Here is a 54,756-nt window from a genome sequence, read left to right on the forward strand (position 1 = left end):
CCTTTTGCGCGTCGCCATCGGTGTTGTCGCCCACATGCGCCGCCATCTGCCCGTCGAGCGGGCCGCGGGCGATGCGGTGGGCAAGGTCGCGGGCGACCCGGCCAACGGCCTCGAGAGCCGGGCGCAGGGCATCCGGGATCGGCGCCTCCGCTGGGAATGCGTTCGTGTCGGTCATCAAGGCCTCCTCCTCCTCGACGGGTGACGTGGCCTTGATCTTGGCGATGTGAGCTTGTTAGAAAATTTAAAATTTCTGACTTCAAATTAGAGGAAATTTAATGCGCCGACTTGCCTCGCTGACGCTGAAACAGTTGCGCTCTCTGGAAGCTGTTGAAAGAACAGGGTCTATTTCGCGCGCGGCCGAAGAGCTCGGGCTGACGGCCCCGGCGGTGCACAGCCAGTTGAAGGCCTTGGATCAGACTTTCGGATGCGTCCTGCTGACGCGGGCAGGGGCGGGAAAATTCCATGCCACGCCCGAGGGCGCGGCGCTTTTGCAGGCGTGGGAGACGGCAGAGGCGGGGTTTCGCCGGGCGCTGCAGCAAATCGACGCGCTGCAAAAGGGCATGGCGGGCAGCGTGGTTCTGGGGGTGGTCTCGACCGGCAAGTATTTCGCCCCCGGGATCGTCGCGCGGCTGCGCAAGGCCTGCCCCGAGATCGAGATCGTCCTTGAGGTCGGCAACCGCGACCGGATCATCGCGGCGCTGCAGGACGGGGCGCTGGATCTGGCGATCATGGGGCGTCCGCCGCGCGAGCCCGCGGTCGAGGCGCTGTCGATCGGCGATCACCCGCATGTGCTGATCGCGCCGCCCGACCATCCGCTTGCGGGCCGCGCCGAGATCACCGCCGAGGAGGTGCTGAGCGACATGATCCTGATGCGCGAGCCGGGGTCGGGGACGCGCATCCTCGCCACCCGCTTTCTCGACCGGATCGGCGAGGGCAAACCCTATGCGCGCGCCGAGATGAACTCCAACGAGACGATCAAGCAGGCGGTGATCGCCGGGCTGGGGATCGCGCTCATCTCGTATCACACGGTCGCCGAGGAGTTGCGCAGCGGGCGGCTGGTCACGCTGGATTTGCCCGGCCTGCCGATCATGCGCCACTGGTTCCTGCTGCACCGCGCCGACATGCCCATAACTGGCGCTGCGCGCACCGTCTGGGATTTCATCGCCGCCGAGCGCGCCGGGTTCCTGCCCAGTTGGCCGGTCGCGTGATCGGGTGATGCTCAGCGGGGCCCGTGGTGCGCGCTTGCGACAAGGGCGATGGCGCGCGTGCCAGCCGACAGTCGGAGCCCGCCTGCATCCTCATGCGCGGTGATCGTCTCGCCGGGATCAAGATTGCCCAGATACACGATCTCCCGCCGCGCCAGAGCGGTCCGAGAGGGCTGCGCCATCTCCGCCAGCTTCGAGAATGTCGGAAAGTAGAGCAGGCCGACCGCGTTGAAATCCAGCGCAGGCAGCGGCGCGTAGTCCAAAATGGGCGCAGTCGGAGGGCATCTGTCGCGGGCATGTCTGGCGCGATCACGGGCGCGGCGGTGGACCTTTTCGAGCGCCAGTGTCGGCGGCGGCAGATCGGCCAGTCCCGGAAGACTGCTGCGCAGTAGCTTGCGGTTGGAGCCACTGCCGTCGTGCCGCAGGAAGCAGCTGATCATGCGCAACGTGCCAAGCGGGCCATGCGTGCCGCGAAAGTGATGCTCCGAGCCGATCCGGTTTGGGGCCAACTCGTGCAGGCTTGAGGTGATCTGCACCTCGGTGCCAAGCAGCCCACCGGTGGGCGGTTCAAGCGCCAGTTCGGTGGCGCAGAAGGCGGCGTAGACGGGATGCCCCTCGGCATCGTGGAAGGCGATGCCACTCTGGCCGAGCGCCTCTGCGATCAGGCCCCAGTGGCGGTCTCCGCCATCGCGCAGCAGCCATTGTTCCGACAGGCCGAAGGGCGAGAGCATCATCATCCCGAGCGGCAGAGTGTCCTGACGCTCGATCCGGCGCGGGGTGCCAATGGCGCGCAGCGCGGTGCCCGCCATCAGCCCGCCACCCGCTGCGCCACGCCAGCCAACTGTGCGGCGATCTGCTCGGCGAGGTGGTGGCTGTCTTCTTCGATGCCAAGGAAACGCCCCGAGCCCCAAGTGTTCAGCCAGCCGAGGCCGATGAAATGCAGACCCGGGTGATCGGTCACGCCGCGGTCAAAGACGGGCTTGCCGCGGGCATCGAAGACATCCGCCTCGATCCACGTATAATCGGGGCGAAAACCGATGGCCCAGAGCACCGAGGTGATGCCCGCCTCGGCGAGGTCGATCTCGGTGCGTTCCGCTTCCGGCTCCCAAAGCTCCTCGAAGGGTGGCTCTTCTGGCGCGTCGATGCCTTCGCGAGCGATATAAGCGTCGATCTGGGTGCGGATGCCGACGTAGGAGCGGTCGGCGTCGTCGAGGTTCTTCGTCAGGTCGGGCAGGAATTTCACCGTGGTCCCGTCCATATCCGCCAGAGAGCCGTAGAGCTCGACGCCTTGCTCGACATGGAAACGGCGCAGGTCGATCTCTTTGCCGCCGTCGCGGCCCGACATGTAGTGGTTGGTCTGGGTCAGCGCCTTCACCGGGTCGGGGTGCTCGGCGATGGTGATCGCATAGTGCCCGGCGTCATACAGCCAGTCGGTGGCATCACGGCCCCGATACTTGCGCGGGCTGCGCGGCGCGGGGCCGACGGCGAGGTGGACGTCGCGCCCCGCGCGGCAGAAATCCTCCATCAGTTGCACGCCCGACTGGCCGGTGCCGACGATCAGCACGCCGCCCTCGGGGAACTGGTCGACATTGCGGTAGTCGACCGAGTGCATCTGAAAGACCTCAGGCGAGAGGTTCTTGGCGTAGGGCGGCTCGATCGGCGTGTCGTAGCCGCCGGTGGCGATCACCACCTGATCGCAGGTCCATGTGCCGATCGAGGTCTCGACGGTGAAGCCGCCCGCCGCGACCGGAGCCACGCGGGTCACTTCGACGTTCTCGCGCAGGTCGGGCTGCGCCATCGCGACAAAGGCGTCGACGTAGTCGGTGATCTCGTCCTTGAGCATGAAGCCGCCCGGATCGGTGCCGCCATACTCGCGGTCATAGTGAAAATCGGGCAGGCGGCACTGCCAGTTTGGGGTGACGAGGCAGAAGCTGTCCCAGCGGCTGTTGCGCCACGAATGAAACTTCTCGTGCCGCTCGAAGACAATGCTATCGATACCTTTCTTCTTGAGGCAGTAGGCGGTCGACAGGCCTGCCTGTCCGCCACCGACGATCACCACGGGGATATGCGGGGTCTGGGTGTCTTTCATCGTCTCCATCCTCATTGAGAGATGTGCAGGCAGGCGATTTCAGCGCCCTCCTGATCCTTGAATGTCGCGAGCTTGGCCTCGATCCGGTCGAGCTGATCCATGGCCGAGCTGCAGGCAAACCCATATTTGCGCTGCACCCGGTTCGAGGCGCGCTCCATGGCGATGCGGGCGCGCTGCAGGAAGTCGTCCGCCGGGTAGCTCTGGCCGGGCTCGAAGACCTCGGCCACGACGCTGGAGGGGGAGTAGAGCTTTTCCTCGGCGCCGTCGGGCCAACGGACGGTCCAGAATGTTTCAGGCATGGCAGGCTCCAAGATCGAGATAGGGGGTTTGCGCGTGGTCCCAGAAGAGCGCGCTTTCGGTTCCGTCGCCGAGGGTCACGGCGGACCCGTCCGTGACGCGCGCGATGGCGCAGGCGTCGATGCCGCGCGCGCAGAAGCGGGCGCAGACGGCGTTGGCGTTTTCTGGCGCGACCGACAGCAGGAAGCCGAAGCTGGGGAAACTGCGCAGCCAGCGCTCGGCGGCGATGCCGGGCGGCGGGGTCAGGGCGGTGACGTCGATGTCGATCCCGACGCTTGAGCATTCCGCCAGCATCAACGCGGTGCCGATGATGCCGCCCTGGCTGATGTCCTTTCCGGCGCGGGTCAACTCGTCCTCGGCCAGCGTCGGCAGCAGCTCCAGATCGCGGCGCAACCGGTCGGGCGGGGCATCGAGCGCGGCGCAGAAATTGTCGAAGTTGCGGTAGCTGCCGCGATGGTCCACAGCGGCGATGAGCAGATCGCCGGGCGCGGCGTGAAAGCTGGTGATCAGCCGCTGCGCCTTACCAAAGACCGAGGCCGCGAGGCCGAGCGTCGGGGCGGAAAGGTTGGTGTGCCCGCCCACCAGCGGCACGCCATAGGCGGCGGAGGCGTCGCGCAGGCCCTGCAGCAGCGGCGCGGCGGCCTCGGCGCTTGGCGCCCAGACCTGATCGACCACGGCGGCGCTGCGCCCGCCCATGGCCGCGATGTCCGACAGGTTCACCATCACCGCGCACCAGCCCGCGAACCACGGATCGTCTTCGATGAAGGCGGGGATGAAACCCTCGCCCGCCAGCAGGTCAAAGCCGCCGTCGCGGGGCAGGGCGGCGGCATCGTCGCCGGGGCGTCCGGCGCTGGCGGCACTGAGGCCAAGCGCCCGCGTCGCCCGCGCGATGCCCAGCTTCGAGCGGATCGAGGGGTGGTCGCGCAGCCGTCCGGCGAGCGCGTCTAGATCGCTCTTCGTCATCTGCGCAGCTCGCGGGTGCGGGGGCGGTGGTACCAGCCGGTGACCGGATCGGCGCAGGGCGGGTAGTGGCTCAGGTCCGCCTCCATCTTCATGTGCGGCGTGCCGTGGATCGTCACCTCTTCCAGCGGACGCCAGCGCAGGCGGCGGAAGAGCGTGACGTTCTGCATCTGCACATGCGCAAGAAAGCGATCGCAGCCGCGCGCGTTGGCGGTGCAGACGGCAAGGCGGATCAGTTCGGCCCCGAGCCGCCCCACGGCGCGGAAATCGCTGTCCACCGCCAGCCGCGAGCCCCACCAGTGGCGCGGGGCCTCTTCGTGGATACGCACCGTGCCGACCACCTGATCGGCCTCATGGGCGTAGGTCGACAGCGCCACCAGATGCGTGGCGATAAGGTCGATGTCGTCGCGGTCGTGGGCGGGGAAAATGCCCTGCTCCTCGACAAACACCCGGTGGCGCAGGCCCGCCGCGCCCTCTGCCTCGAAGCGTTTCGAGGCGGCGCGGATGTAATAGCCGGGGCTGCTGAACAGGCGCGGTTCAAGCTCGATCATGCCGACGCTCCCAGGGCTGTCTCCTGCGCCGTTCCCTTTTCTGGCACCTTCAGTTTCTCATAGCTCGACAGGGCCGAGCAGGCGCCGCATTTGCCGCAGCCCGCCTTCATGTCCGCCGAGCGTATGCCGGCGTGGGCGATCATCTGGCCGAGCGGCTGCAGGATCGAGGCCATGAACTCGGACGACGGCGCCGGGTGGCTTTCCAGCGGCGTGCCCGAGATCGGCACGAAGGGCACGACGAAGGGATAGACCCCCATGGCGCAGAGCTTTTCACCCATTTCAAGGATCGCCTCGCGCGTGTCGCCAAGGCCGGCAAGGATGTAGGTCGAGACCTGCCCGCGCCCGAAGACCTTCACCGCCGCCTCGAAGCTGGAGAAGTATTTCTCCAGCGGTACCGAGGCTTTGCCGGGCATGATGCGCGCGCGCACCTCGGGCGTGACCGCTTCGAGATGCATCCCGAGCGTGTCGATCCCGGCGTCAAACATGCGCTGGTGCCATGCATCGTCCTCGGGAGGCTCGCACTGGCCTTGTAGTGGCAGATCGACGGCGGCCTTGATCGCCTCGGCACTCTCGCAGAGCACCTTGGCGCCGCGGTCCTTGCCTGCCGGGGTGCCGGTGGTCAGCACCATATGGGTGACGCCATCCAATTCCACCGCTGCCTTGGCGACCTCGGCAAGCTGCGCGGGCGTCTTATGGGCGATGGTGCGGCCCGCCGCGAGGCTCTGACCGATCGAGCAGAACTGGCAGGTCTTCTTGCGGCTCTCGTAGCGAATGCAGGTCTGCAGCACCGTGGTCGCCAGCACGTCCTTGGAATGCAGCGCGGCGATGTGGCTGTAGGGAATGCCGTCCGCGGTCTTGAGTTGGTAGAACTTTGCGCGGGTCGGGAAGCGCACGGTCGCCACCTCGGCGCCGTCGCGGGTGACATGGGCCTCGCCGGTGTCGTCGGGGGCCGACACCAGATAGGGGCTGTCGAAGCTGGGTGCGGTATGGACCGGGATCATCACCGTGCGGGCGCCGATGGTGATCGCCTTGTGGTCCGAGGGGCCCGCGCCGCCGCGGCGGCTTTCCTGCCCGGCGCGCGGATCGACGAGGCGCATGCCGTGGGTCTGAAGTTCGTTGATGAGCTGGGCGTGATCAAGCATCGGGGCGGCCCTCCTCGGGCAGGGGTTCCGGCTCGGCCATGGGAGTGCTCATAGGCGCGGCCTCACAGGTGTGGCGGGTGACGGCGGGGCGGGTGTCATGCACCAGCGACAAAAGCTCGGGCCGTGCGTAGTGGCCGACGCTGTCCATCATGCGCTTGCGCTTGGCGACGAGCTTCATGTCGAGATCGGCGATCAGGATGCCTTCGCCTTCGGTCAGCGGCTCGGCGAGGTGACGACCCTCGGGCGAGATGATGCAGGTCATGCAGCCGCTGCGCATGGCCTTCTGCAATTTCGGATCGGGGTGGATCTGGGCGATCTGCTCTTCGGTCAGCCAGCCGGTGGAGTTCACCACGAAGCAGCCCGACTCCAGCGCGTGGTGGCGCATGGTGACCTCGATCTGGTCGCGAAAGATGTCGCCCACGAGGCTGCCGGGGTAGTGGCCCGCGTGGATCTCTTCGTGCTGGGTCATCAGCGCGTAGCGGGCGAGCGGGTTGTAATGCTCCCAGCAGGCCAGCGCGCCGACGCGGCCCACCTTTGTGTCGACCACCTTGAGCCCGGCGCCATCGCCCTGACCCCAGACCATGCGCTCATGGTAGGTGGGGGTGATCTTGCGCCGTTTCAGCGCCAGCGTGCCATCTGCGTCAAAGATGAGCTGGGTGTTGTAGAGCGAGCCATGGTCGCGCTCGTTCACCCCCAGCACCACCACGACGCCGCGCTTGCGGGCGGCATCGGCCACGGCCTGCGTCTCGGGCGAGGGGACAACCACGGCTTCCTGCATCAGTTCCAGATGCGGCGCGCCCTGCTGAACGGGCGGCAGCACGAAGCTGAAATAGGGGTAATAGGGCACGAAGGTCTCGGGGAAGACGATGAACTGCGCGCCTTTGCCCGCAGCCTCGGCAATCGCGTTGAGCACGCGCTCGATCGTGCCCGCGCGCCCGGAAAGGTCCGGGGCGATCTGGACGGCGGCGGCGCGGATAGTGTCGGTTCGCATGGGCTTGCCTTTGCAGACGTCGGGAAAAGGGGCCGGGCCGGGGAGCGGGCGGCCGGGCGTCCGGGGGCGGATGCATGCCCCCGGACAAGAGGGATCACACGGTCCAGGTGTCGAGGATCACCGCATTGGCCTTCTTGTGCAGCAGGATGCAGTCGAGCACGTCCTGCGGCGCGATGGGGGTGATGCCGGGCAGCAGCGAGGGCTCGCCGTGGCCGTAGAGCGCCTGCAGCGCGAAGCGGCAGGCGTAGACCTTGCCGCCTTCGCCCATGAACTTGTTGAGGTTCACCGCGAAGTTCTGGTGGCCGGGGAAGGCCTCGTCGCCGAGCGTCGGGAAACCGCGCTGGATGCCAAGGGTCACGCCGGGGCCGTAGAGCAGGATCGACGTCTCATAGCCTTTGCGATTGAGGCGGATTGCATTGAGAATGTTGACGAGGCCGATCGAGCCTTCGAAGGCGACGGTATGGAAGGTCACAAGCGCCTTCTCGCCTTCGTCGGCCTTCACATCTTCGAAGACCTTTTCTTCATAGTTGACGAAAAAGTCTCCGTCCTTGTGTGCTTCTTTGGTAACCTGAGGCATCTTGCCCTCCTTGTCGCTGCGTGGAGACAGGATGCTGGGCGGAAAATGATTCACTCAATGCGCAGTTCAATATGCATACAATAATAATGACAATAAACATGCATTCCGCGTAATCTTTAGACGAAGTTTTGAGCTTTCGCCGGTTCGGCGGGCAATGTCTGTCTGGACCCGTGGCGCGCAGGGCTGAGGAATTGCGCTGATGCATACAATTGCCCTTCAATTCCAAGAATTGATCCGCTAAGGCTGGGTCGAACAGGAGTTGAAGCAGATGATTGACTGGTCTCCCCAGCTGACCGACAGCGGCAAGCCGCGCTACCTTGCCATCGCCGATGCGATCGCCCGCGATATCGAGCAGGGGCTCTTGGGCAGTGGTGACCGGCTGCCGCCGCAGCGGCGGCTCGCCGCCAGTCTCGGCATCGACTTCACCACCGTCTCGCGCGCCTATGCCGAGGCGCAGGCGCGCGGTCTGGTCGACAGCCATGTGGGCCGCGGCACCTTCGTGGCCGAGCGCGCCGCCGCGCCCGCCGCGGACCCCGAGCGCAAGCGCGCCGAGGATCTGTCGATGAACATGCCGCCTGAGCCCACGGACCCGGACCTCGTAGGCCGTATGAAGGGCGGGCTCGACTATGTCTCGGCCAATCTCATCGACCTTCTGCGCTACCAATCGCCCATTGGATCCGAGCGTGACCGCACCGCCGCCTCGAGCTGGCTGAGCATGCGCGGCATGGTGCCCTCGTTGGAGCGCATCGCGGTGACGCCGGGCGCTCATGCCACCATGGCGGCGATCCTGTCGATCATCACCAAGCCCGGCGACACGGTGCTTTGCGAGCGGGTCACCTATCCCGGCATCCGCAATATCGCGGCGCGCTTCGGCGTGACGCTGGTCGGGCTGGATATGGACGCGCAGGGCGTGACGCCCGAGGCATTGAGCGCGGCCATCGCCGAGCATCGGCCCAAGGCGCTTTACCTCAACCCGACGCTGCAGAACCCGACCACGCTGACCATCCCGGTCGAGCGGCGGCTGGCGCTGGCCGAGGTGCTGCGGTCCGAGGGGCTAACGCTGATCGAGGATGACGCCTATGGCTTCATCCCCGCCAAGTCCCCAGCGCCCATCGCGCTCTCGGCACCCGACCTGACGTGGCACATTGGCGGGCTGGCGAAATGCATCGGGGCGGGGCTGCGGCTGGCCTTCACCATTGCGCCGTCGCCGCGCTGCGCCTTCCGGCTGGCGCAGGCGATCCGGGCGCTGTCGGTGATGCCCTCGCCGCTGTCGATGGCGCTGACCACGCAGTGGATCGAGGATGGCACCGCCGACGGCATCCGTCGCTTTATCCGCGCCGAAAGCGCCGCGCGGCAGGCCATCGCGCGCGAGGCGCTGGAGGGGACGGAGTTCACCGCCGCCGAGAATGCCTTCAACATCTGGCTGACCCTGCCCAAGGGAGCGGGCCGCGCCGATATCGTCGCGCGCATGGCCGGGCGGCAGCTTGGGGTCATGCCCTCTGACGCCTTCACCGTCGCCGGCGCGCCGGGCGAGAAGCTGCGGGTCTGTCTGGGCGGTTCTGTTACCCGCGAGGCGCTGCGCGAGAACCTCTACTTCCTTGGCAACACGCTGGCGCCCAACGCCTTTATGGGGTGACGTCGGGTATCCGGGCGCGGCGTCAGACACGGGGCACGTGCCAGCCAGAGGGGGCGAGCCGCCCCGCGCGGCTGCCTCACTGAGCACAACTACTGCACCACATTCCGTTTGGACCTGCGCATGATCTTTCCCCGTTTGACCGCTCCGCTGCCGCGCTTCATCGCCGCGAGCGCCGTGACCAACCTTGGCGACGGCATCGCGGTGGTGGCATGGGCGTGGGTGGCGACGCTGCTGACCCGCGATCCGCTGCTGGTGGCGCTGATCCCGGTGGCGCTGCGGCTGCCATGGGCGATCTTCGCCATCCCTGCGGGCATCGTCACCGACCGGGTGAACCGCAAGATGCTGATCCTCACCGCCGACGTGGTGCGGGCCATCGCCTTCGTGATCGCGGCCTTTGCCATCCACCTCGCGACGCCGCTGCCGCCCGCGCCAGAGAGCGGCCTTGCCGACCCGATGCTCTTTGCGGTGCTGGGGATCACCGCGCTGTTGATCGGGGCCGCCGAGGTGTTCCGGGACAATGCCGCGCAGACGGTGCTGCCGTCGCTTGTGCCCTCCGATAAGCTCGAAAGCGCCAACGGCCAGCTGTGGAGCGCCGAGCTGACCGCGAATGCGCTGGCGGGGCCCGCGCTTGGGGCCTTTCTGCTGGCCGAGGCGGTGGCGCTGCCCTTTGCCTTCAACATCGCGGCCTATGCGCTGGCGGTGGCGCTGGTGGCGCGGCTGAAGGTGCGCCCGCGCAGCCGGACCCGAGGCCGGCGTGACTGGAAGGCCGAGTTCCGGCAGGGCTTCGAGTTTCTCATGAAAGCGCCGATGCTGCGCATGCTTGCCGTGCTGACCGGGCTTTGGAACATGTGCCATCAGATGGTGGTGATGGCGCTGGTGCTGCACGTGCAAGAGAACCTCGGCGCCGGGCCGCGGGCCTATGGGGTGATGCTGGCAGCGGGCGCTATCGGCGGGGTGATCGGCGGCGTCATCGGTGGGCATGTGGCGGCGCGGCTGGGGCGGGGGCGCACGGCGCAATGGGCGTTGTTGCTCAGTTCGGCGAGCTTCTTGCTGATCCCTTGGATGCCGGACCCGGTGAGCCTTGCACTGGTGCTGGCCGCCTTCGGCCTGTTCGGCGTGACGTGGGACGCGGTCTCGGTGGCTTACCGCCAGCGGATGATCCCCGACGAGATCCTTGGGCGGGTCACCTCGCTCTACCGGCTGACCACATGGGGCATGATGCCGGTGGGGCTGCTGCTCTCGGGCTGGCTGGTGCGGGTGGGCGAGCCGGTACTGGGACGGAGCGCGGCGCTTGAGCTGCCGTTCTTCGTGGCCGGGGCCACGACCGTGGGGCTGACCGTCATGGCGTGGGCACGGGTCGGGCGGGGCTTTGCAGAACCCGGAGCGGCGGTGCGCACAGGCTGACGGCGGGCCCCAGAGGCGCCAGCCGTCATACGCCCCGATGTGCCGTGGCGGCGGCGCGGATTTCGCTCAGCAGCAGGTTCTGCGCCTGCGTGGGGATCCAATCGGCCCGCAGGGTGAGCCCGATGGGCCGGTTCCGCCAGTGCCCGGCCACATCCAACGGCAGCAGCGCGCCGTTCGCGATCTCTGCCTCGGCTTGCGCCGCCGAGATGCAGCCAAGGAAGTCTCCACGCATCAGCAACTCGCGCATGAACAGGATGGAGCCCGCCTCGATCACGCTTTTGGGTCCGCCGCCGGGCAGCCCTTCGAAAAACCCGTCGAATTGCGCGCGCGAAGGGGTGCCCGCCCGCGGCACGACCCACATTTGCCCGGCGAGGTCTGCGGCGGTCAGGGCGCTTGCGCCGAGCAGCGGATGGCCGGGGCGGGCCAGCATGGCGAGCGTGTCGTCAAACAGCGGCTCCTGCACGACATCGCGGATCGGTGCCGGATCGCGCAGCGCGCCGAGGATCAGGTCGACGTCGCCGCGCCGAAGCCCCGCCAGAAGATCGTCGTACAGCCCGTCGACCACGAGGATCGGCTGATGCGGCCGCTGCGCGCGAAATGCGGCGATGGCCTGCGGCAGCAGCACCGAGCGGGCCATGGGCAGCGCGCCGATCACCAGCCGGCCAACCTCGCGCCCGTCGATCTCGGCAAGGTCCGCCTCGGCCTGCTCCAGTTCCGCAAAGGCCAGACGCGCGGCCTGCGCCAGCTTTGCGGCGGCGCGGCTGACCACCAGCCCGTTGTGCCGCCGCTCGAAGAGTTGCTGGCCCGCCTCGCCCTCAAGCTGGGTGATGGCGCGGTGCACCGTGGGCTGGGCGTGGCCAAGCTGGCGCGCGGCGAGGCAAAGGCGTGGCGAGAGCGCTTCGAGCACCGGGTCGATCCGCGCGAAGGCCCGCGTGACCCGCGTCCCCAACAGCGCGCCGCGCTCGGTCGCAAAGACGCCCTGCCGCGACCGCTCGAAAAGCGCGCCGCCCGCCTGAGTTTCGAGCTTGCCCAAAGCCTGCGTGACCGCGGGCTGCGAGACATGGGTGCGGGCTGATGCCTGCGTCAAAGAACGCAGTTCAAGCACCGCAAGGAAAACCCGCAGATGCCTCAGGTTGCGCGAAATCATCACGCGATCACCGCCCCGTGCCGGGCTGAACTGGAAGGCTCTCTCTGTCTGAGCATGACGTCTCTTCTCTGCATTTGTCCCGCAGTCTTTGGCATGAACCCTGCCAACTCTCCATCAGCTATAGCCAGTTCTTATCCTAACGCATGTGTTTCGAAATTGCCCGTTTTGGTCTGGCCATGACATCTGCGGGGCAAGACACCCGGAGGAGACATCATGTCCGACAAGAAAACCGCGCTGATCATTTCCGCCCATGCCGCCGATTTCGTCTGGCGCTGCGGCGGCGCGATCGCGCTGCATGCGGAGCTTGGCTATGAGGTCACCGTGGCCTGCCTCTCCTTCGGCGAACGTGGCGAGAGCGCGCGTCTGTGGAAAGAAGGCAAGTCGCTGCAGGAGGTAAAAGACATCCGCCGCGGCGAAGCCGAAGCCGCCGCCGAAGCGCTCGGCGTGCACGAGTTGGTGTGCTTCGACAAGGGCGACTACCCGCTGCATCTGGATGCCGCCGACAAGGGCGAACTGGTGGATCTCATCCGCAGGGTCCAGCCGAAGTTCATGATGAGCCATTCTCAGTACGATCCTTACAACACCGACCACATGTATATGTCGCAGGTGACGCTGGAGTGCCGGATGATCGCGCAGGCTTGGGGCCACAACCCCGGCGAGAAGGTGCTCGGCGCGCCGCAGCTCTATCTCTTCGAGCCGCATCAGACCGAGCAGATGGCCTGGAAGCCCGACACGTTCCTCGACATCACCCCGGTCTGGGAGAAGAAGCGCCGCGCGATGGAGTGCAACGAGGGCCAGCTGCACCTGAGGGACTATTACACCCGCGTCGCGCAGCAGCGTGCCAACCACTTCAAGCGCAACTCTGGCGGCATGTCGGGCGGGCGTAATTGCCACTACGCCGAAGGCTTCCAGTCGATCTTCCCGCGCACCGTGGACGAACTCTGAGCTTGAGGGAGGAGACCAGTATGACCCAGCCGACCAACCCCAGTTTCGACATCGCGCATCTTGGCCATGTGGAGATGCTGACGGATAAGTTCGAAGAGAGCCTCGACTTTTTCACCCGCATCTATGGGCTGAAGCTCTCGGGGCAGGACGAGACCAGCGCCTATCTGCGCGCTTGGGACGACTACGAGTATTGCACGCTGAAACTCACCCGCTCGGACAGCACCGGGGTCGCTCATATCGGCTACCGCGCCGCCTCGCCCGAGGCGCTGGCGCACCGCGTCGCGGTGATCGAGGCGTCGGGCTACAAGCTGCACGGCTGGACCGAGGGCGACCTGAGCCACGGTCGCGCCTTCCGCTTCGAGGATCCCTTCGGCCATGTCTTTGAGATTTACTACGAGACACGCTGGTACGAAGCGCAGGAGGACGCCGAGCGCGCCGCGCTGAAGAACACCGCCTCGGCCTTTTCCGGGGCCGCGCCGCGTCGGCTCGACCACCTTAACCTGCTCGCCTCGGACGTCAGCGAATTCCGGCGCTTCATGGAGTTCTGCCTCGGCAGCCGCGTGACCGAATATATCGAGCTCGACAACGGGCGGATCGGCGGCTGCTGGTTCACCGTCAACAACAAGACCTACGATCTGGCCTGCACCGAGGAACACGGCGGCGGCAACGCGCGGCTGCACCATGTGACCTATGCCACCGACCAGCGCGAGGACATCCTGCGCGCCGCCGACATCTTCCTGCAAAACGGCGTGCATATCGAGACGGGCCCGCACAAACACGCCATTCAGGGCACTTTCTTTCTGTATGTCTGGGAGCCTGCGGGCAACCGCGTGGAACTGGCCAACGCCGGGGCGCGGCTGATCCTCGCGCCGGACTGGCAGCCGGTGTGCTGGACCGAGACGGATCGCAAGAAGGGTCAGGCCTGGGGGCTCAAGACCATCGAGAGTTTCCACACCCACGGCACGCCGCCGGTGGCGAAGGGCTGAGCCTCCAACCGGCGCTGCGCTGCGTGGCGCTGCCGGGATTTGCGTATTTGGAAAGAGAAGAAGCGGGAGAGCTTGCCATGGCAGTCGTGGTTCAGAACGTGGCGCGGGCCGACCGCGAGGTTATCGACGCGCTGGGGCGCGCGGGCGTCGCCACCGTGCATGAGGCGCAGGGGCGCAGCGGATGCCTGCAGAGCTATTTGCGGCCGATCTACCCCGGCGCGCAGATCGCCGGCTCGGCGGTGACCATCTCGGCGCCTCCGGGCGACAACTGGATGGTGCATGTGGCCATCGAGCAACTGCAGGCGGGGGACGTTCTGGTGCTGGCGCCGACCTCGCCCTGCGACACCGGCTATTTCGGCGACCTGCTGGCCACTTCGGCGCAGGCGCGCGGCTGCCGGGGACTGATCATCGACGCGGGCTGCCGCGACGTGAAAGACCTGACCCAGATGGGCTTTCCGGTCTGGTCCAAGGCGGTCAGCGCGCAGGGCACGGTCAAGGAGACGCTGGGCTCGGTCAACGTGCCGGTGGTCTGCGCCGGGCAGAGCATCGCGGCGGGCGACGTGATCGTCGCCGATGACGACGGTGTGGTGGTGGTGCGGCGCGACGAGGCGGCGGCGGTGCTGGCGAAGGCCGAGCTTCGGCTGGCCGCCGAAGAGGCCAAGCGCCAGCGGCTGGCGGCGGGCGAGCTCGGGCTCGACATCTACGACATGCGCGGGCGGTTGGCCGAGAGGGGGCTGAAATACGTCTGAGGCGGTATGCGCCGGGTCTTGAGTATTTTGGGAAAGATGAAAGGACGCGGGATGGGCGAAGCGGAGGGCATTGCCTGCCTTTGGATGCGCGGCGGCACGTCGAAGGGGGCCTATTTTCTGGCCGGCGATCTGCCCGCCGCGCCGCAGGCGCGCGACGATCTGCTGCTGCGCATCATGGGCTCGCCTGATCCGGCGCAGATCGACGGCATCGGCGGGGCGGACCCGCTGACCTCGAAGGTGGCGGTGCTGGCGCCGCCGTCGCGTCCGGATGCGGATGTGGATTATCTGTTTCTGCAGGTGTTTGTGGATCGGGCGCTGGTGTCGGACGCGCAGGGCTGCGGCAATATCCTCGCTGGGGTCGGCCCCGCCGCCATCGAGCGCGGGCTGGTGGCTGTCTCGGACGATGAGACCTTGGTGCGCATCCACATGCGCAACACCGGCGAGATCGCCGTGGCCCGCGTGCAGACGCCCGGGGGGCGGGTGAGCTATGAGGGTGCGGCGCGTATCGACGGGGTGCCCGGCCATCACGCGCCGGTGGCGCTGATGTTCGAGGGGCTGGCGGGCTCCATGTGCGGCGCGCTTCTGCCATCGGGCAACGCGGTGGATGTGATCGACGGCGCGGCGTGCACGCTGATCGACAACGGCATGCCCTGCGTCATCCTGCGCGCCACGGACATGGGGATCAGTGGCGGCGAGAGCCGCGACGATCTCGATACCAATGCCGCGCTGAAGACGCGGCTGGAGGCGATCCGCCTGCGGGCTGGGCCGCTGATGACCCTTGGTGATGTGACCGCAAAGTCGGTGCCGAAGATGATTTTGGTCGCGCCGCCGCGCGCGGGCGGCGTGGTTGCCACCCGCAGCTTCATCCCGCACCGCTGCCATGCCACCATTGGCGTCTTCGCCGCGGTCAGCGTGGCCACCGCCTGCACTTTGCCCGGCACCCCCGCCGCCGCGCTGGCAGAGCTGCCTGAGGGCGAGAGCTTTGCCATAGAGCATCCCAGTGGCGCTGCCGAGGTGCTGCTCGAGCGGGGCGCGGATGGCGTGGTGAAGCGCGCAGGCACCCTGCGCACGGCGCGCAAGCTCTTTGACGGGCGGGTGTTCCCGCGGCACTGACTGATTGGCGAGAGCATGCGGCAATGAGAGCGCACAGTCGCCGCGAGCAGCACATCAAAGCGCGGTTTGAGGATCGAACAGTTGGGGGGAGGAGTGCGGCGACCCCAGGGAGGAGGAGAGGGGCCGCCGCTGAAATGCAGGGCTCAGGGAGGAGGAGAGAGCCCGGCAAATTCCGTGGCACGTTGCCGTGCCGTGACCCTGAGATAGGTCATGCGGCGGCGCTGAACAAGATAGCCGAGCGCAAAGCTGATCTGCGTTGGGTGCATGGGTGCGCTAGGGGGCGGCATCCTTCGTCATGTCAGCGCAAGGCATTGCGTTCGTTTGGATATCGCGCGGCATTTCGGCGGTGCGCCCGGCCCGTGGTCTCGAACACCGCAAGTCGCTCGAAGGTGCTTGCCGATGGCGACGTCCCGCTGCCGACCACGCGCTTGGGCGGTGGAGTGACAGTCGCAGGTGCTACATGGCGCCGTCATCGCAGAAGAAAGGCCGCGACGCCTAGCGTCACGGCCTTTCGGTCTTGATCACGCGGGCGGGGGGCACGCCCCCGGCCCGATCACTGTGCAGCCTCAGCCGTCAGTGCTGACGTTGACCTCGGTCGCCGCGTTCAGCGCGCTGGCGAATTCGGCCTTCGACATGTTCAGCACCAGATCCTGATCGGCGTTGGCCGACAGGCGGCTCATGCGCACGGCGGCGTTCTCGATCGGACGCTCGTCCGCGCCTTCCATCTCGCCGTCGAGGTCGATGACCACCAGGCCTTGGTTCGTGTCGGATTTCAGCACGGTGCCGATGATCTCGCCATCGCTCGAGCGCACAATGGCATCATTGGTCAGCGCGGCATCCAGCTGCGCCGAGATGTCCGACGCTTCGCTATAGGCCTCATCTGCGCCGACAGCCTCGACACCGGCCTGCGCCGTGTCAGTCGCGGTCTCGCCGATGGCGTAGGCGGTATCGCCGATTGCGTCGACGGCCTCGGCGGCCTGCTCTTTGACGCTGGCGTCATTGTTGGCCTGCGCGCCGATGGCGCCAGCCAGAACCATGGTGATCGCGGCGGTGGTGGTGGTCAGAAAGCGTTTGGTCATTGCGCTTCTCCTCCGTCTTGGTTGCGCGGTTCCCCTCAGGGTCTCGGCTGCACAATGAGGATGCCCCGGGGTAAGGTTCCAAGTTTTTTCGCGCGGCCCTGCTGACGGCGCGTCAGGCGTGCTCATGGCATTGGGGCGGTGAAACGAATGAAACGCCCGGCGCAATCACGCTGAAACGCCGGGGCGTCAGAACTTCTGTCCATCGGAAGGGCACGGTGCCCGACCAGAGCCAACAGACCAAAGCAACATCAGGAGTTCACAATGACCACCCAGACCCTCGAAAAGCCCGCCAAATCCGCCATGAACGGCGTTGATGTCCCCACCTTCCTCGCCACACTCGGCGTTGTGGGCGAGACCCCGGACATCGCCAAATTCACCTTCCGCGCCAATGGCGAATGGCTTTCGGGCACCCACAGCCGCACCGCCTTCACCGGGTTCCACGGCGCGATGCAGGAGATGGAGCACCGCCGCGACTATGCCGTCGAATGCGATCACCCGCAGGTGCTTTGCGGGGCCGACAACGGGGTCACCCCGGTCGAGCTTCTGCTGGCGGGTCTCGCGGCCTGCATCACCGCCGGGATCGGCAACATCGCCTCGATCCGTCAGGTCAAGCTGAGCGCGGTCGAGACCGCCATCGAGGGCGACATCAACCTCAACGGCATCCTCGGCTTGGACAAGAGTGCGCGCAACGGCTTCACCGGGATCCGCATGGCGGTAACCATCCGCGGCGACGCCCCGCAGGAAATGCTGCGCGAGATCGTCGCGCAATCGGTCGCCCGCTCCGCCGTCTTCGATGTGCTGAGCAACGGTGTGCCGGTGAAGGTCGAGATGGCCGCTTGAAACACAGCCCGCGCCGATGGGGCGCGGGCCACGCCCCCGAACATTCCAGACCCAAAGGACAAACCCATGCCCCGTTTCTCCGCATCCGCCCACAGCTACGGCTCGGGCTTTGACACCATCGCATCGCGCGACACTTTCGCCGACTTCCGGAACTGGTGGGACCGCAACTGCCTTGTCGCCGCCGAGGTGCCTTGGCAGCCCCGCAAACAGACACAGGACAGCCTGCCGATCGCCGCCTGATCCTGACGCGCATCCTCCCGTCCTCCCTTCCTCCCGGCCCGCAGCACCCCGCTGCGGGCCTTTTCGTGCGGAAAGCCCGGTAGCGCGCCTCGCCGCACTGAAACAGTCGAAACCTCGAAGTGGCTTTCACGACGCCAGCCCGAAACCCGCGGCCTGCATCCTTTTGTCAGATCAAGATGGAGACGAGACATGACGAAGGTCACAAGCGTGCTGATCATCGGAGCCGGGCAGGCCGGGCTCGCGCTGAGTTGGGCGCTGTCGCGGCGCGGCGTAGATCATCTGCTGCTCGAGCGCGGACGGGTCGCGGAGCGCTGGCAGTCCGAGCGCTGGCCGGGCCTGCACCTGCTGACGCCGAACTGGATGAACCGCCTGCCGGGCCCTTGGGCCGAGAGCGACCCGAACGGCTTTATGTCGGCGGCGAGCTTTGCGCAGCGGCTCATCGGCTACCGCGCCGCAATCGCAGCGCCGGTGGTGGGCGGCTGCGAGGTGCGCTCGGTGAGGCGGCAGAACGGCATGTTCCGTGTCGAGGCCGGAGAGCGCCACTGGCTGGCCCGCGCCGTGGTCATCGCGACCGGTGCCTGCGACCGCCCCGCCGTGCCGGAGTGGGCCGCCGCGCTGCCGCAGGAGATCGCGCAGATCAGCCCCACCCGCTATCGCGGCGCAGAGGGGCTTGCCAAGGGCGGCGTGCTGGTCGTCGGCGCCTCGGCCACGGGCGTGCAGCTTGCCGCAGAGATACAGGCGTCGGGTCGCCCGGTGACACTGGCTGTGGGCCGCCACGTGCGGATGCCGCGCAGCTACCGGGGGCGCGAGATCTTCTCGCTGCTGTCGGGCAGCGGCTTTCTCGCCGCGCCGCGCCCGGCGAATGCCGACCCGCAGTACCTGATGTCGCTGCCTTCGTTGCAACTGACCGGCTCGGACGGCGGCGCGGCGCTGGGGCTCGACCGGCTGGCCGCCATGGGCGTGCGGCTTGTCGGGCGCGCGCTCGGGCTGCGGGGCAACGCGCTTATGCTCGATCCGAACCCGGGGCGCGAGATTGCCGCGGCCGAGCGCCGCCGTCAGCGGGTGCTGGACCATCTCGACGCCGATCTGGCGCAGCGCGGCATGGCCCTGCCTGCGGACCCAGAGGCGTGGCATGCGCCGCACCTGCCCGACCACGGGCCTGCGCTGCTCGATCTTAGGCGTGAGGGCATCGGCAGCGTGGTCTGGGCGACCGGCTTTCGCCGCAGCTACCCATGGCTGCATCTGCCCGTGCTGGACAGCGCCGGAGAACTGCAGACGCAGGGCGGGCTGACCGCCGTGCCGGGGCTCTATGCGCTTGGTCTGCCGTTCATGCGCCACCGCGCGTCCAGCTTCATCCACGGCGCGGGGCGCGATGCCGAAGCGCTTGCGCCGCTGATCACCGCCGCGCTTGGGCGCACTGCGTCGCTTGCGGCCTGACCCCCTCATTCTGGAAAGGATATGACCCATGACCCCTTCGACCTATGACGTGATTGTCGTCGGTGCCCGCTGCGCCGGTGCCGCCACCGCCATGCTGATGGCCCGGCAGGGCGCCCGCGTGCTGCTGATCGACAGCGCCCGCCGCGGCTCGGACACGATGTCCACCCATGCGCTGATGCGCGGCGCGGTGATGCTGCTGCAGCGCTGGGGGCTTGCGGAGGAACTGCGGGCAGGGGGCACGCCGCAGGTGCGCCGGACGATCTTTCTCTATGGCCGGGCGGCCTTCGATATCGACATCAAACCCGAACACGGCGTCGAGGCGCTGATGGCACCGCGCCGCTATCTGCTCGACGCGGCGCTGGCAGCGGCGGCGGAGCGGGCGGGTGCCGAGCTGCGTTTTGAAACCAGTTGCGCCGGGCTGCTGCGGGATGCCGCTGGCCGGGTGTGCGGGGCGCGGCTGGTCGGAAAGGATGGCGCTGTCGACGAGATCACCGCCGGGCTGGTCATCGGCGCGGACGGCAAGCGTTCGCGGGTCGCGCGGCTGGCAGGGGCCGAGGTGACGCGGCAGGCGCGCAGTACCGTGGCCTGCGCCTACCAATATGTCACCGGCTTGCCGCAGGAGGGCTATCGCTGGCACTTCGAGGAGGGGGCCGCGGGCGGTCTGATCCCCACCAACGGTGGCGGAACCTGCGCCTTTCTCGCGCTGCCGCAATCCCGCGCCGCCGAGCTGCGTCAAAGCGCGCTGCCGGAACTGGCCGCGACGTGTCTGCCGCAACTGGCGGAGGACATGGCTGGCGCGCGCGCCGCCGAAACGCCGGTCGTCTTTGCCGGGCTGCCGGGGTATTTCCGGCGCTGCGCCGGGCCGGGCTGGGCGCTGGTGGGCGATGCCAGCTGGTTCCGCGACCCGATCACCGCGCATGGGATCACCGATGCGTTTCGCGATGCCGAGCTGCTGGCCGGGGCCATCATGGCGGGAGGCTTGGACCGATACGAGGCGCGGCGCGACGCGCTGTCGGGGCCGATCTTCGAGATCTCGGACCGGATCGCCAGCTTCGAGTGGTCGCTTGCCGAGCTTGCCGATCTGCACAAGCAGCTGAACCGCGACATGAAGGCCAATCAGGCATGGATCGCCGAGGGCGCGGCGCGGCAGCCGGTGCAGCGCCGGGTGGCCTGATCGAGCCGCGGGTGGAAGCGATCAGGATAGGGGCCACGCTTGCTCTCAGCTGGGCGAGCGTGGTGCGGGTTGCAGCCGCGCTGCGCCATGTCCTTCGTGATGACCTGCGTGATGAGCTGCAGGGCCACCGGCGGGCTCGGTCGCCATTTCCCGAAGGTGCACCCCAAGCAACAGCAGCGCGGGCCAGAACATATAGGCTTCGATCTCGAGGTTTTCGCCGAAGGACAGCAGAACCAGCGTCATCAGAATGCCCAGTGGCAGCCGCCCGCGCGGATGGCGCGCGGCGTCCACAAGCGCCACGGCCAGATGCGCCACCAGCGGCACCAGCAGCGCGCCAAAGCCCACGATGCCCTTCACGAACAGCAGCCCGTACCATGTGTGGTGGCTGCCGATGGGCATGTATTCCACCAAATGCGGGCCGGGCTGAACGGTGCCATGCCCGAACCAGACCGCCTCTTCGCGCCAGCGCTCAAAAGCGATCCGCTGGAGGGTTTCGCGCACCCTTGTACTGTCGGCTCGTGCCCCTTTGAAGGCGGCCACCCCGGCCTGCGCACTGGCCAAAAGCCAGCTGCCGAGCACCGCAAGCGAGGCGGTTACCCCCGCCAGCGCCAGCCAAGCCGAACTGCGCAGCACCAGCGGCAGCATCCGCGGCGCGACGGTGCAGGCGACCAGCCCGACCAGCCCCATACGCGACTTCGAGGCAAGGATCATCAGCAGCCCGGCGGCGATCCCGGCGGCGCGCCAGCCACGGTGCTTCTCTTCGAGGGCAAAGATCACCATGATCACGCCAAGCAGCGCCGCAAAGGGCGACCACGGCAGGTAGAACTGCCAGCGCGGCGTCCATGAGGCCGGATCATAGGTGAAGAAATAGACCGAGAAATACTCCGGTCCCGGCCCCCCGATGGCCTTCAGCGGCGAGGTGAAGATGCGCTCGGGCAGGCCGATATAGGGCGCGGCCAGCAGCAGCGGCGCAAGCGCGAGCGTCCAGAAACCGATGGCGCATTGGGCGCGGATCAGCACCTCGCGCCGGATCGGCAGCACCGCGCCCGCGAAGATGAAGAGCGCGACCAGCGCCCAGCCCTTGGCCCATCCGATCGAGGATTTGATCGTCTGCTTGAGGCCCAGCCCCCAGCCCAGATGGCCGCCCCAGAGCGCGACCAGCATCACCAGCATCCCGGCCATCCACAGCCAGACCACGCCGGGCACGGGGCCGGTCGCCCGCAGGTCGCTGCGGATCGCCGGGCCGAGGTAAAGCGACAGCGCCGCCATGCCGGCGAACACCCAGCCCAGCACCGGGCCGACGACGTAAAGCGCGCCGAGGCCGTAGAACACCCACGTCATGACCATGGCGCGCCATGCCAGCGCCTCGGCCGGGCTCATGCCCTCGGGTCGGGCGCGCCCGGTCACGGGGTCCCCATCGGGCGGGCGAGAATGCGACCGATCAGCGGGCGGCGGATCCATGCAAGCAGCAGGCCAAAGAGCATCATAAGGGTCGCGGCCCCTCCGGCGGCGAGCGCGAGCTTGCGGTTCGGCGAGCTTGGGCGGTCAGGCAGCGAGGGGTTCTCGAGCACCTGCACCAGCGGGTAGGAGGCGTAGATATCGGCCTTGCTCGACTGCGAGCGTGCGATGGCCGAGGCAAAGACCGCCTCGGCGACCGAGAAATCGCGCTGCATGTCCTCAAGGCGCGCAGCCACCGGGGCCAGCGCTGCCAGCTGCGCGGTCTCCCTGTCGAGGCGTACGGTCATCGTCTCATGCTCGGAGGTCAGGCCGCGGCGCGCAGCGTCCTCGCGCACGAGTTCGGCCAGAAGTTCGGCGCGCGCGCCGGGCTGCGCCAGATCAAGCGCCGCGACCGCCTCGGCGCTCAGCCCGGTCAGAGCCATGGCGCGCTGCCGCGCCATCTCGCGCGCGCTGGCAAGCGCGTCACGGGCCGCCGTGACCTCGGGGTGGCGCGTGCCGAAACGCGCGTTCGCCTCTGCCAGCGCGGCGGTTTGCAGCGCCACCTCATCGAGAAGCGCCACGTAATCGGCATCGGCATAAAGCTTAAGACTGACCGCCGCCTGATCCGGTGCAATGCCGAGGCTGCGCGACAGCGCGGCGACGCTCTCTTGCTTCTCGGCGAGATCAGAGGCGAGCGCGGCCAGATCGGCGCGCAGCCGGTCGGTGGCAGACACCAGCCGGTCATATTGCGCCGAGGACACCAGCCCGGTGTCGCGCTGCAGCGTCGCAATCGTCTCGCGCGTGTCGGCAACCGAGCCGCGATAATCCTCGATTGCGGCCAGCGCACCGGTCTCGCGCACCGAAAGCTCGTCATGGCGCAGGGCATCGACCTCGGTAAAGAACGCCTGCCGCACCGCTTCGGTGCGGGCACGGGCGGCATCGGGCGTGGGGCCTTTCATCTGCACCCGGATGAGACCGGTCTGATCCACCAGTTCGACCTTTGGCCGTCCGATGTCGCGCATCTGCTCGCCCAGCGAACTGGCGGCGGCGTCGAGGATACGGTCGGCACTCAGCAGGCGCTTGTAAGTCTCGGTGGGGCTGATCGAATTGGAAGAGAAGGCGGAATTGGCGAAGGAGGACGCCTGACCGATCTCGGCGAGGTTCACCGAGGCTGCCGCGCCCGAGCCGGGCAGGATCAGCGACATCTCGGAACTGAAGCTGAGCGGCGCTTTCTTGAGGTAGGTGGTGATCGGTCCCCAGATCGCGATCGCCCCCAGCGTCGCGAGGATCAGATAGCGCGGCAGGCGGACGATATCGCCGGGGCGTCCGCCGCCAAAGAGCCGACCGAGCGACAGCTCGCGCGGCGGGGTGCGCAGGATCCCGGGGATCGGGGCAGAGCGGCGGGTGGTCCCGCTGGCGGTCATGTCGGACATGGAAAATCTCCTCTGTCCGGCAGTCTAGTCTGGGGTGGCGGCGCGGTCGCTTTCGCGGGGGGATAGAGAGCGGCTGAGAAGGAGGCCGCGCCTCGCTGATGGCATCAATCTTCTATCCGAAGGGATCGGAGGTTTTCAGGCCAGCCCCTTTTAGGCCAGCCCGGCGTCCCGTGCGATCAGCGCGGCCTGCGTGCGATTGGCCGCGCCGATCTTGCGATAGAGCGTCTTCACATGCAGCTTGATGGTCGGCTCCTGCAGGTGAAGGTCGCGGGCGATCTCTTTGTTCGATTTGCCCTCAGTGAGCCCTTTCGCCACCTGACGCTCGCGCTTCGAGAGTTTCTCGGCCAGCGGATGCAGGTCCTGGTCTTCGGTGCCGTTGAGAAAGTCGATCGGGGCATAGACCTCGCCCATCGCCATGAAACGCACGGCGTTGACGAGGCTGCGTGCGGTCAGCGTCTTGGGGATGAAGCCCGAGGCCCCAAGCGCCAGCGCCTTTTCGGCCACATCGCGCCGGGCCTCGCCCGAGATCAGCGCGACCCGCGGCGCGTCGGGCCGTTTGATCAGCGTCTCAAGCCCCATCAGCCCGCCCATCTGCGGCATGTTGAAATCCAGCAGCACGAGGTCGAATGGCCCCTTGCGGTTGATCATCTGCTCGGCCTCGCCAAAGCTCGCGGCGGTCACGACGGTGATGTCGCTCGCGGTCTCGAAAAACATGACAAGCGTATCGCGCAGCAAGTCGTGATCGTCGGCTATCAATATGCGCATAGGGTCTCCCTAACCTCTCAACAGGCCCTCCACCGCGCGACAAGATAGCGCAAAAGCACGCGAAGGTTGTCACAAAGTTGACTTTCGATCCGCCAGAACAGGCGACCTATCCAGTGGGATTGTTTCTTGATCCGCGCTGATGGCTTTCCATCTGTCAGGCGCTATCAGGTCTCCCGACGCTCTGTTGATGCGCGCGGCCAACTCGGCAAGTTTCGGACGAGACTTGCTTTTTGGCCGAGGGAGGAGCCCCCATGAAACATGCCGCACAGACAGAGTTTGGTGCTTTTGCCGAACGGGCCATCGATGCCCCTCAGACCAATGCACCGGCGATTGATCGCCGAGAAGTGATGGACCTTGCGCTGGTCGACGCCTCTGTACAAAGCGCGATCGAGGCCGTGCTTGCGCCCGGTCGCCGCACCATTGCGTTTCTCAACGCCCATTGCGCGAACGTCATGGCGCGCTGCCCGGACTACGGCGATGCGCTGCGCCGGGCTGACATGGTGCTGCCCGATGGCATCGGCGTTGAGCTTGCGGCCCGGATGCGGGGGCAGGGGCTTGCGGCCAACCTCAATGGCACGGATTTCGTGCCCGCGCTGCTGCGCGCGGCGCGCGAGCGCGGCATGTCGGTCTTTTTGTTCGGCGGCACGCCGGGCACGGCAGAGCGCGCGGCGCAGCGGCTCTGCAGCGACCTGCCGGGGCTGCGCATCGCCGGCACCCGCGACGGGTTCTCTGGCGCCGCGCATGAACATGAGGCGATCGCGGCGATCAATGCCTCGGGCGCGGATATCCTTCTGGTGGCGATGGGCGTGCCGCGGCAGGACCTCTGGCTCGCGCGCAATGCCGAGCGTCTGGTGCCGCGCATTCACCTCGGCGTCGGCGCGCTGCTCGATTTTCTGGCGGGCAACGTCCGCCGAGCGCCCGAGCCGCTGCGCCGGGCACGCTGCGAATGGGTGTGGCGGCTTGCCATGGAGCCGCGCCGCATGGCGGGGCGCTATCTGATCGGTAATGCCACCTTCCTTGCGCGCGCGGCGGTGAATGCGCTGCGCCGGACCGATCCGGTCAGCCTGCGCAAACGGCTGCTGGATGTCACGCTCGCCGGGCTTGCGGCGCTGGCGCTGGCGCCGGTGCTGCTGCTGGTCGCGCTGGCGATCCGCCTCGACAGCCGCGGTCCGGCGCTCTACCGGCAGACCCGCGTCGGCAAGGATGGCAAACCCTTCGAGGTGCTGAAGTTCCGCTCGATGTATATGGATGCAGAAGAGCGCCGCGCGGCGCTGCTGGCGCAGTCGGACCGGGCGGGCATCTGCTTCAAGGCGCGCAATGACCCGCGGGTGACACGGGTGGGCCGTCTGCTGCGGCGCAGCTCGGTCGACGAGCTGCCGCAGATCTTCAACGTGCTGCGCGGCGAGATGTCCCTTGTCGGGCCGCGTCCCGCGCTGCCGCAAGAGGTCGCCGCCTATCCCGCGCATGCGCATGGGCGGCTGCGGGTGAAACCGGGGATCACCGGGCTGTGGCAGGTGTCGGGCCGCGCCGACATCTCGTTCGACAAGATGATCGACATGGACCTTGCCTATGGCGCCAGCCGCTCGACGCTGCTCGACCTGATGCTGATCTTTCTGACCTTCCGGACGGTGCTCTCTGGTCGCGGCGCCTATTGACCCCAGCAAAGGCGCCGCATTCCGAGCGGCGCGCACCCGACGGAAGCAAGGCCCGGCGTTTTCCCCCACGCCGGGCCTTTGTGCGTCCGCTGGCCGGACGAGCGCTTAGCGCAGGAAAGAGACGACGCCGATGATCCCCAGAAGCCGCGCGACCTCGGTGATATTGGTGACCGTGCTGTCGTAGCAGGCGATGGCATCGCCGGGCAGAAGATAGGGGTCGTAATCGTCCCGGTCGGCGCGGCGCAGCAGATCCTCGATATTGCGCTCGATCACCGCCGACACACCGGTGACCGGGTTGCGGCTGAACAGCACCGCCGAGCGGTCGGCGCTGGTGGCGCGCGGGCCGCCGACGCAATTGGTGTCCACCACCGCCTGCAGATAACGCGTGCCCCACGGCACTTCGCGCACCTCGCGCCCGACGGCAGATTCGGCGTTGCCGCTGGCGGGCTGGGTCAGGTTCGACAGGAAAAGCGACACGCCCGGCGGGCTGATCGGCGAGGGCCGCATGAGGTCTTCCTGAAAGCACTGGCGGCTCGGCACGCGGATCTCGTCGCCGGTGATCAGCATCACATCGACCACATTGCTGCCCTCGAAAACGCCGCGCATGTCGAGCTTGTAAAGCTGCCCGCCGCGGCGCAATTCCACCGCCGAGATGTCGGCGTCGGGGCGCACACCGCCCGCCGCGCGCAGCGCAGCCGAGAGGTTGCGCGCTTCGGTCGAGGCGCCCATCGCGGTGATGCGCACGCTGTCGCGCTGGTCGGCGCTGACGCCGCCGATGCCCACCTGATGCGGCTCGAACACCGCGCCCGAGACACCCACGCTGACCGGCGCGAGGTCGAGGATGCGCACCGAGATGCGCGGGCTGTCGTCATAGAATTGCTCGGCGCGCAGGGCGCTGTCCAACTCGGCCTCGATCTCGTCCACAGTACGTCCCTGCGCACGGATCGCGTCGAGGAAGGGCAGGCGGATCGTGCCGTCGCGCGACACCTCGTAGGAGCCATTGAACGTCTCGTCCTGCTCTACCCGAATGTCGAGAAGATCGCCGCGCGTCAGCCGCTCGCCGCGCAGCGCCGCTGCGGCGAGCCCGCCGAATTTGCCGCTGCCGTCTCCGGTGCCGCCGCCAAGCGGGGCGCGGCAGGCCTGCGCATTGATTGCCGGAGAGCGCAGGTATTGCGCGTTGCTGCGGCTGACCTCGGGGCTGCGCCATTGCGCCTGGTAGTCTAGCCCCTCGGCCACCGGCGCCAGATTGTCGGGCCGGTCATAGCTCGCGCAGCCGGCCGCAGCCATGAGGGCGAAAATCGAGGCGGCCTTGAGACTTGGCTGGAACACGCGAACTCTCCGTAAGGACTGGCAGGCGGGCAGGGCCCGATCCAAGTGTTAGGCAATCTGAACGTAGGGATCCACGTTCCCGCTCGCGTTAAGGGAATATCCCATCGGATTGGTTGCTGTCCGTGGGCAGCATGCAACTGTCCCGCCGCGCAGGCGACGCAGGGGCAGGCTTTGCGGCACAGTCGGCAGGCCACACAGCAAAGGTCCGATCCGATGTCCCTGCCAAAACCCATCAGAGCGCCACGCAGCGCGCCTTTCGCGCGGAACCTGCTGTCCTATGGCGCGTCCGAGGTGGCGGCGAAGGCCTCGCGCCTGCTGGTGGTGATCGCCGTGGCGCGCAGCATGGAGGCAGAGGCCATCGGCCTCGCCGCCGCCGCGCTGGCGGCTGCGGACATCCTCAAGGCACTGACCGAGAACGGCGTGGGACAGCGTATCATCGCAGCGCCCGAGGAACGGCTCGAGGCCACCTGCGCCACCGCGCGGCGCATCTTTACCGCATGGTGCAGCGGGCTCTTCGCGCTGCAGATCGCCCTTGCCGGGGGGCTGTACCTCTGTGGCGGCAGCGCCGTGGTCGCTGGGCTGATCGCGCTGCTGGCACTGGAGTATCTCTTTATGCCTGCGGGGCTGGTGCAGGCCGCGCTGGCCATGCGCGAGGGCAAGATGCAGCAGACCGCCGCCATCGCAGGCGGGCAGGTGGTGGGCGCGAACCTCATGGCGGCGGCGCTGGCGCTGCTCTGGCCCGGCGCGCTGGCGCTGGTGCTGCCGCGCATCCTTGCCGCGCCGATCTGGCTGATCTGCATGCGCCGCCTGCGCCCATGGTCCCCTGCGCCGCGCGCAGACCGCGCGCCGCTCTCGGAGTTCACTGGCTTTGGCGTGACGGTGCTGGCGATCGAGATCGTCAAGGCTCTGCGCCTGCAGGCCGACAAGCTGCTTATCGGTCTGCTGATGGGGCCAGAGGTGCTGGGGCTCTACTTCCTGGCCTTCAATGCTGGGCTCGGGCTCGCTACGTCCTTCTCGGTCGCGGTGTCGGTGGTGATCTTCCCGCATCTGTGCCGCGCCGAGGATCGCCCAGGCGCGCTGCGCCAAGGCATCGTGCTGAGCCTCGCGGTGATTGCGCCGCTCGTGATGCTGCAGGCGGCGCTGGCCCCCTTCTATGTGCCGCTGCTCTTCGGCGCGGGCTGGGAGGGCATCGCCGAGGTGGTCAGCATCCTGTGCCTCGCCGCGATCCCCATGAGCCTCTGGTCGAACGCCGCGGGCTGGTTGCGCGCCGAGATGCGCACCGGGCAGGAACTGAAGGCGACGGCGCTGCTTACCGCCGCGCTGCTGCTGAACACCGCGCTGATGGCCCCCTTCGGGCTGACGGCTCTGGCCTGGGGCTATCTCGCCACCGCCTGCATCACCATGGGCGCAGCCTCGCTTCCCGCCCTTGCCGCGGGCTTCGGCCGGCGCCCACAAAGGAGCTGACCCATGCCCCGTTTCTCGATCATCCTGCCCTGCTATCAGGCCGAGGCGACCATCGCGCAGACGCTTGCCAGCCTGCAGGCGCAGAAATTCTCGGACTGGGAGGCGCTCTGTGTCGACGACGGCTCGCGCGATGCCACCCGCGATCTGCTGCGCTACGCCGCTGCCGGAGACCGGCGGATCAGGGTGCTGCGCAATCCCGGCAAGGGCCCGTCGGATGCGCGCAACCATGGCGCCGCCGAAGCGGTGGGCGAGGTGCTTGCCTTCTGCGATGCCGACGATCTGTGGACGGCGGACAAACTGACCATCCTCGACCGCGCCTTTGCCGCGCCAGACTGCGACGGCACCTTCGGGCGGATCGCCTTCTTCGAGCATCGGCCCGAGGATTCCATGACCCTCTCGAGCGTGCCGCAGAGCGCGCTGACCATCCCGATGCTGCTGGGGGAGAACCCGGTGTGCACCATGTCCAACATCGCCCTGCGCCGCGAGGTCTTTGCCCGCAGCGGCGGTCTGCGGCGCGACATGATCCACAACGAGGATCTCGACTGGCTGATCCGGCTGGTGGGGCAGGGTGCACGGCTGCAGCCCATCGACCGCGTGCTGGTGCATTACCGCGTCTCGCCCTCCGGTCTGTCGGCTGATCTTGATGCCATGCGGGCCGGGCGTGGGGTGGCGCTTGAAAGCGCGGCGCGCTTTGGGTTCGCGCCCCAGCCCGGCGATGAGGCTGTGCATCTACGCTATCTCGCGCGCCGGGCGCTGCGCGTCGGCATGGGCGGCACGGCCGCTCTGGGGCTGGCGCTGCACGGGCTGCGGCTGGCCCCCGGGCGCTTTCTCACGCCGCTGCACCGGGGCGGCGGCACGCTGGCGGGCGCGGCGCTCGCGCCGCTGCTTCCCGCACCGCTGCGCCGCACGCTGTTCTCGCGCTGACCCTTTCAAGGAGCCATTCCCATGACCCACGCCAAGACCCAATCCAAGACCAACGCCACGCCCGCCGCCTCGATCGTCGTGCCCGCCTTCAATGCCGAGGCCACGCTGGGCGAGACGCTGGCCAGCCTGCGCCTGCAGACCCTTCCGGACCTCGAGATCATCGTGGTGGACGACGGCTCGACAGACCAGACGCCGCAGATCGCCGCCAAGATCGCTGCGTCGGACCCGCGCGTGCGTCTGATCCGGCAGGCCAATCGCGGGCTTGCCGGGGCGCGCAACAGCGGTATCGCGGCGGCGCGCGCCAGCTACATCGGGTTTTGCGATGCCGACGACCATTGGGCTCCGGGAAAGCTCGCGGCCCATGTGGCGCATCTGGAGGCGAACCCGCATGTGGGGCTGTCGTTCGCCGGGTCGCTGCTGATGACCGAGACCGGCGCGCCCATGCGCCGCGCCCAGCGGCCGCGGCTGAAGGCCATCGGTGCCACCCATGTGTTCAAGCGCAACCCGGTGGGCAATGGCTCGGTGCCGGTGATGCGGCGCGAGGCGCTGGCCGCGATCGCATGGCGCCCGGCGCAAGAGCGCGAGCGGGACTGGGTCTTTGACGAGACTTTCCGCCAGTCCGAGGACATCGAATGCTGGCTGCGGCTCGCGCTGACCACCGATTGGGAGATCGAGGGCATTCCGGGGCTGCTGACCCGCTACCGGATCACCTCGGGCGGGCTCAGCGCGGCGACCGAGCGGCAATACGCGGCGTGGGAGCGCATGGTCGAGAAACTGACGCCGCTCGATCCGCATTTCTTCGCCCGCCACGCGCCTGCCGCGCGCGCCTATCAACTGCGCTATCTGGCGCGCCGGGCGATCAGTGACGGGCGCGGAGCCGAGGCGCGTAGGCTGCTGCGCCGCGCGTTCCTCAGCTCGCCCCGCCCGCTGATCGAAGAGCCTCTGCGCTCTGCGGTAACGATCGCCGCCGCGCTGCTCGTCGATGGCCCGCTTGGCCGCATTCTTCACCGCGCCGCCACCCGGCCCGCCACGGCCTGACGCACGCATTTCACACTCTCTTGGAGGAGCCCGCCCAATGACCTTTTTCAGCGCTATCGCCGCGTCCCACCCCGACCGCCCGCGCGTGGTTCATCTTGTGGATGACACCACCGCCGGAGGGGTGATGCGGTACCTTGAGTTTCTGCGCAGCGATGCCACTCTGGCCGCAGAGGCCGATCATGTGCTGCTGCCGGTGGCGCGCGGCGCCGTGGGGCGGCTGTCGCTTCCGGCGGGCATTATCGTCTCGCATCTGTCGATCAACTGGCGCGCCCTGCCGGGGCTGATCGCGCTGCGCGCCCGGCATCCGTCCGCCCGTCTGATCCATGTGGAGCACAGCTATACCGCCAGTTTCGCCGCGCTGAACGTGCCGAGCCGGGCGCGCTTTTTCACGCTTCTGCGCAGCGCCTATGCGCTCTTTGATAAGGTGGTGGCGGTGAGCGCGGCGCAGGGTGACTGGCTGCGGACGCGGCGGCTGGTGCCGTGGGAGCGGCTCGCGGTGATCCGGCCCGTGGTCGACCTGTCGGCCTTTGCAGCGCTGCCCGCGCCGCGCGGGCAGGGGCGGGTGATCGGGGCCTTCGGGCGGCTCGACCGGCAGAAAGGGTTCGACACGCTGATCTCTGCCTTCCGCGCGGTGCCCGACGCCGACATGGCGCTGCATATCTACGGCGCCGGGGGTGATCTGGCGGCGCTGCAGGCGCAGGCCGGGGGCGACGCGCGCATCCGCTTTCTCGGCCATGTAGCAGATCCGGCGCGGGCCATGGCAGAGGTCGATGTGGTCGCCATGCCGTCGCGCTGGGAAGCCTATGGCATCGCCGCGCTCGAGGCGCGTGTGGCGGGGCGTCCGCTGATCACCAGCGGTGCCGACGGGCTGCGCGATCATGCGGGCGCGGGGGTGACGCAGGTCTCACCGGCGGCGCTGGCTGAGCTCACCGAGGCGCTGCGCGGCGGGCACGCTCCGGGGCTTCCGCCAAGCGCGCGGCAGGTGCTGGCAGCGGGGTCGGAACATGCGGTGCGCCGGGGCTGGTCAGAGCTTCTTGGGCTGGCGGCACCGGATGTGGGGACAGCGCCAGAAGAGGTCGCGGCGCTCGCCTAGATATCGGGGCTTAGGGGGAGGAGAGCGCCCGTTTCTCCACCTGCGAAGCCGCCACTGGCATCGCTTTGACATGAGATCGGCCCCGGAGGTTTCCGGGGCCGATTTCGTGTGGTCTTTGCCGGGACGGGGAGCCTGCGGGTGTGATCTCGGCGGAGTTTTGGTCGAGTAATAAGCCGTAATGAATTGTTTTGTTGACATAAAATTCTCACGATCTCTTGATCATACCATTGTATTTGATTCATCGTATCAAAAGGTTTAAGACTGATTCACGTTGGATCGTGGTGTGGAGGCGCTACGATCGGCCAACTCTCAAGGTTGGTGAGGAGGAGGCACCCGTGAGCGATTTCGAACTGCCGGAAAATCTGGGACATGACGGCGCCGCCGCGCGCCCGGTGAAGGCGTCCGAGGCCCTCGACACGCTGGGCCGGCGCATCGTCGCTGGCGAGTATCCGGTGGAGCAGACCCTGCCGGTCGAGGCCAGCCTCATGGAGGATCTGGGGGTCAGCCGCACCACCCTGCGCGAAGCGATCCGCACGCTCGTGGCGCTTGGGCTGGTTGAGGTGCGCACCCGCATCGGCACCCGCGTGCTGCCGCGCAAGCATTGGAACCTTCTGAACCGCGACGTGCTGCGCTGGATGATGCCGCTCGATGGGTTCAACGTGGAATTGATGGGCTCGATAGATGAGGCCCGCGAAGTTTTTGAGCCCGCCGCCGCCGGTTTTGCCGCCGAGCGGGCGAGCCGCGCCGCGATCACCGCGATCCGCGTCGCCTATGACAAGATGGAGGCTGCCGCCGAAAGCGGCGACGCCGTGGCCGCAATCCGCGCCGACCGCGAGTTTCACCTCGCCATTCTGGCCGCGACCGGCAATCCGATCATCGAAGCCTTTGATACTGCCATCGATGCCGTTCTGGGACAGCTGTTCCGGGTCGCCATCGAAATGCACATGGAAAATTTTCGCAACAATCTGATCAACCACCGCAACGTGCTTGACGCCATCGAGCGCAAGGACGCGGCGGCTGCCCGACAGGCGATGCTGGAAACCATCTGGTTCACGCGTCGGCACCTGGAAAGGCACAAACTGACCAAGACATTCAGCTAACCGGAGGAGACCCCCATGCTGAAGAAAATGACGTTCGCGAGCATTGCACTGCTCGCGGCGGCCGGCACCGCTATGGCCGAATACCCCGAAAAGCCGATCACCATGATCGTGCCGTGGAACGCCGGTGGCGGCACCGATGCCGTCGCGCGGATGCTGGCCAAGGGCCTCGAGGCCGAGCTTGGCACCAATGTCGCCGTGGTGAACCGCTCGGGCGGCGCCGGTGTGGTCGGCCATAACGCCATGGTCACCGCACCGACGGATGGCTACACCATCGGCTTCGCCACCGCCGAGATGGTCACCTACTACTGGACCGGCAACGCCGAGTTCACCGACGAGGATTTCACCCCCATCGGGCTGGTGAACTTCGACAGCGGCGCCTTCCATGTGGCGGCGGGCAGCGATTGGGAAACCGTGGGTGATGCGGTCGAGGCGATCAAGGCGGAGCCCGCTGGCACCTTCAAGATGTCCGGCACCGCCGTTGGCGCGGCCTATCACCTCGCCTTCGCGGGCTTTCTGCAGCAGCAGGGCGTCGATCCGCTGAAAGTAACCATGGTGCCCTCGCAGGGCGCGGCTCCGGGCTTTCAGGAACTGGCCGCTGGCGGCGTGCAGATCATCCCGTCGTCGCTGCCCGAGGGCAAAACGATGATGGACGCGGGCCGCTCCAAGGCGCTCGCCGTCTTTGCCGAAGAGCGCAACCCGGCCTTCCCCGATGTGCCCACCGCTGAAGAGCAGACCGGTGAGGCATACTCCGGCGGCACATGGCGCGGCGTGGTCGGCCCGAAGGACATGGATGCGGAGGCCGCCGCCAAGCTCGAAGCCGCGGTGAAGACCGTCTTCGACAGCGAGGAGTTCCAGAACTTCATGTCGCAGCAGGGCTTTGGCGCCCGCTATCTGGATGCCGCCGGGTTCGGCGAATTCCTCGACGAGACGCAGACCAGTGTGGGTGAGGTGATGAACGCCATCGGCCTCGCGCAGCGCGGCAGCTGAGGAGAGAGGCGATGCGGCTTCCGGATATCTGGACCGGGCTGGGTTTTGCGGTGCTGGGGATCTTCGTGGTCCTGCAGGCGCAGGGCTTCCCCGAACCTGCGGGGGCCGCTTCGCCTCGGCTCTTCCCGCGCATCATCGGCGGCGCCTTCGTGCTGTTCGGCCTGATGATCGCGGGGCGCAGCCTTGCGGCGCGTCTGCAGGGCGGCGACGTGCGGCTGGTGCCGCAGATGGAAGACTGGATGCGCAGCCCCAAGCGGCTGGTGCGGATCGTTTTCATCCCCCTGGCGATCGTGCTTTACGGGCTGCTGGCGCCGCTGCTGGGCTCGCTGCCGGTGTCGGTGGTGCTGGTCTTCGTCAGCGCGCTGCTCTGGGACGAGCGCCCGCTTGCGGCGGCCCTCGTGGCGGTCGGCGTCTGTCTCGCCGTGACGCTCTTCTTCATCGAAGTGATGCGCGTGCCGCTGCCGACCGGGCCGTTCCCCGGCGCGCTGTTCTGAGGAGACCCGCATGGATGTTCTGATTTCAGCCTTTCACATGGTGTTCGCCTTCGACGTGCTGGCGGTGATCCTGCTGGGCTCGGCCTTCGGCCTCTTCGTCGGCGCGACTCCGGGGCTGAGCGCGACCATGGCGGTGGCGCTGCTGGTGCCGGTGACCTTTTTCCTCTCCCCGGTCGCGGCGATTGGCGCGATCGTCTCCTGCTCGGCCATGTCGATCTTTGCGGGCGACATTCCCGGCGCGCTGCTGCGCATTCCCGGCACGCCCGCCTCTGCCGCCTATATGCGCGAGCTTGATGCCCTGAACCAGAAGGGGCGGCTCGATCTGGCGCTTGGCACCTCGATGATGGTGGCGGTGATCGGCGGCCTCATCGGCACCGCGATCCTTGTCGTTGCCGCGCCGCAACTGGCCGAGGTGGCGCTGCTCTTCTCGACCTATGAATACTTCTGGCTGGCGCTGCTGGGCCTCTCCTGTGCCACGCTGGTGGCGGGGCGCGACCGGCTCAAGGGCACGGTGTCGCTGCTGCTGGGGCTGTTCCTGACGATGATCGGCCTCGATGTCACCACCGGCCTGCCGCGCTACACCTTCGGGCTGATCGACCTACAGGCGGGGATCTCGCTGATTGCCGTGATGATCGGTGCCTTCGCCGTGGCCGAGATCCTGCGCTCGGCGCAGAACCCGCTGGAGACGCCCGAGAAACCCGCCAAGGCCGGGCTCTCGATCCTGCGCGGGCAGGGCCGCAATCTCTGGACCCATAAGGGCGCGGTGGCGCGCGGCAGCATCCTTGGCACGCTCATCGGCGCGCTGCCGGGGGCCGGGGCGGATATCGCGGCGTGGATCGCCTATGCGGTCAGCCAGCGGTTCTCGAAGAAGGCCGACAACTACGGCAAGGGCGAGCCCGAGGCCATCGCGGGCGCGGCATCGGCCAACAATGCGGCGCTGTCGGGCAGCTACGTTCCGGCGCTGGTCTTTGGCATCCCCGGAGACTCGATCACCGCCATCGTCGTGGGCGTTCTGGTGCTCAAGGGCATCCAGCCGGGGCCTATGGTGTTCATCACCTCGCCCGATCTGGTCAACGCGATCTACATCGTCTTCGTGCTGGCGAACCTGCTGATCATCCCGCTCGGCCTCTTGGCCATCATCGGCGGACGGCAGCTCTTGGGCGTGCGCATGGGCAAGCTCTACCCGTCGATCCTGCTGCTCTGCGTGCTTGGCACTTTCGCCACCAACAATTCGCTCTTTGATCTGTGGACCCTGGCCGCCGTCGGCGTGCTGGTCTGGATCATGGAGGCAAACGACTACCCCGCTGCGCCGCTGGTGCTGGGCCTCGTGCTTGGCCGCGTCGTGGAGGAGAATTTCATGTCCAGCATGATCAAGGCGGACGGCAATCTGCTCGCCTTCTTCGAACGGCCCATCGCCGGGGTGCTGGGCGTGATTACCCTGCTGGTCTGGCTCGCGCCGCCAGCTCTGGCTCTGCTGCGTCGCCTCTCCGGGCGCAGTGGCGGCCGCCAAAGCTCTCTCGCAAACGAAGGGAAATCCTAATGTACAATTCAATGACTGGATCGACCCATTCGCTCGCCCCGCCCGAGATCGCCGAAATGGCGATCCCCGAGGACGAGCGGGTCTGGGTCCCGCAGGCTCCGGGCGTCTGGTTCCGCCCGCTGCTGCTCAACACGATGGCCGGGCAGTGGTGCAACCTGCTGCGTGTGCGCAAGTCTGGCGTGCTGAGCAAGCACCTGCATCCCGCGCCCGTGGTCGGCTATGTGATCAAGGGCCGCTGGCATTACCTCGAGCATGATTGGGTCGCCGAGACCGGGTCTTTCGTGTTCGAGCCGCCGGGCGAGATCCACACGCTGACGGTCCCCGAGGATTGCGAAGAGATGATCACCTTCTTCAACATCCAAGGCTGCATGTACTACGTCGATGAGGACAACAAGCACACCGGTTTCGAGGATGTGTTCACCAAGATCGACATGTGCCGCAAGCACTATGAAGAAGTCGGGCTTGGCGCGAGCTACCTCGACCAGTTCATCAGATGACCGTCATGGAAATAAGCGACATCTCCGCCATGACGGGCGGATGGGCCGCACCTTTCCTCGAAGGCCGCTCGGTCCTTGTGACCGGCGGCACCTCGGGGATCGGTTTCGGCATCGCGCTCGGCTTTGCCCGTGCCGGGGCCAAGGTCACCGCGACCGGCCTCACGGACGCCGAGGCAGAGGCCGCGACGGCCAAGGCCGCGGATCTGGGGCTGAGCGATCTGCTTGGCTTTGACGTGCTCGATGTGCGCGACGCCGAGGCGGTCAGCCGGGTCATCGGCGGCCAGAGCGAGCTCTACACGCTGGTCAACTGCGCTGGCCTGATCCGCCGCGGCGCGGAACTGGAGCCCGAGGTCTTCGAACAGGTTGTCGATGTGAACCTCAACGGCTCGATGCGTTGCGCCCATGCCGCCAAACCCGCGCTCGCGCGCACCGGCGGCAGCGTGATCAACACCGCCTCGATGCTGTCGTTCTTTGGCGGCGGGCTGGTGCCGGGCTATTCGGCCTCGAAAGGCGGGATCGCGCAGCTGACGAAATCGCTGGCCATCGCTTGGGCCAAGGACGGCATTCGGGTCAACGCCATCGCGCCGGGCTGGATTCGCACGCCGCTGACCGCCGATCTGCAGGGCGACGAAGCGCGCGCGGCCACCATCCTCGGGCGCACGCCGATGGGTCGCTGGGGCGAGCCCGAAGACCTTGCCGGCCCTGCCATGTTCCTTGCCACGCCGCTGGCGAGCTTCATGACCGGCACGGTGATCCCCATCGATGGCGGCTACGCCATCGCGTGACCCGCATTTACTGATCCAAGTCAGGAGGACGACATGAAGGCGTTGGTCTACGAAGGGCCGCGCACGGTTTCCGTGCGCGAGATGAAAGCGCCAGAGGGGCAGGGCGTTCGCTTGCGGCTGCGCTATTGCGGGGTCTGCGGCACCGATATCGGCATCTATTCGGGCAGCCACCCGCGCGCGCAGGCCCCGCTGGTGCTGGGCCATGAGTTCATCGGTGAGGTGATCGAGGATGCTGCCGGGTTCACCGCCGGGCAGCGGGTCACCGCCTTTCCGCTACTGTCCTGCGGCAGCTGCCACCCCTGCCGCACCGGCAGCCCGCATATCTGCGCCAGCCTGCGCCTTCTGGGCATCGATCAGGACGGCGGCATGGCCGAAGAGATGATCGTCCAGCCCGAGCTTCTGGTGCCGGTGCCGGATCACGTATCCGACCAGCTGGCGGCGCTGATCGAGCCTGTGGCCGTTTGTCTGCGCGTGGCGGACCGGGCGGGCGTCACCATGGGCGACACCTGCGTGGTCACCGGTGCCGGGCCGATCGGGCTGATCACCGCGCTGATGCTGCGCCACGCCGGGGCGGGGCGTACCCTCGTGTCGGACATCGCGCCGGGCCGTCTGAAACTGGCACGCGATCTGGGGTTCGAGACGGTGAACGTCAGCAGCGAGAGCCTTGCCGATGCGGTGGCCGAAGCTACCGGCGGCGATGGCGCGGATGTGCTGGTGGAATGTTCGGGCGCGGCGCCGGTGGCGCTCGAGATGACCCGGCTCGTCCGCACCGGGGGCACGCTGTGCCTTGCGTCGCTCTACAAGGCGCCTGTGCCGGTGCCGCTGCTCGACATGAGCTTCAAGGAACTGCGGCTGATCGGTTCGCGCGTCTACAACCGCGAAGAGTTCCGCCGCGCGGTCGATCTGGTCGCAAAGCTCGAAGAGTCGCTGCTGCGGCTGGTGACGCAGGTGGTGCCGCTGAGCGGGGCCGGGGATGTGTTCGATCTGGTCACCGACCCAACCTCCGACGCGGTGAAAGTGCTCGTCGACTGTCAGGCCTGACTGCGCGCGGCGCTGTGGGCGCGTCCACCCGTTCCAGCCGAGACAGTCGCAGGCCACAGAGGCAGCAGACCAAAGGGGCGCCGCGACGCAGCGTAAATTCCGCCGCGTCGCGGCATGATCAGAAAATTGAAATGCGGCATTGTGTCGCCACGGATCCGTGATAGCCTCCTAAGTAGGGAGGAACGAATATGCATCTTTTTCTGGTCGGCCTGTTGATTGGCTTTCTCATTATGTCGCCGGTGATCGCGCTGGTTCTGTTTGTGGGCATCATGTCGCGCCGCAAAGAGGCTGGCACACCGCCGCGCGGCGGCCTGCGTGCCCCGGTTCGCGGCGGCGGCTTCCCGGCGGGTTTGGCCAAGCCCTGACCGGTTGAAACGGGAAAGCCGGGCGCCTTGGAGGGGGCGCCCGGCTTTCTCGTGCCCTCTGAGCGGTGTGACCGGGTGAGGTTCGCGCCGGTCGGGCAGGCCAGTCAGGTCGGCTAGGCCAGTCAGGCCAGTCAGGTCAGTCCAGCGCCTTGTCGCTGCTGCCCGCGTCACCTTTGACCCAATAGCCTGCCGCCTTGAGGTGCGGTGCCGGATGCGCGCGGTCCTGCAGGAAGTGCAGCTTCAGCGCCCGTGCAACCTGCGCCTCGGCGGCGATCCAGACAAACCCCTTGCCCTCGGGCAGATCGAGTGCCTTTGCCGCATTAAGCAGGGGCGCCGGATCATGCGCGTCTTCGACCGGACGGTGCAGCCAATGCGTGGTCTGTGCCGCAGCGCTCTGCCATTCCTGCTGATCCTCAGGGCCGGGCACGGCGGCAAGGGTGATCGCCGCGACGCCTTCGGGCAGTTCCTCGACGCGGCGCGCCATGGCGGGCAGGGCGGTCTCATCGCCAATCAGAAGATACCAATCGAACACCGGGGCGACCACCGCCGAGCCGCGCGGGCCGCCGACCAGCAATGTATCCCCGGGCTGCGCGGCTTCGGCCCATGCGGTTGCGGGGCCAGCGTCATGCAGCGCAAAATCCAGCACCAGCGTGCGGGCCTCGGCGTCAAAGGCGCGTGGGGTGTAGTCGCGGGCAACGGGCGCCTCGCCGTCGGTGTCCAGAAACAGCTTCACGTGATCGTCCGCGCCGAGGCTGGTGAAATCGGCCAGATCCTCGCCCTCGAGCGTGATGCGCAGCATGTGCGGGGTCAGGCGCTGGCTGTCGCGCACGGTCAGGGTGCGGCGTTTCAACTCGTGGCGGTGGCGGGTGATGATGCTTTCCATGTGAGGTCCTTGCGTCTGTGTCAGTCATCGGAGCCATCGCGGGGCAGGGCCTCGCGGATGTCCCGAGCGGTGTCTCGTAGCTGCGCGGAAAGCGTGGCGATGAGCGTGTCGTCTGCGCCGGGCACCGAGAGGCGCAGGCGCAGGGCGGATTTGATCTCGTCCATGGCGGCGACGATCTCTTTGGGGGCGTTGCCGCGATGCCAGCGCGGCGGCTTGCGGGTCAGCAATTCGTCGGCTGCGGCGCGGTGCGCGGCAAGATGCGCCGCCCCGGCTTCGGTGATGCGCGAGCGTTTGCGCCCGGTCTCATCGGCCTCGATCACCGCGTGCCCCATGTCTTCGAGCCATGAGAGCGTTGGGTAAATCACGCCGGGGCTCGGACAATAAGCCCCCTCGGTGCGCTCTTCGATCTCTTTGATCAACTCGTAGCCGTGCCGGGGGTGCTCGGCGATCATCGCCAGAACCAGCAGCCGCAGCTCGCCGTGGCCGTAGAGCCGCTTGCCGCGTTTGCGGCCGGGAGGGGAATGGTCTTCGGTGGGGCGGGTCATCGCGGTCTGTCTTGTTTAATTTCGATATATCGGAAAATAAGATATATCGGAAATGATGCAAGGGCCCGGTGTTCACGCTCGCGTGCCTAGCGGTCGAGGCTGGGAGGCTGTCATGAAAGCTTCACTTTCCCTGCGTCGATATTTCGAATATTCGTGAAATATGGAAAAAGAGATTCCCGACCGCCTGATGACCCTCGGCCACCCGCAGAGGCTCGCCATCTTCCGGCTGCTGATGCGCCGCTTCCCTGACCGGCTGCCCGCCGGTGAGATCGCCGAGACCATTGGCGTGAAGCCTAGCACGCTCTCGGCCTATCTTGCGGCGCTGATGCGCTCCGATCTGGTCACCCAGACGCGGCTCGGCACCTCGCTTCTTTACTCGCTCGACATGACCCAGGTGCGACAGACCTTCGATTACCTGCTGCGCGACTGCTGTCGCGGGCGGCCCGAGTTCTGCGCGCCATCCCCCTTCCTCTCCGAGACAGGAGTGCCCCCGATGCCTGACCGCAAATACAACGTGCTGTTCATCTGCACCGGCAATTCGGCCCGGTCGATCTTTGCCGAAACACTGCTGCGCGAGATCGCGGGCGACAGGTTCAACGCCTATTCGGCGGGCACCAAGCCCAGCTCCGAGCTGAACCCGATTGCCGTCGAGCTGCTGCACCAAAAGGGCCATGACATCGCCCCGCTGCGTGCCAAGAACGTCTCGGAGTTTTCCGGCGAGAGCGCGCCCGATCTCGATTTCGTCTTCACCGTCTGCAATCAGGCCGCGAACGAGGAGTGCCCGGCATGGGAAGGCCAGCCGATCAGCGGCCATTGGGGCATGCCCGACCCGGTAAAGGCAACCGGCACAGAGGCCGAGAAGATGCTCGCCTTCCAGCAGGCCTATGGCGCGCTCAAGCACCGGATCGAGGCCTTTACCGCGCTGCCTTTCGCGCAGCTTGACCGCATCTCGCTACAGGCGGCGGTGGATGACATCGCCCAGATCGACACGACCCAGACCTCCCCGGAAGAGACCAGATGACCACTTATGCCCTCAACGGCCTTGGCCGTATCGGAAAGCTCGCCCTGAAACCGCTGCTGGACAGCGGCGCCAAGATCGCCTGGATCAACGATGCCGTGGGCGACCCGGCGATGCATGCGCATCTGCTGGAGTTCGACACGGTGCACGGGCGCTGGAATGCCGAGTTCCACCACGACCACGACAGCGTCACGGTGGATGGCGTCCGGCTGCCCTTCATCGGCACGCGTGATCTGTCGGCGCTGCCGCTCGAGGGGGTGGACGTGGTGATCGACTGCACCGGCGTCTTCAAATCCGAAGCCGCGCTCGCCCCCTATTTCGCGGCGGGGGTGAAGAAGGTGGTGGTCTCGGCCCCGGTCAAGGATGGCCCCACGGCAAACATCGTCTACGGCGTCAACGACGGCACCTATGATCCGGCGCGGCACAGCATCGTCACCGCCGCCTCCTGCACCACCAACTGCCTCGCGCCGGTGGTCAAGGTGATCCATGAGAACCTCGGCATAAGGCACGGATCGATCACGACAATCCACGATGTGACCAACACGCAGACCATCGTCGACCGTCCCGCCAAGGACCTGCGCCGCGCGCGCTCGGCGCTGAACTCGCTGATCCCCACCACCACGGGCTCTGCCACGGCGATCACGCTGATCTACCCCGAACTGAAGGGGCGGTTGAACGGCCACGCGGTGCGTGTGCCGCTGCTCAACGCCTCGCTCACCGACTGCGTCTTCGAGGTGGAGCGCGCGACCAGCGCCGAGGAGGTCAACGCGCTGTTCGAGGCGGCCTCAAAGGGCGCGCTCAAGGGCATCCTTGGCTATGAAGAGCGCCCCTTGGTGTCGTGCGACTACACCAACGACACCCGTTCTTCGATCATCGACGCGCCCTCGACCATGGTGGTGAACGGCACGCAGGTGAAGATCTACGCGTGGTACGACAACGAGATGGGCTACGCGCACCGTCTGGTGAATGTGGCGCGCATGGTCGGAGACAAGCTGTGAGCCATCCTTCTTCGGACAGGCCCGAGGGCCTGTCGGCCTATATCGCGGTGACGGCGGCCTATTGGGCCTTCATGCTCACCGATGGCGCGCTGCGGATGCTGGTGCTGCTGCACTTCCACAGCCTCGGGTTCAGCCCGGTGCAACTGGCCTATCTCTTCGTGCTCTACGAGATCGCCGGGATGGTCACCAACCTTTCGGCGGGCTGGATCGCCGCGCGCTTTGGCCTGACGTCGACGCTCTATGCAGGCCTGTCGCTGCAAGTGGTGGCGCTGCTGGCGCTGACCCAGCTTGATCCGTCTTGGGCGATCGGCACCTCGGTGGCCTTCGTGATGTGCGTGCAGGGCGCGTCGGGGGTGGCCAAGGATCTGGCGAAAATGTCCTCCAAATCGGCGGTGAAACTGCTGGCCCCTTCCGAGGGCGGCGGTCTGTTTCGCTGGGTGGCGGTGCTGACCGGATCGAAGAACGCGGTCAAAGGCGTCGGCTTTCTGCTTGGCGCGGCGCTTTTGGCGACGCTCGGCTTCACTTGGGCGGTGCTGGCGATGGCGCTGGTGCTGGCGGTGATCCTGATCGCCGTTGCGCTGCTGATGCCGGGTGGTCTGCCCAAGGGCCGCAAGGGCGCAAAATTCTCCGAGGTCTTCTCGAAATCGGCCAACGTCAACTGGCTGTCGGCGGCGCGGGTGTTCCTCTTCGGCGCGCGCGACGTGTGGTTCGTGGTCGGCATCCCGATCTATTTCTACGCGGTGCTCTCGGACGGCAGCGAGGCGGGCAACCGCGCGGCCTTCTTCATGATCGGCAGTTTCATGGCGGTCTGGGTGATCCTCTATGGCGCGGTGCAGGCCAGCGCGCCGCGTATCCTGAGGGCCAAAAGCCGGCCCGAAAGCGAGCTGATCCCTGCCGCCCGCAGCTGGGCCGCAGCGCTTTTCGTGGTGCCCGCGGCGCTGACGGTGGCGGTGCTGCTGTCGCCCGGGCCGCAGATGTGGCTGACGGTGGTGCTGGTGATCGGCCTTTTGGTCTTTGGGGCGATCTTCGCCGTGAACTCCGCGCTGCATTCCTACCTGATCCTCGCCTTCACGAAATCCGAGCGGGTGACGATGGACGTGGGGTTTTACTACATGGCCAATGCGGCGGGGCGGCTGATCGGCACGCTGCTGTCTGGGCTGACCTACCAGATCGGAGGGCTGCCTCTGGTTTTGGGCACGGCGGCGCTGATGGTGGCGCTGGCCGCGCTGACCTCGGGCAGGCTGAGCGCCGAGCCGCAGGAGGTGGCGGTCTGAGTTGCGCGCAAAGGGACGCGCCCGACCCTGGGTGGGCGCGTCTCGGCGCTGAAGCGGGGCGCTTTATCGCCTCACCCCGAACGACGCGCGTGGTAGGCGCGGCACCGCAAATGCGCCCTCCCTGGGGGAGGGTCGGGCGCGGCCCGTGGCTGGTCGCCCCGTGCCATGGCACCCTTCCACCGCAAACGCAAAAGGCCCGGGCACATCGCCCGGGCCTTCGCTTTGTCTCCGCCGCGCCTCAGGTCACCGGGGGCGTGCGGCCCTTGTGGATCTTCTCGCGCAGCCCCTGAATCAGCTTGAAGAACACCGGGCCAAAGATCGCCCCGAGCACCGCCGAGGCAATCGCCCCGCCGAACACCGCAAGCCCCAGCGACACCCGGCTCGCCGAGCCCGCGCCGCTGGCAATCACCAGCGGGTAGACCCCCACCGCGAAGGCCAGCACGGTCATCATCACCGGGCGGAAGCGCAGCTTGGCCGCCTGCATGGCGGCCTCATGCAGTTCCAGTTCCGCCGCCTCGCGCTGCTGCTTGCCGAACTCGACGATCAGGATCGCCGTCTTCGCCGCCAGCGCGATCAGCATCAACAGGCCGATCTGCCCGTAAAGACTGAGCGGCTCCCCGGCGATGCGCAGCGAGATCAGCGCCCCCAGCACCGCGAAAGGCACCGTCAGCAGCACCGCCACGGGCGTCAGGAAACTCTCATAGAGCGCCGCGAGGAAGAGGAAGGTGAACACCAGGCTCAGCCCCAGCGCGATCGGCACGGCATTGCCCGAAGAGCGTTCCTCGCGCGAGGAGCCGGTCCAGTCGTAGCGGAAGCCCGCAGGCAGCGCCTCGGCGGACAACTCTTCAAAAGCATCCATCGCATTGCCCGTGCTGTACCCACCGGCGGCATTGGGAATGCCGGTGATCGTCGCCGAGTTGTAGGTGTTGTAGCGATAGAGAACGTCCGGCCCGGTGGTAGGCACCGGGGTGATCACCGTCGACAGCGGCACCATGCCGCCCTCGCGGTTGCGCACATAGAGCGTGTCGAACGCCCGCTCGTTCTGGCGGAACTGGGCATCCGCCTGCACCATCACCCGGTAGGATTGACCGAAGACGTTGAAGTCGTTGATGTAAAGCGCCCCAAGCTGCGCCTGCAGGGTGAGGAAGATGTCCGAGATCTGCACGCCCAAAGTCTTGGCCCGCACCCGGTCGATCTCGAGGTTGAGCTGCGGCGCATCGGCCTTGAAGGTGGAATAGGCCAGCGCGATCTCGTCAAGCTGGTTGGCCGGGGCGAGGAAGCCCTGAAGCGCGGCGGTCATCTCCTCCGGCCCGCGCCCCTGCGTGTCTTCGAGCACGAAAGCCAGACCCTCGACCGCGCCGATGCCCGGCAGGGCGGGCGCACCAAAGATGATCGTCTGCGCCTCGGGCAGATCGGCGAACTGCTGCGTGAACTTGCGCTGCAGATAGGCCTGACTGCTTTCAACCGTGGTCCTCTCGCTCCATTCCTTGAGCTTGACGATGATCATGCCCGAGTTGGCCTGCAGCGCCGAGTTGAGGATCGAGTAGCCGTTCACCGAAAGCACGTTCTCCACCGCCTCATCCTCGCCAAGCGCATCGGTGAGCCGGTCCATGACAATTTCGGTCCGGTTCAGCGAGGCGCCCGAGGGCAGCTGCACATCGACCATGAAGAAGCCCTTGTCCTCGGTCGGGATGAAGCTCGTCGGTGTGGTGGTAAAGAGCGTGTACATGCCAAAGAACAGCGCCGCGACGATGGCGATGGCGATGAGCGCGTGTTTGGCAAGGAAATCGACCGTGGCGGCATAGACCCGCGTCACCCAGTCGAACCCTTTGTTGAATCCCCGGATGACGAAATTGGGGTGCAACCCCGGCTTCATCAGCACCGAGGCCAGCGCCGGGCTGAGCGTCAGCGCGTTGACCATGGAGATCAGCACCGAGACGGTCAGCGTCGCGCCGAACTGGCTGAACATCCGCCCGGTGATGCCGGGCAGCAGTAGCGTGGGCCCAAAGACCGCCGCCAGCACCAGCGAGGTGGCGACGATGGGGCCGGTCACCTCTGCCATGGCGCGGCGGGTGGCCTCGGGCGCGTCCAGTTCGGGGTTCTCGTGCAGGATGCGCTCGACGTTCTCGACCACGATGATCGCGTCGTCCACCACCAGCGCGATGGCAAGGATCAGCGCAAACAGCGTCACCGTGTTGATCGTCATGCCAAAGGCGTAGAGCACCGCCAATGTGCCGATGATCGAGACCGGCACGGCGATGGTCGGGATCAGCGTCGCCCGGATCGAGCCAAGGAAGATATAGGTCACCGCCACCACCAGCAGGATGGTGAAGATCATGGTGATCACCGTCTCTTCGAGCGAGGCTTCGATGAACAGCGTCGTGTCATGGCCGATGACGTAATCGACGCCCTCGGGGAAATACTCCTTCAGCTCCTCCATCTTCTCGCGGACCGCCTCGGCGACCACCAGCGAATTGGCTTCGCTCAGCTTATAGATCGCCATCAGCACGCCGGGCTGGTTGTTGAACTCGCCATAGCCCTTGTAGGCAAAAGCGCCCAGCTCGATCCGTGCCACGTCGCGCAGCCGGATCACCGAGCCCGCGTCATTGGCCGACAGGATGATGTCGCCGAACTCTTCTTCTGTCTCCAGCCTGCCTTTGGTGGTCAGCACGTATTGGAACTGCGTGTTTTCGGCAGCCGGAGCGGCCCCCAATTGTCCCACGGCGGCCTGCGCGTTCTGCTCTTTCACCGCCAGAACGATCTCGTTCACGGTGATATTGTGGTTGGCCATCTGCACCGGATCGAGCCACGCGCGCATGCCGTAATCCAGCGCGCCGATGTTCTCGGCGGCGCCGACGCCGGGCAGGCGGGCCAGTTCGCCCTCGACGTTGATCGAGGCGTAGTTCGACAAGAACAGCCCGTCAAAGCGCCCGTCGGGCGAGACGACGTTCACCACCATCAGGATGTCCGGATTGCGCTTGCGCACCCTTATGCCGCGCTGGCGCACCTCGGCGGGCAGCCCCGGCTCGGCCAGCGCCACGCGGTTCTGCACGTCGACCTGCGCCAGATCGGCATCGACACCGGTCTCGAAGGTCACCGTCAGCGTATAGCTTCCGTCCGCGGCGGCCTTGGATTCCATATAGGCCATGCCCTCGGCGCCGTTCACCTCATCCTCGATGGGGGTGGCGACGGCCTGCAGCACGGTCTGCGCATCCGCGCCGGGGTAATTGGCGCGGACCACCACCTTGGGGGCGGCGATGTCGGGATACTGGTCGATCGGCATCACCTGAAGCGTGAGCAGGCCGAACAGCGTGATGAGCAGGGAAATGACGAAGGCGAACTTGGGTCGCCTGATGAAAAATAGGGGTCCCATGAAATTCTCCGCTGCCGGGGATCAGCTGTCGTAGGGCTGGGGGGTGACGGCGAGGCCCTGACGCATGCGCTGCAGCCCCTCCACGACCACCCGCTCGCCATCTGCAAGCCCTTCGGTGACGGTCCAGTCGGCGCCATTGCGCACGCCCACGGTGATGTTGCGCCGCTCGACCACGTCGCCGTCGCCGACCACCCAGACGAAATGCCCCTGCTGGTCGAGGCTGACCGCGCGCTGCGGCACCAAGGGTGCCTGAACCGGCTCGATCACCTGTCCGCGGATCGTCACGTTCTGGCCCGGCAGAAGCAGGCCGTTGGGATTGGGGAAAAGAACCCGCGCCGCAATGGTGCCGGTGCTGGCAACGCCGGTGTTGTCCCAATTCTCGAAGGTGCCCTTCTCGGGGTAGACCTCGCCGCCGGGCAGGATCGCCTCAAGTTCGAGCGGAGGGATCGAGCCGCCCGCCTCTTCGATCTCCAGCCGCTTGGCGAGAAAGCCAAAATAGTTGGACTGATCCACCAGCCCGACCGCGTAAATCGGATCGAGCGAGACGATGGTGGCGATATAGCCGATCTGCGTCGGGTCACCGACGGTGAAAAGATCGCCCACCGAATACTGCGGGGCCGAAATGCGGCCGCTGAACGGGGCGTAGACCTTTGTATCGGCGAGGTCTTCTTCGGCCTGCGCGATCTGGGCGCTGGCCACGTCGACCTGCGCCTGCGCCACATCCGCCTGCGCCTGCGCGTATTCTACCTCGCGCTGCGAGACGGTGTTGCTCTGCGACAGCTGCGTCGCCCGGTCGAGATCGAGATCGGCCTTAATCGCTGCGGCTTCGGCCTGCTTCAGCGCGGCATGGGCTTGGGCGAGGGCGATGCGGTAATGCGTTTCGTCCATTTCCACCAGCAACTCGCCCTCTTCAACGAAAGCGCCTGCGGTGATGTGCATGGCGGTGATCTGCGCCTGCACGGTGGGCCGGATCGACGCGGTGTTCAGCGCCTCGATACGGGCCGGGTGGGTGAACGAGGGACGGATGCTCTGGGTGGCGATGGTCTGCACCAAGGCGGTGGGGCCGGGGGCGGCCTCGTCCTGAGCCAGTGTGAGTGTCGGAGAAGCCAGAAACGCGGCGCACAAGGATACGGTGGAAATCTTTCGAAGCAGTCCAATCAACATATCAAAGGTCCTTTCACGGACGGAGCTATGTCATAGAGCGTACACCAAATACGGGAAAAATCTATTTTTATTACAATCATGTCGCGGTGATCCGCCCGTACAATAGCACGTTTGCGGGCGTTCTGCGCGAATGCGTCGCCACCCAAGGGCGCAGGGCTTGCAACCCATCGGCGAGCGTTGCGCGGGGGCAAGAGCGTCTGCCCACCGCCCTCACAGTTCTGTCATACGAAAATATTGACAGTCATCATACAAGTCAGTCATAACCGCGGCGTGACGTCATATGCATCTACAGGGAGGAGATCATCATGCGATTCACCAAGACCGGGGCTCTTACTGCCACCGCCGCGCTCTGCGGCCTTCTGGCCGGTGCCGCGCAGGCCGAAACCTGGCGCGCCTGGGCCATTCACCCCGAGGATTATCCGAACGTCGTGGCGATGCAGCAGTTCGCCGACGAGGTGACGGAAAAGACCGAGGGCCGGATCGAGCCCACCGTCTACGCCAATGGCGTTCTGGGCGCGCAGCCCGACGCCATCGAGCAGGTGCGTGCCGGTGCCATCGCGGTCGGCAATTTCAACATGGGCCCGATGGGCGAGATCGTTCCGGCGACCAACGTGCTGTCGCTGCCCTTCATCTTCCGCGACGTGGACCACATGCACGCGGCGATGGACGGCGAGATCGGTCAGCGTTTCTCGGACGCTCTGTCGGAAGAAGGGCTTGTGGCGCTCTCGTGGATGGATAGCGGCTCGCGCTCTTTCTACAACACCAAGCACCCGATCGAGACGCCCGCCGACATGGACGGTCTGAAGTTCCGTGTGATGAACAACGATCTTTACGTGCAGATGGTCGACAAGCTGGGCGGCAACGCCACGCCGATGGCCTATGGCGAGGTCTATCAGTCGCTGAAGACCGGCGTGATCGACGGGGCCGAGAACAACTACCCGTCGTTCGAAAGCTCGAACCACTACGAGGTGGCCAAATACTATTCGATCACCAACCACCTGATCATCCCCGAGTGCATCTGCGTTTCGACCAAGGTCTGGGACGGCGTGTCGGATGAGGACAAGGCGATCGTCACCGAGGCGGCGGTAAAAGCCGCAGACCTCCAGCGCGAGCTTTGGGCCGAACGCTCGGAAGCCTCCAAGCAGAAGGTGATCGACAGCGGCGTGGCGGTGAACGAGGTCGAGGACGGGCAGGCGTTTCAGGACGCCATGGAGCCGGTCTATGCCGATTTCATCGCCGCCAACCCCGATCTGGAAAGCCTGATCCGCGACATCCAGTCGGTACAGTGATCACCGGCATCGCTTGATCTGAAAAAGACGTGTCCCCGCGGGGACACGTCATGTCCGGGAGGGGTTCATGGCGCACGCGCAACCGGCCGGGGCAGGGGCCATCTATCGCCTGCTCAATCTTCTGTCGCGTCTGTGCGTGCTCGTTGCGGGCAGCGGGCTGGTGCTGCTGATCGCCATCTTCGGCTGGCTGGTCTGGGGCCGCTACGTGATGAACGACACCCCCACATGGGTTGAGCAGCTGGCGCTGATCCTCGTGGTCTGGATCACCTTCCTCGGCGCGGCCGCCGGGGTCTGGAGCCGCACGCACCTGTCGGTGGACTTCATTCGCGACGCCTTTCCCGGCCCCATCGCAATGGCGATGAAGTGGCTGGCGCTCATCGGTGTGCTGATCTTCGCCATCTGCCTTGGCTGGCAGGGCTACATCCTTGCCGAGAACACATGGGCGCGCACCGTGCCAATGCTCGGCATCTCCGAGGGCATGCGCGCCGTGCCCATGGCGATCTGCGGCGCGCTGAGCGCGCTTTTCACTCTCTATCAAATGGCCGAACTGGCGAAGGGCCGCGGGTACTGACATGGGTTTGATCATTCTTTTCGGGGTTTTCGCGGGCGGGCTTATCTGCGGCATGCCCGTGGCCTTCGCCATCGGTCTCGCGGCAGTGGGCGGTTTCGTCTACGAGGGGCTGCCGCTGTTCATCGGCTTCCAGCGCGTGCTGTCGGGCATCTCGGTGTTCTCGCTGCTGGCGATCCCCTTCTTCATCTTCGCGGGCGAGCTGATGATGCACGGCGGCATCGCCGGACGGCTGGTGCGGCTGGCCTCTTCGGCGGTGGGCGCGATGCGCGGCGGGCTGGGCGTGGTCAATGTGGCCTCCTCGATGCTCTTCGGCGGCATCTCGGGCTCGGCGGTGGCGGACACCTCGGCGCTTGGCTCGATCCTCATCCCGGTGATGAAGGAAAAGGGCTATGACCCTGATTATGCGGTGAATGTCACCGTCACCTCCTCGGTCGCGGGTGTGGTGATCCCGCCCTCGCACAACATGATCCTCTTTGCCGTGGCGGCGGGCGGCGTGTCGGTGTCGAAGCTGTTCATCGCGGGGGTGATCCCCGGCATGCTCATGTGCCTCTGCCTTGGCATCGTGGCCTATGCGGTCGCCGTGCGCCGCGGTTACCCGGCTGAAACCTTTCCTGGCTGGAAGGCGCTTGGCCTGTCGTTCATCGTCGCCCTGCCGGGCCTGATGACCGCGATCATCGTGGTGGGCGGGGTGCTGTCGGGGGTGATGACGGTCACCGAGTCCGGCGCCTTCGGGGCGATCTGGGCGATCCTCGTGACCACCTTCGTTTACCGCGAACTGAGCTGGGAGGGCTTCAAGACCGCCGTCGTCAGCTCGGTGCGCACAACCGCGCTGGTGATGCTGCTGGTGGCGACGGCCTCGGCCTTTTCCTACCTGCTGACCCTCTACCGGGTGCCGGACCTGCTGGCCAATGCAGTGACCGGCATCTCGGACAACCCGATTGTGATCCTGCTGCTGCTGAACCTGATCCTGCTGGTGCTTGGTATGATCATGGATATGGCGGCGCTGATCCTGATCTGTACGCCGATCTTCCTGCCGGTTGCGGTGGGGCTGGGGATGGACCCCATCCAGTTCGGCGTCGTGATGATGATGAACCTCGGCCTTGGCCTCTGCACCCCGCCGGTGGGCGCCTGCCTCTTCGTGGGCTGCGTCGTGGGCGGCGTGCGGATCGAACATGCGGTGAAGACGATCCTGCCGTTCTACGCGGCGATCCTCGTGGCGCTGCTGCTGGTGACATATGTCCCGGCCTTCTCCATGTTCCTGCCAAGCCTGATGGAGTGAGAGACATGAAGATGAAACGTATCCTGATCACCGGCGCGGCGGGCCAGCTTGGCAAGATCCTGCGCGAGACGCTGAAGCCCCACGCCGAGGAACTGCGGCTGTCGGACATCGCCGAGATCACCGACCTTGGCCCCAATGAGAGCTTCGTGGCCTGCGACATCGCCGACGGCGAGGCGGTGAAATCGCTGGTCGAGGGCTGCGACGGGGTGGTGCATCTGGGCGGTATCTCGGTCGAGAAGAATTTCGACCTTATCGAAGCCGCCAATCTGCGCGGCGTCTACAACCTCTATGAGGCGGCGCGTTTGCACGGCATGCCCCGGATCATCTTTGCCAGTTCCAACCACACGATCGGCTATTACAAGCAGGAACAGCGGCTGAAGCATACCGATCCGTTCAAGCCCGATGGTCTTTACGGTGTGTCGAAGATCTTCGGCGAGGCGGTGGCCAGCCTCTACCACGACAAATTCGGGCAGGAGAGCGCGCTGGTGCGCATCGGGTCCTGCACCCCGAAGCCCGAGAACTGGCGCATGCTGTCGACCTGGATCAGCCCGCGCGATTTCACCGCGCTGATCATGGCTGCCTTCACCGCGCCGCGCCTTGGCTGCACCGTGGTCTGGGGGCAATCGGCCAATGACATGGGCTGGTGGGACAACTCCCACGTCGCCTTCCTTGGCTGGGTGCCGCAGGATAATTCTCAGGACTACGCCGAGGAAATCCGCCGTACCGTGCCGCGCCCCGGCCCCGAGGACTCGGTGGCGAAATATCAGGGCGGCGTCTTCACCGACGAGCCCATCCACCAAAGCTGACACTTCATTCCATTCCCATAGGCCCGCACGCGCGCGCCCCCAAAAGAGGACCCACGCATGGACCCGCAACAGATCAAAGAAGCGCTCGGCTCCGGCCTGCTTTCCTTCCCGGTCACCCCCTTTGACGCCGACAATAAGTTCGTCGCCGATCCCTATCAGAAGCACGTCGAGTGGCTGTCGGGCTTTGACGCGCCGGTGCTTTTTGCGGCGGGCGGCACGGGCGAGTTCTTCTCGCTGACGCCGGAGGAGATCCCGGCCATCGTCACGGCGGCCAAGGAAAGCGCGGGCAAGACCGCGATCGTTTCGGGCTGCGGCTATGGCACCGAGATCGCCAAGGGCATCGCGCGCTCGGTCGAGGCGGCGGGTGGCGACGGCATCCTGCTGCTGCCGCACTATCTGATCGACGCGCCGCAGGAAGGGCTCTTTGAGCACGTCAAAGCGGTCTGCAATGCCACCGGCATGGGCGTCATGGTCTACAACCGCGACAACGCCGTGCTGCAGGCCGACACGCTGGCGCGGCTCTGCGACGAATGCCCGAACCTCGTGGGCTTCAAGGACGGCACCGGCGATATCGGTCTCGTGCGGCAGATCACCGCCAAGATGGGCGACCGGCTGATCTACCTCGGCGGCATGCCGACGGCCGAGCTGTTTGCCGAAGCCTACCTTGGCGCGGGCTTCACCACCTACAGCTCGGCGGTGTTCAACTTTGTGCCCGCTCTGGCGAACAAGTTCTATGCCGCGCTGCGGGCCGGGGATCGCGCTACTTGCGAGGACATCCTCAAGAGCTTCTTCTACCCGTTCATGGACCTGCGCTCGCGCCGCAAGGGCTATGCCGTGTCGGCGATCAAGGCGGGCGTGCGTCTGGTTGGCTTCGATGCGGGCCCCGTCCGCGCGCCGCTGTCGGACCTGACGGGCGAGGAGGAGGAAATCCTCAAAGCCCTGATCGACGCGCACCAGTAAGTTCGAGGACCCAAGATGAAGATCACCGAGATCCGCACCCACCTTCTGGAACACAAGCTGGAGACCGCCTTCGAGAGCGCTTCCATGCGCTTCGACCGGCGGGTGCATCTGCTGGTCGAGGTGATCTGCGACGATGGCACCACGGGCTGGGGCGAATGCCTCGGCCCGGCAGGTCCGAACCGCGCCATGGTCGAGGCCTATAAGCCGTGGCTTCTGGGCAAGGACCCGTTGGAAACCGAGAAGCACTGGGCCGTGCTCTACAACGCGCTGCGCGATCAGGGTCAGCGGGGGATCTCGGTCTGCGCCCTTTCCGGCATCGACATCGCGCTGTGGGACATCAAGGGCAAGGCGCTTGGTGTTCCTGTCTCCACGCTGCTGGGCGGGCGGTTCCGCGAGAAGGTGCGCTGCTATGCCACCGGCTCGTTCAAGCGTGACGGGGTCGACCGGGTCGCGGACAATGCCGAAGAGATGCGCGGCCACGCGGCGGCGGGCTTCCACGCGGTGAAGATCAAGATCGGGTTCGACCCTGCCGAGGATCTGCAGGTCATCAAGGCGGTGCGCGAGGCGATCGGGCCGGACACCCGCCTGATGATCGACGGCAACCATGGCTATGACGTGATCGAGGCGGTGCGCGTGGGCAATACCGCCGCCGAGTATGACATCGACTGGTTCGAAGAGCCGGTGATCCCCGAACAGCTGGATGCCTATGCCGAGGTCCGCGCGCGCCAGCCGATCCCGGTGGCAGGCGGCGAGACATGGCACACCCGCTGGGGCTTTGCCGAGCCGATGCGGCGGCGGGTGATCGACATCGCCCAGCCCGATCTTTGCGGCGTGGGCGGCTTCACCGAGGCCAAGCGGGTGGCCGATCTTGCCACGCTGCACGGCGTTCGGGTGGTGCCGCACGTCTGGGGCACGGCGGTGCAGATCGCGGCGGCGCTGCAGTTCATGGCGGCGATGGTGCCCGACCCGGTGAGGCGGGGGCCGATCGAGCCGATCATGGAGTTCGACCGCACCCATAACCCCTTCCGCCAAGCGGTTTTGAGACAGCCCATCGAGCATGAGAACGGCTGGGTCAGCATCCCCGACGCGCCGGGGCTGGGGATCGAGATCGACCGGGACGCGCTGAAGGAGTTCGCCCCGAAGGGGTGACGTGCGGAGCCGGGCGAGCGCCTGCCCGTGGGGTGGCGCTGCGACGATTGAGGTCTGCGCTTTATGCCTGCCATATCCGTACGACATCCGAGCGCCGCGCAACATGACATAAGCGCCAGCCCGCCGGGACGGGCTGGTGCTCGCCCGGCGGCCTTCGGCCTTTGCTCCGGGCGGATCAGCGCGGGGGGAAAGCCGCCCGCATTTCGAGGAGGATTCCCATGATCGACCGCAAACTCACCGGCCCCAAGCCAAAGACGCAGATGCCCAAGGGGGCCTGCGACACGCAGATGCATATGTATCTGCCCGGCTATGCGTGGCGCGAGGACGGCAAGGGTGTGCCTGCCGAGCCCCTGCCGACGCCCGACATGTACCGCAAGGCCATGGATTGGCTCGGCCTCGACCGGGTGGTGATCACCCAAGGCAACGGGCACGGCATGAACAACTCCAGCCTGCTCGCCTGCGTGGCCGAGATGGGCGATTGCGCGCGCGGGGTGGCGGTGATCACCGGTGAGACCCCTGATGCCGAGATGCTCCGGCTTTCCGAGGGCGGCATCGTGGGCGCGCGGATCATGGACCTGCCCGGCGGGGCGGTGGGGCTGGATCAGCTTGAGGCGGTGGATGCGCGCGCCCACGCGGCGGGCTGGATGATGGCGGTGCAGTTCGACGGCACCGCGCTGCCGGATCTGGAGCCGCGTCTTGCAAAGCTCAAATCCAACTGGGTGCTCGACCACCACGGCAAAATCTTCGGCGGCATCACGCCCGCGCATGTGGCCAGCATCAAGCGGCTGATCGACGGCGGCAAGTGCTGGTTCAAATTCGCGGGCTGCTACGAGGCCACCACCACCTCTGGCCCCGACTATCCCGATATCGCCGCGCTCAGCCGCGAGATCGGGGCGCATGCGCCCGAGCGTATCGTCTGGGGCACCAACTGGCCGCAC

The 54,756-nt window shown here is 66.8% G+C and carries 53 protein-coding genes (2 of these 53 running past the window's edge); 34 read left to right on the forward strand and 19 right to left on the reverse strand.

What is annotated here, in order from left to right:
- Positions 1–175: the 5' end (the start) of a class 1 fructose-bisphosphatase gene (locus ACXAD2_RS24415; protein ID WP_475176308.1), read on the reverse strand. It extends 833 nt beyond the left edge of the window; the window shows 175 of its 1,008 coding nt (coding positions 1–175); its start codon is at positions 173–175; its stop codon lies beyond the left edge, outside the window.
- A gap of 100 nt (positions 176–275) precedes the next feature.
- Between ACXAD2_RS24415 and cbbR the strand changes: the two genes are divergently transcribed.
- The gene (gene cbbR, locus ACXAD2_RS24420) at positions 276–1,208 is read left to right on the forward strand and encodes a LysR family regulator CbbR (protein ID WP_475176313.1); all 933 of its coding nucleotides are present in this window, start codon (positions 276–278) and stop codon (positions 1,206–1,208) included.
- Positions 1,209–1,219: 11 nt separating this feature from the next.
- On the opposite strand, the gene ACXAD2_RS24425 is transcribed toward cbbR, so the two are convergent.
- The 8 genes from ACXAD2_RS24425 to ACXAD2_RS24460 form a co-directional block, all read right to left on the reverse strand.
- The gene (locus ACXAD2_RS24425) at positions 1,220–2,014 is read right to left on the reverse strand and encodes a Pnap_2097 family protein (protein ID WP_475176316.1); all 795 of its coding nucleotides are present in this window, start codon (positions 2,012–2,014) and stop codon (positions 1,220–1,222) included.
- Entirely contained in the window at positions 2,014–3,294 is a 1,281-nt protein-coding gene (locus ACXAD2_RS24430) for an MSMEG_0569 family flavin-dependent oxidoreductase (protein WP_475176321.1), read from the reverse strand. Before ACXAD2_RS24430 ends, ACXAD2_RS24425 begins: the two co-directional genes overlap by 1 nt.
- An 11-nt stretch (positions 3,295–3,305) precedes the next feature.
- Entirely contained in the window at positions 3,306–3,593 is a 288-nt protein-coding gene (locus ACXAD2_RS24435) for an MSMEG_0570 family nitrogen starvation response protein (RefSeq protein WP_066108963.1), read from the reverse strand.
- Complete coding sequence (locus tag ACXAD2_RS24440) at positions 3,586–4,554, reverse strand: sll0787 family AIR synthase-like protein (RefSeq protein WP_475176326.1); 969 nt, start codon at positions 4,552–4,554, stop codon at positions 3,586–3,588. The genes ACXAD2_RS24435 and ACXAD2_RS24440 overlap by 8 nt, the downstream gene beginning before the upstream one ends.
- Complete coding sequence (locus ACXAD2_RS24445) at positions 4,551–5,102, reverse strand: MSMEG_0567/Sll0786 family nitrogen starvation N-acetyltransferase (protein WP_475176329.1); 552 nt, start codon at positions 5,100–5,102, stop codon at positions 4,551–4,553. Before ACXAD2_RS24445 ends, ACXAD2_RS24440 begins: the two co-directional genes overlap by 4 nt.
- Positions 5,099–6,244 (reverse strand): MSMEG_0568 family radical SAM protein, encoded by a 1,146-nt coding sequence (locus ACXAD2_RS24450; protein WP_475176331.1) that lies wholly within the window; start codon positions 6,242–6,244, stop codon positions 5,099–5,101. Before ACXAD2_RS24450 ends, ACXAD2_RS24445 begins: the two co-directional genes overlap by 4 nt.
- Entirely contained in the window at positions 6,237–7,235 is a 999-nt protein-coding gene (locus tag ACXAD2_RS24455) for a Nit6803 family nitrilase (RefSeq protein WP_066109402.1), read from the reverse strand. The genes ACXAD2_RS24450 and ACXAD2_RS24455 overlap by 8 nt, the downstream gene beginning before the upstream one ends.
- 94 nt (positions 7,236–7,329) lie before the next feature.
- Complete coding sequence (locus tag ACXAD2_RS24460; RefSeq protein ID WP_066108978.1) at positions 7,330–7,812, reverse strand: MSMEG_0572/Sll0783 family nitrogen starvation response protein; 483 nt, start codon at positions 7,810–7,812, stop codon at positions 7,330–7,332.
- Positions 7,813–8,080: 268 nt separating this feature from the next.
- On the opposite strand from ACXAD2_RS24460, the gene ACXAD2_RS24465 reads away from it, so the two are divergent.
- Together ACXAD2_RS24465 and ACXAD2_RS24470 are read left to right on the forward strand one after the other, a co-directional pair.
- Positions 8,081–9,448, forward strand: a complete 1,368-nt coding sequence (locus tag ACXAD2_RS24465; RefSeq protein WP_224905029.1) for an aminotransferase-like domain-containing protein — start codon at positions 8,081–8,083, stop codon at positions 9,446–9,448.
- A 120-nt stretch (positions 9,449–9,568) separates the two neighbouring features.
- Positions 9,569–10,852 carry an MFS transporter gene (locus tag ACXAD2_RS24470; protein WP_475176341.1) on the forward strand — a complete coding sequence of 428 codons (1,284 nt, stop codon included), beginning with the start codon at positions 9,569–9,571 and terminating at the stop codon, positions 10,850–10,852.
- 25 nt (positions 10,853–10,877) lie between these two features.
- Here the strand turns inward: ACXAD2_RS24470 and ACXAD2_RS24475 are convergent, their stop codons facing one another.
- Positions 10,878–11,999 carry a LysR family transcriptional regulator gene (locus ACXAD2_RS24475; protein WP_475176343.1) on the reverse strand — a complete coding sequence of 374 codons (1,122 nt, stop codon included), beginning with the start codon at positions 11,997–11,999 and terminating at the stop codon, positions 10,878–10,880.
- 213 nt (positions 12,000–12,212) lie between these two features.
- On the opposite strand from ACXAD2_RS24475, the gene ACXAD2_RS24480 reads away from it, so the two are divergent.
- The 4 genes from ACXAD2_RS24480 to ACXAD2_RS24495 all read left to right on the forward strand — a co-directional run bounded on the left by ACXAD2_RS24480 (position 12,213) and on the right by ACXAD2_RS24495 (position 15,792).
- On the forward strand, positions 12,213–12,944 hold the full coding sequence (locus tag ACXAD2_RS24480; RefSeq protein ID WP_475176345.1) for a PIG-L deacetylase family protein: 732 nt from the start codon (positions 12,213–12,215) through the stop codon (positions 12,942–12,944).
- 20 nt (positions 12,945–12,964) lie between these two features.
- On the forward strand, positions 12,965–13,930 hold the full coding sequence (locus ACXAD2_RS24485; protein ID WP_475176348.1) for a VOC family protein: 966 nt from the start codon (positions 12,965–12,967) through the stop codon (positions 13,928–13,930).
- A 77-nt stretch (positions 13,931–14,007) separates the two neighbouring features.
- A complete protein-coding gene (locus tag ACXAD2_RS24490; protein ID WP_475176350.1) occupies positions 14,008–14,679 on the forward strand; it encodes a 4-carboxy-4-hydroxy-2-oxoadipate aldolase/oxaloacetate decarboxylase in 672 nt (223 codons plus the stop codon).
- A gap of 51 nt (positions 14,680–14,730) precedes the next feature.
- On the forward strand, positions 14,731–15,792 hold the full coding sequence (locus ACXAD2_RS24495; RefSeq protein ID WP_475176355.1) for a 4-oxalomesaconate tautomerase: 1,062 nt from the start codon (positions 14,731–14,733) through the stop codon (positions 15,790–15,792).
- Positions 15,793–16,358: 566 nt separating this feature from the next.
- Here ACXAD2_RS24495 and ACXAD2_RS24500 read toward each other — a convergent pair.
- The gene (locus tag ACXAD2_RS24500) at positions 16,359–16,871 is read right to left on the reverse strand and encodes a hypothetical protein (RefSeq protein ID WP_475176358.1); all 513 of its coding nucleotides are present in this window, start codon (positions 16,869–16,871) and stop codon (positions 16,359–16,361) included.
- Between the two features lie 261 nt (positions 16,872–17,132).
- On the opposite strand from ACXAD2_RS24500, the gene ACXAD2_RS24505 reads away from it, so the two are divergent.
- The 4 genes from ACXAD2_RS24505 to ACXAD2_RS24520 all read left to right on the forward strand — a co-directional run bounded on the left by ACXAD2_RS24505 (position 17,133) and on the right by ACXAD2_RS24520 (position 20,562).
- Positions 17,133–17,711: an OsmC family protein gene (locus ACXAD2_RS24505; protein WP_164183127.1), complete on the forward strand. Its 579-nt coding sequence runs from the start codon at positions 17,133–17,135 to the stop codon at positions 17,709–17,711.
- A 66-nt stretch (positions 17,712–17,777) separates the two neighbouring features.
- The gene (locus tag ACXAD2_RS24510; RefSeq protein ID WP_475176362.1) at positions 17,778–17,951 is read left to right on the forward strand and encodes a hypothetical protein; all 174 of its coding nucleotides are present in this window, start codon (positions 17,778–17,780) and stop codon (positions 17,949–17,951) included.
- A 189-nt stretch (positions 17,952–18,140) separates the two neighbouring features.
- Positions 18,141–19,388, forward strand: coding sequence for a flavin-containing monooxygenase (locus tag ACXAD2_RS24515; RefSeq protein ID WP_475176365.1), 1,248 nt, complete (start codon positions 18,141–18,143; stop codon positions 19,386–19,388).
- A gap of 28 nt (positions 19,389–19,416) precedes the next feature.
- Complete coding sequence (locus tag ACXAD2_RS24520; RefSeq protein WP_475176368.1) at positions 19,417–20,562, forward strand: FAD-dependent oxidoreductase; 1,146 nt, start codon at positions 19,417–19,419, stop codon at positions 20,560–20,562.
- A gap of 45 nt (positions 20,563–20,607) precedes the next feature.
- Here ACXAD2_RS24520 and ACXAD2_RS24525 read toward each other — a convergent pair whose 3' ends face one another.
- From ACXAD2_RS24525 to ACXAD2_RS24535, 3 genes are all read right to left on the reverse strand, one after another.
- Positions 20,608–21,942: an O-antigen ligase domain-containing protein gene (locus ACXAD2_RS24525; protein ID WP_475178391.1), complete on the reverse strand. Its 1,335-nt coding sequence runs from the start codon at positions 21,940–21,942 to the stop codon at positions 20,608–20,610.
- Between the two features lie 23 nt (positions 21,943–21,965).
- On the reverse strand, positions 21,966–23,432 hold the full coding sequence (locus tag ACXAD2_RS24530; protein WP_475176369.1) for a GumC domain-containing protein: 1,467 nt from the start codon (positions 23,430–23,432) through the stop codon (positions 21,966–21,968).
- A gap of 150 nt (positions 23,433–23,582) precedes the next feature.
- A complete protein-coding gene (locus tag ACXAD2_RS24535; protein ID WP_475176372.1) occupies positions 23,583–24,197 on the reverse strand; it encodes a response regulator in 615 nt (204 codons plus the stop codon).
- A 251-nt stretch (positions 24,198–24,448) separates the two neighbouring features.
- Here ACXAD2_RS24535 and ACXAD2_RS24540 point away from each other — a divergent pair, with 251 nt between their 5' ends.
- Positions 24,449–25,852 (forward strand): WecB/TagA/CpsF family glycosyltransferase, encoded by a 1,404-nt coding sequence (locus tag ACXAD2_RS24540; protein ID WP_475176376.1) that lies wholly within the window; start codon positions 24,449–24,451, stop codon positions 25,850–25,852.
- 105 nt (positions 25,853–25,957) lie between these two features.
- Here the strand turns inward: ACXAD2_RS24540 and ACXAD2_RS24545 are convergent, their stop codons facing one another.
- Positions 25,958–27,139, reverse strand: coding sequence for a polysaccharide biosynthesis/export family protein (locus ACXAD2_RS24545; RefSeq protein WP_475178396.1), 1,182 nt, complete (start codon positions 27,137–27,139; stop codon positions 25,958–25,960).
- A gap of 255 nt (positions 27,140–27,394) precedes the next feature.
- Here ACXAD2_RS24545 and ACXAD2_RS24550 point away from each other — a divergent pair, with 255 nt between their 5' ends.
- The 12 genes from ACXAD2_RS24550 (at position 27,395) to ACXAD2_RS24605 (ending at position 38,509) form a co-directional block, all read left to right on the forward strand.
- On the forward strand, positions 27,395–28,645 hold the full coding sequence (locus ACXAD2_RS24550) for an oligosaccharide flippase family protein (RefSeq protein WP_475176378.1): 1,251 nt from the start codon (positions 27,395–27,397) through the stop codon (positions 28,643–28,645).
- 3 nt (positions 28,646–28,648) lie between these two features.
- Positions 28,649–29,569: a glycosyltransferase family 2 protein gene (locus ACXAD2_RS24555; RefSeq protein WP_475176381.1), complete on the forward strand. Its 921-nt coding sequence runs from the start codon at positions 28,649–28,651 to the stop codon at positions 29,567–29,569.
- 21 nt (positions 29,570–29,590) lie between these two features.
- The gene (locus ACXAD2_RS24560) at positions 29,591–30,607 is read left to right on the forward strand and encodes a glycosyltransferase family 2 protein (RefSeq protein WP_475176385.1); all 1,017 of its coding nucleotides are present in this window, start codon (positions 29,591–29,593) and stop codon (positions 30,605–30,607) included.
- A gap of 37 nt (positions 30,608–30,644) precedes the next feature.
- The gene (locus tag ACXAD2_RS24565) at positions 30,645–31,700 is read left to right on the forward strand and encodes a glycosyltransferase (RefSeq protein ID WP_475176390.1); all 1,056 of its coding nucleotides are present in this window, start codon (positions 30,645–30,647) and stop codon (positions 31,698–31,700) included.
- A gap of 335 nt (positions 31,701–32,035) precedes the next feature.
- Entirely contained in the window at positions 32,036–32,800 is a 765-nt protein-coding gene (locus ACXAD2_RS24570) for a FadR/GntR family transcriptional regulator (protein ID WP_475176394.1), read from the forward strand.
- Between the two features lie 15 nt (positions 32,801–32,815).
- Positions 32,816–33,787 carry a tripartite tricarboxylate transporter substrate binding protein gene (locus ACXAD2_RS24575; protein ID WP_475176398.1) on the forward strand — a complete coding sequence of 324 codons (972 nt, stop codon included), beginning with the start codon at positions 32,816–32,818 and terminating at the stop codon, positions 33,785–33,787.
- Between the two features lie 11 nt (positions 33,788–33,798).
- Positions 33,799–34,281: a tripartite tricarboxylate transporter TctB family protein gene (locus ACXAD2_RS24580; protein ID WP_475176403.1), complete on the forward strand. Its 483-nt coding sequence runs from the start codon at positions 33,799–33,801 to the stop codon at positions 34,279–34,281.
- A 10-nt stretch (positions 34,282–34,291) separates the two neighbouring features.
- Positions 34,292–35,821, forward strand: coding sequence for a tripartite tricarboxylate transporter permease (locus ACXAD2_RS24585; RefSeq protein WP_224904991.1), 1,530 nt, complete (start codon positions 34,292–34,294; stop codon positions 35,819–35,821).
- Positions 35,821–36,318, forward strand: a complete 498-nt coding sequence (locus ACXAD2_RS24590; RefSeq protein WP_475176404.1) for a 2,4'-dihydroxyacetophenone dioxygenase family protein — start codon at positions 35,821–35,823, stop codon at positions 36,316–36,318. The genes ACXAD2_RS24585 and ACXAD2_RS24590 overlap by 1 nt, the downstream gene beginning before the upstream one ends.
- 5 nt (positions 36,319–36,323) lie before the next feature.
- Positions 36,324–37,103: an SDR family NAD(P)-dependent oxidoreductase gene (locus ACXAD2_RS24595; RefSeq protein ID WP_475176407.1), complete on the forward strand. Its 780-nt coding sequence runs from the start codon at positions 36,324–36,326 to the stop codon at positions 37,101–37,103.
- A 33-nt stretch (positions 37,104–37,136) separates the two neighbouring features.
- Positions 37,137–38,144, forward strand: a complete 1,008-nt coding sequence (locus ACXAD2_RS24600) for a zinc-dependent alcohol dehydrogenase (protein WP_475176409.1) — start codon at positions 37,137–37,139, stop codon at positions 38,142–38,144.
- Positions 38,145–38,332: 188 nt separating this feature from the next.
- Positions 38,333–38,509 (forward strand): hypothetical protein, encoded by a 177-nt coding sequence (locus tag ACXAD2_RS24605; RefSeq protein ID WP_157374261.1) that lies wholly within the window; start codon positions 38,333–38,335, stop codon positions 38,507–38,509.
- Positions 38,510–38,645: 136 nt separating this feature from the next.
- Here the strand turns inward: ACXAD2_RS24605 and ACXAD2_RS24610 are convergent, their stop codons facing one another.
- Together ACXAD2_RS24610 and ACXAD2_RS24615 are read right to left on the reverse strand one after the other, a co-directional pair.
- Entirely contained in the window at positions 38,646–39,392 is a 747-nt protein-coding gene (locus ACXAD2_RS24610) for a siderophore-interacting protein (RefSeq protein ID WP_475176414.1), read from the reverse strand.
- Positions 39,393–39,412: 20 nt separating this feature from the next.
- The gene (locus tag ACXAD2_RS24615) at positions 39,413–39,937 is read right to left on the reverse strand and encodes a PadR family transcriptional regulator (protein WP_475176419.1); all 525 of its coding nucleotides are present in this window, start codon (positions 39,935–39,937) and stop codon (positions 39,413–39,415) included.
- 160 nt (positions 39,938–40,097) lie between these two features.
- Here ACXAD2_RS24615 and ACXAD2_RS24620 point away from each other — a divergent pair, with 160 nt between their 5' ends.
- The 3 genes from ACXAD2_RS24620 to arsJ are packed head-to-tail and all read left to right on the forward strand — an operon-like array spanning position 40,098 to position 43,227.
- On the forward strand, positions 40,098–40,958 hold the full coding sequence (locus ACXAD2_RS24620) for an arsenate reductase/protein-tyrosine-phosphatase family protein (protein WP_475176425.1): 861 nt from the start codon (positions 40,098–40,100) through the stop codon (positions 40,956–40,958).
- A complete protein-coding gene (locus ACXAD2_RS24625; RefSeq protein ID WP_475176426.1) occupies positions 40,955–41,953 on the forward strand; it encodes an ArsJ-associated glyceraldehyde-3-phosphate dehydrogenase in 999 nt (332 codons plus the stop codon). The genes ACXAD2_RS24620 and ACXAD2_RS24625 overlap by 4 nt, the downstream gene beginning before the upstream one ends.
- Positions 41,950–43,227 (forward strand): organoarsenical effux MFS transporter ArsJ, encoded by a 1,278-nt coding sequence (arsJ, locus tag ACXAD2_RS24630; protein ID WP_475176427.1) that lies wholly within the window; start codon positions 41,950–41,952, stop codon positions 43,225–43,227. The genes ACXAD2_RS24625 and arsJ overlap by 4 nt, the downstream gene beginning before the upstream one ends.
- Positions 43,228–43,465: 238 nt before the next feature.
- Here arsJ and ACXAD2_RS24635 read toward each other — a convergent pair whose 3' ends face one another.
- Together ACXAD2_RS24635 and ACXAD2_RS24640 are read right to left on the reverse strand one after the other, a co-directional pair.
- Complete coding sequence (locus ACXAD2_RS24635) at positions 43,466–46,600, reverse strand: efflux RND transporter permease subunit (protein ID WP_475176429.1); 3,135 nt, start codon at positions 46,598–46,600, stop codon at positions 43,466–43,468.
- A 21-nt stretch (positions 46,601–46,621) separates the two neighbouring features.
- On the reverse strand, positions 46,622–47,764 hold the full coding sequence (locus ACXAD2_RS24640; RefSeq protein WP_475176434.1) for an efflux RND transporter periplasmic adaptor subunit: 1,143 nt from the start codon (positions 47,762–47,764) through the stop codon (positions 46,622–46,624).
- A 305-nt stretch (positions 47,765–48,069) separates the two neighbouring features.
- On the opposite strand from ACXAD2_RS24640, the gene ACXAD2_RS24645 reads away from it, so the two are divergent.
- The 7 genes from ACXAD2_RS24645 to ACXAD2_RS24675 form a co-directional block, all read left to right on the forward strand.
- Positions 48,070–49,053: a TRAP transporter substrate-binding protein gene (locus ACXAD2_RS24645; RefSeq protein WP_475176437.1), complete on the forward strand. Its 984-nt coding sequence runs from the start codon at positions 48,070–48,072 to the stop codon at positions 49,051–49,053.
- 67 nt (positions 49,054–49,120) lie between these two features.
- Positions 49,121–49,624, forward strand: a complete 504-nt coding sequence (locus ACXAD2_RS24650; protein ID WP_475176440.1) for a TRAP transporter small permease — start codon at positions 49,121–49,123, stop codon at positions 49,622–49,624.
- Between the two features lies 1 nt (position 49,625).
- Entirely contained in the window at positions 49,626–50,903 is a 1,278-nt protein-coding gene (locus ACXAD2_RS24655; RefSeq protein WP_066109502.1) for a TRAP transporter large permease, read from the forward strand.
- Positions 50,904–50,908: 5 nt separating this feature from the next.
- On the forward strand, positions 50,909–51,709 hold the full coding sequence (locus ACXAD2_RS24660) for an NAD-dependent epimerase/dehydratase family protein (RefSeq protein ID WP_475176447.1): 801 nt from the start codon (positions 50,909–50,911) through the stop codon (positions 51,707–51,709).
- A gap of 57 nt (positions 51,710–51,766) precedes the next feature.
- Positions 51,767–52,669, forward strand: a complete 903-nt coding sequence (kdgD, locus tag ACXAD2_RS24665) for a 5-dehydro-4-deoxyglucarate dehydratase (RefSeq protein WP_475176451.1) — start codon at positions 51,767–51,769, stop codon at positions 52,667–52,669.
- Between the two features lie 15 nt (positions 52,670–52,684).
- Entirely contained in the window at positions 52,685–53,818 is a 1,134-nt protein-coding gene (locus ACXAD2_RS24670) for a mandelate racemase/muconate lactonizing enzyme family protein (protein WP_475176454.1), read from the forward strand.
- 218 nt (positions 53,819–54,036) lie between these two features.
- On the forward strand, positions 54,037–54,756 hold the 5' portion of the coding sequence (locus ACXAD2_RS24675; RefSeq protein ID WP_475176456.1) for an amidohydrolase family protein. The gene runs 144 nt beyond the window's last position; the window shows 720 of its 864 coding nt (coding positions 1–720); its start codon is at positions 54,037–54,039; its stop codon lies beyond the right edge, outside the window.

This window comes from Salipiger sp. ABN3_019, assembly GCF_056158605.1.

What these genes read in the sequence shown, in the direction of transcription:
- cbbR (WP_475176313.1), top strand. Translation starts at nt 276, where the DNA reads ATGCGCCGACTTGCCTCGCTGACGCTGAAACAGTTGCGCTCTCTGGAA.
- ACXAD2_RS24425 (WP_475176316.1), bottom strand. Translation starts at nt 2,014, where the DNA reads ATGGCGGGCACCGCGCTGCGCGCCATTGGCACCCCGCGCCGGATCGAG.
- ACXAD2_RS24430 (WP_475176321.1), bottom strand. Translation starts at nt 3,294, where the DNA reads ATGAAAGACACCCAGACCCCGCATATCCCCGTGGTGATCGTCGGTGGC.
- ACXAD2_RS24435 (WP_066108963.1), bottom strand. Translation starts at nt 3,593, where the DNA reads ATGCCTGAAACATTCTGGACCGTCCGTTGGCCCGACGGCGCCGAGGAA.
- ACXAD2_RS24440 (WP_475176326.1), bottom strand. Translation starts at nt 4,554, where the DNA reads ATGACGAAGAGCGATCTAGACGCGCTCGCCGGACGGCTGCGCGACCAC.
- ACXAD2_RS24445 (WP_475176329.1), bottom strand. Translation starts at nt 5,102, where the DNA reads ATGATCGAGCTTGAACCGCGCCTGTTCAGCAGCCCCGGCTATTACATC.
- ACXAD2_RS24450 (WP_475176331.1), bottom strand. Translation starts at nt 6,244, where the DNA reads ATGCTTGATCACGCCCAGCTCATCAACGAACTTCAGACCCACGGCATG.
- ACXAD2_RS24455 (WP_066109402.1), bottom strand. Translation starts at nt 7,235, where the DNA reads ATGCGAACCGACACTATCCGCGCCGCCGCCGTCCAGATCGCCCCGGAC.
- ACXAD2_RS24460 (WP_066108978.1), bottom strand. Translation starts at nt 7,812, where the DNA reads ATGCCTCAGGTTACCAAAGAAGCACACAAGGACGGAGACTTTTTCGTC.
- ACXAD2_RS24465 (WP_224905029.1), top strand. Translation starts at nt 8,081, where the DNA reads ATGATTGACTGGTCTCCCCAGCTGACCGACAGCGGCAAGCCGCGCTAC.
- ACXAD2_RS24470 (WP_475176341.1), top strand. Translation starts at nt 9,569, where the DNA reads ATGATCTTTCCCCGTTTGACCGCTCCGCTGCCGCGCTTCATCGCCGCG.
- ACXAD2_RS24475 (WP_475176343.1), bottom strand. Translation starts at nt 11,999, where the DNA reads ATGATTTCGCGCAACCTGAGGCATCTGCGGGTTTTCCTTGCGGTGCTT.
- ACXAD2_RS24480 (WP_475176345.1), top strand. Translation starts at nt 12,213, where the DNA reads ATGTCCGACAAGAAAACCGCGCTGATCATTTCCGCCCATGCCGCCGAT.
- ACXAD2_RS24485 (WP_475176348.1), top strand. Translation starts at nt 12,965, where the DNA reads ATGACCCAGCCGACCAACCCCAGTTTCGACATCGCGCATCTTGGCCAT.
- ACXAD2_RS24490 (WP_475176350.1), top strand. Translation starts at nt 14,008, where the DNA reads ATGGCAGTCGTGGTTCAGAACGTGGCGCGGGCCGACCGCGAGGTTATC.
- ACXAD2_RS24495 (WP_475176355.1), top strand. Translation starts at nt 14,731, where the DNA reads ATGGGCGAAGCGGAGGGCATTGCCTGCCTTTGGATGCGCGGCGGCACG.
- ACXAD2_RS24500 (WP_475176358.1), bottom strand. Translation starts at nt 16,871, where the DNA reads ATGACCAAACGCTTTCTGACCACCACCACCGCCGCGATCACCATGGTT.
- ACXAD2_RS24505 (WP_164183127.1), top strand. Translation starts at nt 17,133, where the DNA reads ATGACCACCCAGACCCTCGAAAAGCCCGCCAAATCCGCCATGAACGGC.
- ACXAD2_RS24510 (WP_475176362.1), top strand. Translation starts at nt 17,778, where the DNA reads ATGCCCCGTTTCTCCGCATCCGCCCACAGCTACGGCTCGGGCTTTGAC.
- ACXAD2_RS24515 (WP_475176365.1), top strand. Translation starts at nt 18,141, where the DNA reads ATGACGAAGGTCACAAGCGTGCTGATCATCGGAGCCGGGCAGGCCGGG.
- ACXAD2_RS24520 (WP_475176368.1), top strand. Translation starts at nt 19,417, where the DNA reads ATGACCCCTTCGACCTATGACGTGATTGTCGTCGGTGCCCGCTGCGCC.
- ACXAD2_RS24525 (WP_475178391.1), bottom strand. Translation starts at nt 21,942, where the DNA reads ATGAGCCCGGCCGAGGCGCTGGCATGGCGCGCCATGGTCATGACGTGG.
- ACXAD2_RS24530 (WP_475176369.1), bottom strand. Translation starts at nt 23,432, where the DNA reads ATGTCCGACATGACCGCCAGCGGGACCACCCGCCGCTCTGCCCCGATC.
- ACXAD2_RS24535 (WP_475176372.1), bottom strand. Translation starts at nt 24,197, where the DNA reads ATGCGCATATTGATAGCCGACGATCACGACTTGCTGCGCGATACGCTT.
- ACXAD2_RS24540 (WP_475176376.1), top strand. Translation starts at nt 24,449, where the DNA reads ATGAAACATGCCGCACAGACAGAGTTTGGTGCTTTTGCCGAACGGGCC.
- ACXAD2_RS24545 (WP_475178396.1), bottom strand. Translation starts at nt 27,139, where the DNA reads ATGGCTGCGGCCGGCTGCGCGAGCTATGACCGGCCCGACAATCTGGCG.
- ACXAD2_RS24550 (WP_475176378.1), top strand. Translation starts at nt 27,395, where the DNA reads ATGTCCCTGCCAAAACCCATCAGAGCGCCACGCAGCGCGCCTTTCGCG.
- ACXAD2_RS24555 (WP_475176381.1), top strand. Translation starts at nt 28,649, where the DNA reads ATGCCCCGTTTCTCGATCATCCTGCCCTGCTATCAGGCCGAGGCGACC.
- ACXAD2_RS24560 (WP_475176385.1), top strand. Translation starts at nt 29,591, where the DNA reads ATGACCCACGCCAAGACCCAATCCAAGACCAACGCCACGCCCGCCGCC.
- ACXAD2_RS24565 (WP_475176390.1), top strand. Translation starts at nt 30,645, where the DNA reads ATGACCTTTTTCAGCGCTATCGCCGCGTCCCACCCCGACCGCCCGCGC.
- ACXAD2_RS24575 (WP_475176398.1), top strand. Translation starts at nt 32,816, where the DNA reads ATGCTGAAGAAAATGACGTTCGCGAGCATTGCACTGCTCGCGGCGGCC.
- ACXAD2_RS24580 (WP_475176403.1), top strand. Translation starts at nt 33,799, where the DNA reads ATGCGGCTTCCGGATATCTGGACCGGGCTGGGTTTTGCGGTGCTGGGG.
- ACXAD2_RS24585 (WP_224904991.1), top strand. Translation starts at nt 34,292, where the DNA reads ATGGATGTTCTGATTTCAGCCTTTCACATGGTGTTCGCCTTCGACGTG.
- ACXAD2_RS24590 (WP_475176404.1), top strand. Translation starts at nt 35,821, where the DNA reads ATGTACAATTCAATGACTGGATCGACCCATTCGCTCGCCCCGCCCGAG.
- ACXAD2_RS24595 (WP_475176407.1), top strand. Translation starts at nt 36,324, where the DNA reads ATGGAAATAAGCGACATCTCCGCCATGACGGGCGGATGGGCCGCACCT.
- ACXAD2_RS24600 (WP_475176409.1), top strand. Translation starts at nt 37,137, where the DNA reads ATGAAGGCGTTGGTCTACGAAGGGCCGCGCACGGTTTCCGTGCGCGAG.
- ACXAD2_RS24605 (WP_157374261.1), top strand. Translation starts at nt 38,333, where the DNA reads ATGCATCTTTTTCTGGTCGGCCTGTTGATTGGCTTTCTCATTATGTCG.
- ACXAD2_RS24610 (WP_475176414.1), bottom strand. Translation starts at nt 39,392, where the DNA reads ATGGAAAGCATCATCACCCGCCACCGCCACGAGTTGAAACGCCGCACC.
- ACXAD2_RS24615 (WP_475176419.1), bottom strand. Translation starts at nt 39,937, where the DNA reads ATGACCCGCCCCACCGAAGACCATTCCCCTCCCGGCCGCAAACGCGGC.
- ACXAD2_RS24620 (WP_475176425.1), top strand. Translation starts at nt 40,098, where the DNA reads ATGGAAAAAGAGATTCCCGACCGCCTGATGACCCTCGGCCACCCGCAG.
- ACXAD2_RS24625 (WP_475176426.1), top strand. Translation starts at nt 40,955, where the DNA reads ATGACCACTTATGCCCTCAACGGCCTTGGCCGTATCGGAAAGCTCGCC.
- ACXAD2_RS24635 (WP_475176429.1), bottom strand. Translation starts at nt 46,600, where the DNA reads ATGGGACCCCTATTTTTCATCAGGCGACCCAAGTTCGCCTTCGTCATT.
- ACXAD2_RS24640 (WP_475176434.1), bottom strand. Translation starts at nt 47,764, where the DNA reads ATGTTGATTGGACTGCTTCGAAAGATTTCCACCGTATCCTTGTGCGCC.
- ACXAD2_RS24645 (WP_475176437.1), top strand. Translation starts at nt 48,070, where the DNA reads ATGCGATTCACCAAGACCGGGGCTCTTACTGCCACCGCCGCGCTCTGC.
- ACXAD2_RS24650 (WP_475176440.1), top strand. Translation starts at nt 49,121, where the DNA reads ATGGCGCACGCGCAACCGGCCGGGGCAGGGGCCATCTATCGCCTGCTC.
- ACXAD2_RS24655 (WP_066109502.1), top strand. Translation starts at nt 49,626, where the DNA reads ATGGGTTTGATCATTCTTTTCGGGGTTTTCGCGGGCGGGCTTATCTGC.
- ACXAD2_RS24660 (WP_475176447.1), top strand. Translation starts at nt 50,909, where the DNA reads ATGAAGATGAAACGTATCCTGATCACCGGCGCGGCGGGCCAGCTTGGC.
- kdgD (WP_475176451.1), top strand. Translation starts at nt 51,767, where the DNA reads ATGGACCCGCAACAGATCAAAGAAGCGCTCGGCTCCGGCCTGCTTTCC.
- ACXAD2_RS24670 (WP_475176454.1), top strand. Translation starts at nt 52,685, where the DNA reads ATGAAGATCACCGAGATCCGCACCCACCTTCTGGAACACAAGCTGGAG.